This is a genomic window from Microbispora corallina (assembly GCF_016863035.1).
GTDB lineage: Bacteria > Actinomycetota > Actinomycetes > Streptosporangiales > Streptosporangiaceae > Microbispora > Microbispora corallina.
The window spans coordinates 169,323-217,161 of the sequence record NZ_BOOC01000007.1 but is presented as its reverse complement, the minus strand read 5'-3'; the positions used below and the strand labels follow the sequence as shown (position 1 = coordinate 217,161).

Below are 47,839 nucleotides of genomic sequence, written 5' to 3'. Positions count from 1 at the left end.
CCCCGAATGGGACACCGCGTCGAATCGACGCAGGGCGCCCGGCAACCGGGTCGGATAAGAGGGAGTGCCGAAAGCCTAGCAGCCCGTCTCCTGTGGGGAGTTCGTGGCGCGCCGTGCTTTCTGGCGTGGGTAGAGACTAGCACCCGCCGGGTGGTGCCGAGGACAACTTCCGTAACTTCCCTCGGCACACTCCCCCTAAACCTCAGACACCCAACTAGGCCGGCAGCGCGGCCAGGAGGCCCTCCAGGCGGTCGATGTCCTCCTCGGCCTGGGCGGCCCGCTGGCGCACCTTGGCCACGACGTCGTCCGGCGCCTTGGCCATGAACTGCTCGTTGCCCAGCTTGCCCGTCACCTGCGCGTGCTCCTTCCGGGCCACAGCCAGGTCCTTCTCCAGGCGCTTACGCTCGGCCGCGACGTCGATGGCGCCGGCCGTGTCGATCTCGACCGTCACCGCGCCAGCCGTCAGCCGGGCCGTAGGCGAGAACGCCTCCGTGGCGTCGTCCAGCCGCAGCAGGGTCCGGATGGCGGGCTCGTGCGTGGCGAGAGCCGTACCGGACAGGGACAGCCGGGCGGCGACGCGCTGCCCGGGCTTCAGCCCCTGGTCGGAACGGAACCGGCGGACCTCCGTGACGAGCTCCTGCAGGGAGGCCACCTCCTGCTCGGCCTCGGGGTCGACCAGTTCGGGCGAGAATTCGGGCCAGGAGGCGATCACGATCGACTTCCGCCCCGTCAGCGCCTGCCACAGCTCCTCGGTCACGAACGGCACCAGCGGGTGCAGCATCCGCAGGAGGGCGTCGAAGACGTGACCGAGGACGCGCGCCGTGTTCTCGGCGACCGCTCCGCCCTCGGAGATCTGGACCTTGGCCAGCTCGACGTACCAGTCGAAGACCTCATCCCAGGCGAAGTGGTAGAGCGCGTCGGAGATCTTGGCGAACTCGAACTCCTCGAACGCCGCGTCCACCGACGAGATCACCGACTGCAGGCGCGACAGGATCCACCGGTCGGGCGCGGTGAGCTCGTCCGGCAGGCCATCCGACACGGCGCCGTTCATGAGCGCGAAGCGCGTGGCGTTCCAGATCTTGTTGCAAAAGTTGCGCGAGCCGGCGGCCCAGTCCTCGCTGATCGCGACGTCGGAGCCGGGGTTGGCCCCGCGCAGCAGCGTGAAGCGGGTGGCGTCGGCGCCGTACCTCGCGATCCAGTCGAGCGGGTCGACGACGTTGCCGAACGACTTCGACATCTTCTTGCCGAACTGGTCGCGGACCATGCCGTGCAGCGCGACCGTGCGGAACGGCGGCCGCCCGTCCATCGCGTACAGCCCGAACATCATCATCCGCGCGACCCAGAAGAAGAGGATGTCGTAACCCGTGACCAGGACGCTGGTCGGGTAGAACCGGGCCAGGTCGGGGGTCTTGTCGGGCCACCCGAGCGTGGAGAACGGCCACAGGCCCGAGGAGAACCAGGTGTCGAGGACGTCGGGGTCCTGCTGATAGCCGGCGGGCGGCTCCTCATCGGGTCCGACGCACACCATGTCGCCGTCGGGGCCGTACCACACCGGGATCCGGTGCCCCCACCACAGCTGCCGGGAGATGCACCAGTCGTGCATGTCGTCGACCCAGTCGAAGTAGCGCTTGGCCAGCTCCGGCGGGTGGATGCGGGTGCGCCCGTCGCGAACGGCGTCGCCCGCGGCCTTGGCGAGCGGCGCGACGTTCACGAACCACTGCAGCGACAGCCGCGGCTCGACCACGGTCTTGCAGCGTGAGCAGTGGCCGACCGAGTGGACGTACGGCCGCTTCTCGGCGACGATCCGGCCCTGCTGGCGCAGCGCGCCGACCACCGCCGGGCGCGCCTCGAACCGGTCGAGGCCCTGGAACGGACCGTGGGCGGTGATGATGCCCCGCTCGTCCATGATGACGAGGGACTCCAGCGAATGCCGCCGCCCGATCTCGAAGTCGTTGGGGTCGTGGGCCGGGGTGACCTTGACGGCGCCGGTGCCGAAGGACGGGTCCACGTGCTCGTCGGCCACGATCGGGATGCGCCGCCCGGTGAGCGGGACCTCGACCTCCTTGCCGATGAGGTGGGCGTAGCGCTCGTCGTTGGGATGCACGGCCACCGCGGTGTCGCCGAGCATGGTCTCGGCCCGGGTGGTGGCGACGACGATCTCCGCGTCGCCGGAGCCGTACCGGATCGAGACGAGCTCGCCGTCGTCGTCGCTGTGCTCGACCTCGATGTCCGACAGCGCGGTCAGGCATCGGGGGCACCAGTTGATGATCCGCTCGGCGCGGTAGATGAGCCCGTCGTCGAAAAGCTTCTTGAAGATCGTCTGGACGGCCCGGGACAGGCCCTGGTCCATCGTGAACCGCTCACGCGACCAGTCGACGCCGTCGCCGAGCTTCTTCATCTGCCCGAGGATGCGCCCGCCGGACTCCTCCTTCCACTGCCAGACGCGCTCGACGAACGCCTCGCGTCCGAAGTCGTGGCGGGACAGGCCGTCCTTGGCGATCTCACGCTCGACCACGTTCTGGGTGGCGATGCCGGCGTGGTCCATCCCCGGCAGCCACAGGGTCTCGTAGCCCCGCATGCGGGCCCGCCGGGTCAGCGCGTCCTGGATCGAGTGGTCGAGCGCGTGGCCCACGTGGAGGGAGCCGGTCACGTTCGGCGGCGGGAGCACGATGCTGTACGGCTCGCGCCCGCTGCCCGCGTCAGCGGTGAAGTAGCCCGCCGATACCCAGCGCTCGTAGCCGCGGGTCTCGACTTCGGCGGGCTGGTACTGGGTGGGCAGCTCAGGCGTCGTCATGATGCCCAATTCTAGGGACGTCCGGACGCCGCCCGTGCCGCCGGCGATCCGGACGGAAGGGTCCTAGGCGGACTTCTCGCGCGGCGTGCGCTGCTGCTTGGCCTGGAGCTGGTCGCGCGGGACGAGCGTCGGGTTCACGTGCTCCAGCACGGCCTCGCGGGTGATGACGACGCGGGCGACGTCCTGGCGGGAGGGCACCTCGTACATGACGGACAGGAGCACCTCCTCCATGATGGCTCGCAGGCCGCGGGCGCCGGTGCCGCGCAGGATGGCCTGGTCGGCGATGGCCTCGAGGGCGTCGTCGGTGAACTCCAGCTCCACGTTGTCCAGCTCGAACAGCCGGCGGTACTGCTTGACGAGCGCGTTGCGCGGCTCGGTGAGGATCTGGATGAGCGCCTCGCGGTCCAGGTTGTGCACCGAGGTGATCACTGGGAGCCGGCCGACGAACTCGGGGATCATGCCGAACTTGAGCAGGTCCTCCGGCATCACGTCGGAGAAGATGTCCGAGGAGTCGGACTCCTCCTTCGAGTGGATGATCGCGTTGAAGCCGATCCCCTTCTTGCCGACCCGCGATTCGATGATCTTCTCGAGGCCGGCGAACGCGCCGCCGCAGATGAACAGCACGTTGGTGGTGTCGATCTGGATGAACTCCTGGTGCGGGTGCTTGCGGCCGCCCTGCGGGGGCACGCTGGCCGTCGTCCCCTCCAGGATCTTCAGCAGCGCCTGCTGGACGCCCTCACCGGAGACGTCACGGGTGATCGACGGGTTCTCGCTCTTGCGGGCGATCTTGTCGACCTCGTCGATGTAGATGATGCCGGTCTCGGCCTTCTTGACGTCGTAGTCGGCGGCCTGGATCAGCTTGAGGAGGATGTTCTCCACGTCCTCGCCGACGTACCCCGCCTCGGTGAGGGCGGTGGCGTCCGCGATGGCGAACGGGACGTTGAGCATCTTGGCGAGGGTCTGGGCGAGCAGGGTCTTGCCGGAGCCGGTGGGGCCGAGCAGGAGGATGTTCGACTTGGCGAGCTCTATGCCGTCGTCGCGGCCGCGCTCCCCCGACTGGACCCGCTTGTAGTGGTTGTAGACGGCGACCGACAGGGCCTTCTTCGCCTTGTCCTGCCCGATGACGTACGCGTCGAGAAACTCGTAGATCTCGCGCGGCTTGGGCAGGTTGTCCCACTTGAGCTCGGAGGACTCGGACAGCTCCTCCTCGATGATCTCGTTGCAGAGATCGATGCACTCATCGCAGATGTAGACGCCGGGTCCGGCGATGAGCTTCTTGACCTGCTTCTGGCTCTTGCCGCAGAACGAGCACTTCAGCAGGTCTCCGCCGTCGCCGATGCGTGCCACCCCAGATACTCCTTTGCGTGGGACCGCCCCTGCAGCCGCGGTCACTTCCGTCCGCAACCCGATCATGTACCGGTGCGAAAACGTCATCCCGCTCAGGTTTCGACGTTACCGTCTCTCGGGCCCTCAGTGAGCCCCCTAGCGGTGAGTCGCACCGGAACGTGCCCAATTGGGCACCGTTCCGGTGCGGCAACTCCCTCAGGAAGCGATCGCCGCCGCGCGCTTCTTCCGCGACGGGATGATGTCGTCCACCAGCCCGTACGCCTTCGCCTCGGAGGCGCTGAGGATCTTGTCACGCTCGATGTCCCTGCGGACGTCGTCGGGCGACTTGCCCGAGTGCTTCGCCACGATTTCCTCGAGCAGCGACCGCATGCGCAGGATCTCGCGGGCCTGGATCTCGATGTCGCTGCCCTGGCCGCCGCCCTCGGTGTAGGGCTGGTGGATGAGGACACGGGCGTTGGGCAGCGCGAACCGCTTCCCGGGCGTCCCGCCGGCCAGCAGGACCGCGGCGGCGGAGGCCGCCTGGCCCAGGCAGACCGTCTGGATCTCCGGACGGACGAACTGCATCGTGTCGTAGATCGCCGTCATGGCGGTGAACGACCCGCCCGGGGAGTTGATGTACATGCTGATGTCGCGGTCCGGGTCGAGCGACTCCAGCGTCAGCAGCTGCGCCATCACGTCGTTCGCCGAGGCGTCGTCGATCTGGACCCCGAGGAAGATGATGCGGTCCTCGAACAGCTTGTTGTACGGGTTCATCTCCTTGACGCCGTACGACGTGCGCTCGACGAAGGAGGGAAGGACGTAGCGGCCGTTGATGTCCCCCGGCCGGATCAGCTCACTCACTTGGGAAGCTCCAGTCATGAGACGGCGCCCTCGGAGGGCACCTGACGCGCGCTGCGCACGACGTGGTCGATGAAGCCGTAGTCCCTGGCCTCCTCGGCCGTGAACCAGCGGTCGCGGTCGGAGTCGCGCTCGATCTGGTCGAGCGGCTGACCCGTGTGGAACGCGATGCGCTCCGCGAGGGTCTTCTTCACGTACAGCATCTGCTCGGCCTGGATGGCGATGTCGGCCGCGGTGCCGCCGATGCCGCCGGACGGCTGGTGCATCATGATCCGCGCGTGCGGCAGGGCGTACCGCTTGCCCTGGGCGCCCGCGCAGAGCAGGAACTGCCCCATCGAGGCGGCCAGCCCCATCGCGACCGTGCAGACGTCGTTCGGCACGTACTCCATCATGTCGTAAATCGCCATGCCGGCCGTCACCGAGCCGCCCGGGGAGTTGATGTACATCCAGATGTCCCGGTCCGGGTCGTCGGCGGCCAGGAGCAGGAGCTCGGCGCACAGCCGGTTGGCGACCTCGTCGTTGACCTGGGTGCCGAGCACCACGATGCGCTCACGCAGCAGGCGCTGGTAGAGCTGGTCCTCGAGGCGGCCGGGAGCGCCTTCGGGGCCCCGGGCCTCGAGACCGGAGCCGGTGGGCGGGAAGAAGGTCGGCGGGCTGGTCACAGCGTCACCTTCCGATGCGTCGTTATCGATTGGCTTTGCTTGTGACCTTAACGCGCGCCGCAGACAGGTCATGCCTCCTCGCCGTACTGTTCGCTGACGGCGCATGTCGGCGGCCTCGGCGCGAAGGGATCGGCGTGTCCCCGCCCTGCCCGGCGTTTCCGGAGCCGGGACCCGGCCGTCAAGGCGCAGGTCGGGAGGGGTGCGGCCGCCCCGGCGAGAGCCGTAAGAAGAAAATTTGCGTGGATTTGTCCCGAGAGGGAACGAGAAAACCCCCGCGCACCGAAGTGCGGCGGGGGTTTCTCCTCGCCGAGTCGCCGTGGGCCGATCTCCCGGCCCGTACGGCTTTTCAGGTCGATCCCGGATCGAGGATCAGCTCTGGGCGGGCTGCTCGGCGGCGGCCTCGTCCTCCGGCTGCTCCTGCTCGGGGTTGAGCTCGGTGTAGATGGCCTTGAGGTCGACCTCGTTGCCCGCCTCGTCGGTCACCTTGGCGGCGTCGCCGATGAGCGTCTTGGCCTTCTCGCGGACGATCTCCATCATGGCCAGCGTGAGCTGGTTGTTGTCGGCCAGGTGCTGGGCCAGCGTGTTGGGCGCGACGCCGAGCTGCATGGCGCGGCGCACCACGAAGTCGGTGAGCTCCTGCTCGCTGACGCCGATGTCCTCAGACTTGACGATCTTGTCCAGCACGAAGCCCGACTTGAGGGCCTTGCGAGAGTTCTCCTCGTAGTCGGCGAACAGCTCGTCCTCGGTGGTCTGCTGGAGGCGGAGGTAGGCCTCGCGGCTCAGTCCGCTCTCCGCGATCTGGTGCTCCAGATTGTGCTTGCGGGCGTCGATCTCGGCGTTGAGCGCGCTCTCCGGCAGCGGAATGTCGATCTTGTCGAGCAGCGCGTCGAGGGCCTTCTCGCGGCTCTGCATGACCTGGTCGATCAGCTTGTTGCGGCGGGCCTGCTCGCGGATGCTGTCCTTCAGCTCGTCGAGCGTGTCGAACTCGCTGGCCAGCTGGGCGAACTCGTCGTCGAGCTCGGGCAGGACCTTCTCCTTGACCGACTTGACCTTGATGATCACGTCGGCCTCCTCGCCGGCGTTCTCGCCGCCGACGAGCGTGGTGCGGAAGGTCTTCTCGTCGCCCGCGGCCATGCCCTGGAGGGCGTCGTCGAGGCCCTGCAGGACCGAGCCGGCGCCGACCTCGTAGGAGACGTCCGCGGCCTGCTGCTCGTCGATGTTCTCGCCGTCGATCTCGGCGCGCAGGTCCATGACGACGTAGTCGCCGTTCTGGGCCGAGCGCTCCACGCCGGTCAGCGTCGCGAAGCGCTGGCGCAGCCCGTCGAGCTGGGCCTCGATGTCGGCGTCGCTCACCTCGGCGGTGGTGACGACGATCTCGGTGCCCTCGTAGTCGGGCACGTCGAAGGCCGGCCGGACGTCGACCTCGGCGGTGAACTCGACCTGCTCACCGTCCTCGATCTTGGTGACCTCGATCTCGGGCTGACTGACCGGGAAGACCTCGGTCTCGTCCACGGCCTGGCCGTACAGCTTGGGCAGGGCGTCGTTGAGGGTCTCCTCGAGAACCACCGCGCGGCCGAAGCGCTGCTCGATGATCCGGGCCGGCACCTTGCCGGGACGGAAGCCGGGCACGCGAACCTGCTGTGCGACCTTCTTGTACGCGGCCTGCAGGCTGGGCTCGAGCTCCTTGAACGGCACCTCGACGGTGAGCTTGACCCGGGTAGGGCTGAGCTCCTCGACAGCGGTCTTCACGGGGTGGTCTCCTTGATCCAGCATCTGGTGATCGCAGGCGCGTCGTGCACGGCAACCGCGGCACTACGCGCGCCGCGCCCACGTGAGAGGCGCTCGGCCGCCACGCCGGCACGCGACCTCTCCGGGCATGCTCGACTGTGGCGGGTGTCCAGCGCCAAGGGCAGTCTAGAGCAGACCGGAGCCTATGGGCGACTGATCAGAGGTCCGTCATGATCTGCCGCAGCAGGTCGACCGTCTCCGCGGGGGTGGTGCTGACCGCGCACAGCCGTTCCATGACCTCGCCGTAGCGGTCGACCTCCTCGCGTTTGTCGAGGTAGAGGGCGCTGGCGAGCTGCTCGACGTACACGATGTCGGGAAGCTCGGGGTCGGCGAAGCGCAGGATGCTGAACGCGCCGCCCTCCGCGGCGTGTCCTCCGAAGCTGAACGGGATGACCTGAATCGTCACGTTGGGCTGGTTCATCAGGTCGATCAGGTGCTGGATCTGGCCGCGCATGACCTCGACGCCGCCGATCGGCCGCCGCAGCGCCGCCTCGTCGATCACCGCCCAGAACATCGGGCTGGACTCGCCGTCGAGGATCCGCTGGCGCTCCAGGCGCAGGTCGACACGCCGGGCGATCTCCTCGGGCGCCGCGCCGACCGCGCCGGCCGTGATCACCGCCCGGGCGTACTCCTTGGTCTGCAGCAGGCCGGGGACGAACTGCACCTCGTACGTTCGGATGCGCTCGGCCGCCTCCTCCAGGCCGACGTACGCCTGGAACCAGGAGGGCAGCAGGTCGTTGAAGCGGTGCCACCAGCCGGGCTCGTTCGCCCTCTCCACGAGGCTCATCACCTGGCCGCGCGTCTCTTCGTCCTCGACGCCGTACAGGGCGAGGAGGTCGGCGACGTCGCGTTCCTTGAAGCCGACCCGGCCGAGCTCCATGCGGCTGATCTTGGACTCGGAACCGCGGATGCAGTGCCCTGCTTCATCGCGGCTGATCCCCTTGCTCTCGCGGAGCTTGCGGAGCTGGGAGCCCAGGAGGATGCGGAGGGCTGTGGGACCCGATCCAGCCTGGATCTGTGTCACGGCACCTCCCTCGACAATCGGCTACGTGTGCCGCCAAGGGACGACCTGCACGAAACCCCCAGCCCACACAGTGTCACCACTACGGGCTCCGATGACAAGGGTCGATCTCCCTCCCCCTGACGCTCCAGGTTCACCCTCTGGATGCTTGCACGCGTCAAGTGCACGTGCATTTGGGTCTTGCAGCGGAGCGAGAGGGTGTTCCATCATGTCTTGGTGCATATTGGGCCAAAGGTGCACCAACCCTCGAATATGGCCAGCGGGAGGTACGGGCAGCATGTCGGAGAAGCCCATTTCCGCCGGCCCGTTGACCCGTGAAGTGGGATTCGGTTGGTTCCTCCGCGCCGCCGGGACCTCCGATAAGGCCACGTGTCCTTTGCGCCCACAGGCCGATTCCGTCAAGACGGCCCGCGACGTCACCCGTACGACACTGCAGCGGTGGGGTCTTTCGGAGCTGAGCGACGACGCGACGCTCGTGGTTTCGGAGCTCGTGACCAACGCCGTCCGTTACGCGCTGTACCCGTCCCCGGCTCCGCCCGCGCGCGACCACCCCATAACGCTGATGCTGCTCCGGATCGCCCCACACGTGTTGCTCGCGGTCTCGGACCCGAGCGACCGGGCGCCCTCCCCCAGCCAGCCCGACTTCGTGTCGGAACACGGCCGCGGCCTCTACATAGTGGAGACCTACAGCCAGGCCTGGGGCTGGGACACGCTGGACGAGGGCGGTAAGGCCGTGTGGGCCCTCTTCCGTACGGGCGACTGATCCCGTCTTCCCCCACGCGGCGATCTGAAGTGCGCACGTGGGCCCGGTGGCCGATCGCCATCACACTGGCTCTGCTTCCCAGCGTGTTCGCCTGGCTGGGCAGCGAGCTGATCTCCGGCGTCAGCGGCTTCTACTACGACATCAGTGTGATCGACGGAATCGGCGTCTACCCGTTGGCCCAAGGTCTCGGCATCGGCTACCTCGGTTCGGGCGCGCTGTCCGGGATGGTGGTCGTCTGGCAGGCCGAGATGCTGACCCTTGCCCTGGCGCTGCCTGCCGTCGCGGTGGGCGTCGCCGCGCTGCTGCGGAACCGATGGAACGGGAGGGTCGCCCGGGTCGTCGCCTGCGCCCTCCTGATGCTGGCGGCCGTCAACCTCATGGCCACCGTCGTGAGTCTCTGGTCGCCGCTGACGCAGTGCCCTCCGGCCGTCCTCGACACTCTGCCGAGCGGCTACGCGTGCTACATGAACGGCGGCTCCGTCCGCACGCCTCCGTTCCTTTACGGCGTCGCGTACGCGTCGGCGGCGCGCCTGCTGCTCGCCTTGGGCCGCGGGAGAGGCCGCCGCGCCTCGCCGGCGGTTCTCCCGGCCTGACCACCTCATGGCCGTGGGGCGGAACCTCAGGTCAGGCCGAAATGCGACAGGCAGGGCTCCAAGCCGTGGATCTCGACGGGAACCGGGCCGGCGAACGCGTCCCGGCGCAGGCGCAGACGTCGCGCGACGGCACGCTGCCCGCGCACGTTGTGCGTCGACAGCCCGTCGGGCTCGTAACCGAGCTTGCGGGAGACGGCCAGCGAGGACGTGTTGTGCTCGAACGCGGAGGAGACCGCCGAGAGCGCGCCGAGTCCGGTGAAGGCCAGATGAAGGACGGCGGCGCGCATCTCGGTGCCCAGGCCGCGTCCCTGGTACGAGCGCCCGAGCCAGGAGCCCGTGTGCACCTCACGGGTGACGGCGAAGTCGGCCGCCGACAGGTCCTGGATGCCGATGGCCCGGCCGTCGTGGATGACGGCGAAGTTGCAGCACCAGCGCTCGGGACGCCACCGGGCGATCTCGCCGAGGTTGAACAGGACGACGTTCCTGGGGAGGTCCTCGCTCGGAACGTCCGTCCACGGGGGGACGAAAGGCATCACCTCGGGATCGTGGATTCCCTCGGCCGCCCGATCGCCGAGCTGATCGAGGTCCTCAAGCGTGGGCAGGCGCAGCTCCAGCCGGGGCGTGGTCATGCGCAGCTTGAACAGAGGCCAGTGATCGGGCACGGTCCAGAGTGTCCAAGACGGCGTGGTGGGCGGCAAGGCGTCTTCGCCGAGTCAAGGGGGACCGGGTGGAAGTCCGCGTGGACAGAGGCCTCGTCTACGGGCCGAGCGGCAAGGCTCTCGACATCTACCGGTGTGACGGCGCCGCTCGCCGGCCGGTCGTCCTGCTCTGGCACGGAAGGGGACCTGACGAACGCGACGTGCTCGAACCGCTGGCGCGTGCGGTCGCGGAGCGGGATGTCGTCGTGTTCGTTCCCGACTGGCGTTCCGATGCGCCGGACGGAGGGAGAGGCCACCTGTGGGAGTCGGCCGCCTTCGTCCGAGGCGACGCGGGTGACTTCGGCGGCGACGCCGACCGGATCGTTCTCGCCGGGTGGTCCATGGGCGGAAGGGCCGCGGCAGGGATTGCGGTGAACGGAGCGGCCTTCGGTCACTGGCGGCCGTCCGCAGTCGTCACCATCGCCTCCGGTTTCGATCGGCCCGCGCCGTCGACGGGCGGCATCCCCCTCGACGACCTCGCGACGACGACGGTGGAGCCGGTTCCGTTCTGGCTGGTTCACGGGAGCAGGGACCCCATCGTGGATGTGCGGCAGGCGCGCCGGTTCGCGAGCGCCCTGCGAGAGCGTGGGTGGCAGGCGGCCGTGGCCGAGGCGGAGACGGATCACGCCGGCATCGTGATGACGGAGTACGACCCGGAACTGGGGCGGTGCAGGGCCGCGCGATCACGGCACGCGATCGAAGCGGGTCGTCGTACGGCCCAGGTCATCGCCGATGCCGCTTCGACATCACGGACATGGACGACGCGTGAGGAGAGCGGGAGCTGACGCGGCCTCGACGCTCCATGCGCCTGATTCTTCTGTCCACGGCGACCTGGAGACGTCGGGAACGGGATAACGTGGCCGCTCCGGCAAATCGACATTGTCGATGTTCCAGGCACCACTTACAGCTGTGGAAACCTTCGGCGAGGAGGACACGTGACAGTGGCGCGAGTACTCGTGGTCGGTCTCGATCCCGCCAAGATCGAGGGCTGGGATCCGGAGCCGGTCCAGGCGGCGATAGCGCGTGGTCGGGCTCGTTTCGACGATCGGGGCATCCAGTCCGACTGGTGCCTGGTGGCACTCGACGAGAACCCCGAAGCCGCGATCGCAGAGGCGCTGACCGGCAACGACTACGCCTGCGTGGTGATCGGGGGCGGCATCCGCAAGCACGAGCCGTTGCTCGAACTCTTCGAGAGGGTGGTCAACCTGGTCCGCCGGCACGCGCCTGACGCGGCCATCGCCTTCAACAACAATCCCGACGACTGCCTCGACGCGGCTCTGCGGTGGCTGCGCTGACTCTGCAGGAGATCGGGCAGCCGCGCCCACGGCGCGGTGGCGGCGCTGCGACGGCCTGTGCGGGAGTGTTCAGTGGTGGGCATGGGCGTACTCGTCACGCCGCCAGAGCATGACCGCCAGCATGAGCGGGAACATCGCCACATGTGCCGCGATCATCAGGGTCATCCCGTCGATCGCGTCCAGCCACAGGAGCGGGAACAGCGGCACGACCGGAGCGAACATGACGCCGCACATCTCCAGCGTGGAGGCCCAGGGGTGGCCGCGGAAGCGCATCCAGGCGCCCATGCCCGCCGACATGTCGAACGCCATCAGCAGGTAGGCGAGCTCCGGATCGCGGGCGTACGACAGATCGATCCCGAAGGCGGACGACCACAGCAGGCCGAGCGCGATCATCCCGGCGAACATGGCGATGATCATCTCGATGTAGTGCAGGGTGAACCTTCCCCATCGCCGCGCGTGGCGCTGGGTGCCGGGAGGCGAGGCAGGCATCGGCGGAGTCGGGTGAGTCATGGCTCAACTGTCCGGGCGCCCGGAGAAGGTGCCAACGAAGTGTCAGAGACAGGTCCGGAAACTTGGGTGCCCTGTCTTTCTGACATACGGTTGTGCCATGACCGAGCGGCGTGTGGTCGTGGTGGGATACCAGGCGGCGGAGCTGCTGGACATCGCGTGCGTGACGTCGACGCTGATAGCGGCGAACGTCCACGGCGCCACCCCGCCCTACGACGTGTGCCTGGCCACTCCGTCGGGCCTGCCCGTCACCTGCAGCAGCGGGCTGACCCTGCAGGGGCAGCAGGCCCTGCAGCGCATCGCCGGGCCGCTGGACACACTGATCGTGTCAGGGGGAATCGGGCGCGAGGAAGCGGCCGCCAGCCGGGTGATCGTTGGTCACGTCCGTCGATTGGCGCGGGAGAGCCGCCGGGTCGCATCGGTGTGCACGGGCGCGGCGGTGCTGGCCGCCGCCGGCCTGCTCGACGGGCGGCGCGCCACCACCCACTGGCAATACGCGCACGAGCTCGCCGCGCGTCATCCAGAGGTCTCGGTCGACGCCGATCCGATCTTCATCCGCGACGGCAACGTCGCTACTGCCGCCGGCGTCACCAGCGCCCTGGATCTGACCCTCGCCTTCATCGAGGAAGACCATGGCGCCGCCCTCGCCCGGGAGGTGGCCCGCAACCTGGTGACCTACCTGCAACGGCCCGGCAACCAGGCACAGATGAGCATGTTCACCGCAGGCCCGCCACCCGGCGACAGCCTGATCCAGCGGGTGGTCGACCACGTCACCGGCCACTTGGACGCCGACCTGAGCACGGCCACCCTGGCGGCCGGCGCGGGAGTGAGCGAGCGCCACCTGAACCGGCTGTTCCTCAAGCACCTGGGCCAGACCCCGGGCCGATTCGTACGCCGGGCCCGCACCGAGGCAGCCGCCCACCTTCTGGCCTCCACCTCCCTGCCCATGACCGCAATCGCGACCCGTTGCGGCTTCGGCACGGCTGAGACCCTCCGCCAGGCCTTCGTCGATCGATACGGCATTCCGCCCTCGCGCTACCGCCTGACCCAGGCCACCGCGTAGTCACTCCAGACGGGGTCGCGGCCGGTCCGGGGGACGTCCTAATGGGAGATCTCCTGCCAGCCCCCTCGAAAAGGCTTTGCGACACACCACAGGTGGCCTGCTGTTTGCCGTGAGTCACCGCACTGACGCGCACGCGACGGGCACGGGCAAGAAGCGCCCGTCACCCCTCGATAACGGGGCGCTCCGGTAACACTCCCTCGCGGCACCCTCTGAATCAATGCCGATTTTCTGCATCCGGGTCACAGTGAGGCGGTCTCGGTTGTGATGAAGTCGATATAACCGGCGGGAAGCGTCATCCCGCGCGACAGCATCCAGTGGATGCGACCAGCTCCGGTCAGTGCGAGCGTCACCCGATAGCCCAGCTCGACGTCGCCGGCATCGAAGCAGCCGGCCGACCCGTCAAGGTAGTCGGCGAGATGGCGGCCGAGCGTGGTCAGCGTCAGTGATGCAAGATCGGCGCCCACCGGGCCCACCCCGAACGTCGCCCAGTCCAGCACCACAGTGCCGGCACCGTCGTCGGCAGCGATGAGGTTGCCACCGGAGAAGTCGCCATGCACGAGCACTCGAGGTACCCCGTCCAGCCGCTTCAGCAGTTCCCGGCGTCGTCGCCACAATGCCGGGATGTGCGGATGCACGTCCATGCCGGTCCAGTCCAGCTCACTGACCGCGATCCGCTGGGCGAGCTGGTGCCCTGACAGCCACGGTACGTCTGGCACAGTGGAATTGGCCTGCCAGCGGCCAAGCTGGTGCGCAGCCACGTGTGGCGATTGCGGTGTGGTGCCGACGTCGGCGAGATAGATGACGTCGTCGATGACGCCGTAGCAGCGTGGGGAGGTTAGACCTGGTCCCTCTGGTAGCAGTCCGCTGGCGTAGGCGAGAGGTTCCCGCCGCCAGTAGGCCCAGTGCCGGGGATCGGCGGCGCCGGCGGCGTGGCGTCCAGCGGTCACTGGTCGGCAGGCTTTGCGGATCACAGTGAAGGCGACCTGGTCGTGATCGAGCTGTGCCAGGCCCGACAACCTGGTCACGACGCCGGTGGCGGCCCCGGAACTGCCGGTGATCGGTTCGCTACAGCACCACACGAGCGAGCCTCCGGGGTGCTTCAGCACCGCATCCAGCACTGCTTGGGGAACGTGATCCTCCACTCACGGCAGGGTAGGCCGCCAACTCGCTTGCGTGCCTTGTATTTTCTGCGTGGCCGGCGGGGAGGGTTTGTCCGGCGGTGTCTCCGCGCGGTCAGCGCCTGGCGGCTGTTCCAGCTCAGCCCTTCGGCCTGTGATCAGAGATGTAGTGTCGCCTGGCGGCCCATCGACGCCGGCCGTCCGGCGTTCTTTGCGCGCCGTCCGCCGGGAGCGCCAGCGGGAGGCGGCGGCGTGCGCCGTGACGGCGGCGCGTGCGGCCCGGTCAGGGCCGCCTTGAGATTGCGCAGGACGGGGCACAAGAACGAGCCATCGGGCACGGAAGATTCAAAACAGTAAGTGAAGATCACAAAGGCCAGGCACCGCGTCGCGGATGACCTGGCCTTTTTCGATGAGAGCGGACGACGGGAATCGAACCCGCGTAGCCAGTTTGGAAGACTGGGGCTCTACCATTGAGCTACGTCCGCGCGCGGCCGGTGGTCATCTGGTCTAGACTTCATCCGGTCGTCAGGGCGTAAGCGTACCGGAGTCTCCGAGCGCTCGCGCACCCGGCGAGACGGGGCGTGGCGCAGCTTGGTAGCGCGCTTGCTTTGGGAGCAAGAAGTCGCAGGTTCAAATCCTGTCGCCCCGACCAGTGTGATGTCTCAAGACATCGGAAACCCTCGAACCTACGGGTTCGGGGGTTTCTTGCTTTGGGGCTGGTAGTCGCGGCTGGGGTCGATGGACGCGGGTGTGGGTGTCGCCGTCGCGGCTGCCGGCCGGTTGGGCCTTGGGCCGGGTGTTGTAGACCGCGGCGGGGGTGGCGCGGTGGGGCAACGACCGGTGGGGGCGGTGGTGGTTGTAGGCGTCGGCGAAGCGGTCGATGAGGGTCTGTAAGTCGCCGATGGTGGTGGGCTGGTCGGGCTGGGCGCGGAGCCATTTCTTCATCGTCTGCTGGAAGCGTTCGACCTTTCCGCAGGTGGTGGGGTGGTTGGGGGTGGAGTTCTTCTGCGTGACGTGCAGGCGGCGCAGTTCGTGTTCGAAGGCGTTGCGGCCGCCGCGGCCGCCGGACAAGCGGGTGGTGAAGACCATGCCGTTGTCGGTCAGTGTGGAGGCGGGCACGCCGTGGGCGGCCACCGCGTGGCGGAAGGTGTCGCGCACGATCGGTCCGGTGACGCGGTTGTGGGCCGTCACCGACAGGGCGTAGCGAGAGTGGTCGTCCGGCCAGGTGAGGATCTCGGCGTCGGTGCCGTCGGCGAGCCGGTAGTGGGTGAAGTCGGCCGGACACGTCCCGCCATTCAGGGGGCGAATCGGTTGAGGTCGAGGCGCCGGAAACCGCCACAGACAGGGGTGCGGCCATAGAGTGGACGGCCTCTGGATCTTCCGCCGGAAAGGGGCGCGAGATGGATCCAATCGTGGTGGCGGCGGGAACCGCGGTGGTGTCCGCGATGGCCACCAGTGCGTGGGAGACGGCCCGGGACGGGGTGGTCGCGTTGTGGCGCCGGGCTCACCCGGATAAGGCTGAGCAGGCCGGCGCAGAGCTGGAGGTGGTGCGGGCCGAGGTGGTGCAGGCCCGCCGTGACGGCGATGCCGACACCGAGCAGGCTCTGGCTGGAGAGTGGCAGAGCAAGCTGCAGCGCCTGGTGAGGACCGAGCCGGCGCTGGCGGACGAGGTACGGCGGCTCCTGGAGGAGTACCTGATGCCCGCCCTGGCCGCCGATGAGCAGACCCGTGTCCGGTCGATCATCCAGACGGCCAACGCCACCGGCCGACACAACACGATTTATCAGGCTGGGGGAAACATCACCAGCTACCTGCCGCCGACGTCGTGACTGCTCCCGCCCGCGGACCCGCCGCGCATGCAAGTTGACCAGGCGGCGCCCCCGGAGCCGGGTCAGAAGGTGCCGGCGAGGGTGGCGGACACGGAGCGGTCCGGCCAGGTGAGGGTCCGCTCATGCCATGCTCGGCCGAACCTGCAGAAGCGCCTGGAAAAGGCACCACAGGTAGTTCGCGAGAAGTGCGCCGGAACGACGAGGGCAGCCTGGCCCGTCATCGTCTGCTGGCGGACCCTTCTGCGTGACAGCATGGCAGGGGACTGCAAAGTCCGGGCGGGAGCGGGCCCGCGGCCTCGATGAAGGACAGTGATGGTGGATTCGGGAGCGGGTAAGACGGAGGAGCCCGGCGAACTTCGGCAGCACGCTCGCGCCGAGCATGGCGGAACGGTGAACCAGGCCGGCCGGGACATCATCATCCACAACCACATCAGGCAGTCCGATGGCGCCCCGATGATCCCGTACCAGCTTCCGCGAGACATTCACGACTTCACCGGACGCGAAGATACTTTAAGAAAGCTGCACAACCTGTTCGCCACCGGTAATGCCGACAGTAGGGCCATCGTCATCACGGCAATCGCCGGGAAGGGCGGTGTCGGCAAAACCGCGCTGGCGGTCCGTTGCGGACATCTCATCCGTGAGCTTTTCCCCGACGGTCAGTTGTACGTCAACCTTCACGGCATGGGAACGGTGCGACTCGACCCCGCAGACGTCCTGGCCGACTTCCTCTCCACGCTTGGCATCGCGAACGGCAAGATTCCGCGAAGCACCGATATGCGGGAGCGGCTCTACCGCACCCTGGTCGCCGAGCGGCGCCTTCTGGTCATCCTTGACGACGCCGCCGACGAGGCGCAGGTACGTCCGCTCCTGCCGGGCAGCCCGAGTTGCGGAGTGATCGTAACGAGCCGATCCCGCTTGGCCGCGCTGGAAGGAGCCCATATCCACGTGCTGGACACGCTCGACCCCGAGGAGTCGCTGGCGTTACTGGCCAAGATCGTGGGTGCCGACCGAATCACGGCCGAGCCGGAGGCGGCCGCCGCGATAACGCGACTGTGCGGCTATCTTCCGCTTGCGGTGCGTATCGTGGGCGCCCGGCTGGCGGCACATGACAGCGGGCGCCTGGCCAGACTGGCGACCCGGCTCGGTGACGGACGCCGACGGATCGACGAGCTACGAATAGGCGATCTCGAGGTACGCATGAGCCTCAGCCTCAGTTATCAGAGTTTGACTTCGGAGCAGCGCCGCGCATTTCGATTGCTGGCGCTCCCCGCCGTGCCGGACTTCACCGGACTGGCGGGGGCGCTGCTTCTGGACAGCGACATCTCGGCGGCGGAGGCCGTCATCGGCCGGCTTGTCGATGCCTCCCTGCTGGAGGTCGTCGGCGAGGACGAGGCAGACCATACGCGCTTTCGATTTCACGATCTCGTGCACGTGTTCGCGAGAGAATGCCTGTTACGAGACGAGGAGTTGGGCGAACAGAACGCCGCTCTCGATCGGCTCCTCGCCGGCTATCTCGCCGTCGCCCGGCGCGGCGCCGCGGCGCTTCGAGCGGAGCCACGGCAGCACGCCGATCACCCCGCTGACATCGACGCACTCCTCAGGGAGGACGGGGTCGGCGCCATTATCGACACACAACCGTTGGGCTGGTTCGCGGCGGAACGCCCGACTCTGTCGGCTCTCATCGAGCAGGCTCACGAAACTGGACGGCACGAGATGGCCGTTGCGCTCGCGATCGCATCGGTCGACTTCTTCGACGCGCGCTCTCATTGGGAGGATTGGGAGCGCACACACAAACTCGCTCTGACGAGCGCACAGCTCTCGGGCGACGTCGCGGCCGAGGCAGGGCTGCTGCGATCAACAGGCAGTCTCTACCGGCACACCCGGCGATTCGAAGCCGTCTCCTACCTCAACCGAAGCCTGCCGTTGCTGCGCGCACTGGGTGATCGCCGAGGTGAGGCGGCAGCCCTCCTCGACCTTGGTCTGATCTCCCGGGAACAGGGTCGGTTGAGCGAGGCGATCCGCTACTACGAGCGGTGTGCCGCGATCTACAGCGAACTGGGTGATCGGCACGGCGAGGCGATCGTGCTCCGCAGCCTGGGCTTCGTATACCGCGATCTGGGGCGGTTTCGCGAAGCGGCGGCGACCCACGAACAATGCCTCGCGACGTTCCGTTCGCTGGGTGACAGACGGTGGGAGGCGTTCGCACTTCGTGGACTTGGCCTCGTCTACCGAGGGCTCGGTCTCACGGCCGAAGGGCTGCGGTGCTTCGAGGAGGCCCTGCAGATATTTCGCGGTATCGGCGATCGATTGAACGAGGCATACCTTGTTTACGATCTTGCCAGCCTCCGTACCCACGAAGGACGTGAGGCGGAAGCGCTGGACCTGTTCGACAGGTGCCTGCCGATCCTACGAGAGCATCGCGATCAGCGTGGCGAAGCGTACGCCACCATGGAGCTCGGCCTGGCATACGCCCGTCTCGGGCAACCTGACGACGCCCGCGCCTGCTACGAGCAATGCGTGGCGGTGCTGAGCGAACTCGGCGACGTCAGGGGTGAGGCATGGGGGCTGCTCTACCTGGCGGACCTTTGCCGGAGCGAGACCCGCACAGCGGAGGCACTTGCCCTGTATGAACGCTGCCGGCCCATTTTCGCCGAGGCCGGCGACGCGGTCGGCGAGGCCAGAACGCTTCAAGGGCTCGGCATGACGCTTGCCGAGAGTCGGGACTACGAGCAGGCGCATCCGGTCCTGGCGACTGCGCTGGCCCGCTTTCAGGAGATGCACATGCCGGAGGCGGAGCGTCTGCGAGCCTATTTGGCTACCCTGGCGTAATCCGGGCCTCGTTCGCGGGTGGCTGGTGACTGCGCCCCGACCCGCCTGAACGACCAGCTGCTCCAAGGGAGTCCGCCCCGGCGAAGCCGGCCACGGGGTGTCGTACGGCGGCCCCGTCCTGCATCGGCGTCACGACGGCGCTTGTTCGCGTGAGCGTACGTACGGCTTGTCCTGCTCGTGCAGCCAGGGGCGCAGGGCGGCGTCCGTCGCCTCCTGCAAGCGGCGGCTCATGGCCACGGGATCATCGCCCCCCGTCTCCATCAGCACCTGCAGAGCGCCGGTGACCGCCCCGACGAACGCCCCCACGAGAGCCGCCGCCCCGACCTCGTCCAGCTCGCCGGGATAGGCCGCACACAGGTGACGAGCGATCTCCCGCTGCGCGTCGAGCTGGAGCTGCAGGCCGCGCCCCCGCATCGCGGGCACGGTCCGGATGAGCCGCATCCGGAGCGCGGCCACCCTGCTCACCATGTCGTCGCTGTCACGGTTCACGGTGCGCAGCGCGCGCAGCAGCACGTCGGCAGGCCGGTCCTCGGGCCCACGCGCGGCGATGGCGTCGACGACGGCCCTGATCCGCGAGTCGCTCTCCGGGAAGAGCACCTCCTCCTTGCTGGCGAAGTAGCTGAAGAAGGTGCGCGTGCCGATCTCGGCCGCCTCGGCGATGTCGGCGACGGTCGTGCCCTCGTAGCCGTGCTCCTCGAACAGCTCCACCGCGGCCTCGACGATCGCCTGGCGGGTGCGCTGCCGCTTCCGTTCGCGCAGGGAGAGCTCAGCCATGCCGCCGATGTTACCGCATGGAATGCCGAACGGCACTCATTGCAATACTGCACTGAATGCATCTATCGTCCGAAGCATGAAGACCGTGCTGATCTCAGGAGCCGGCATCGCCGGAAGCACCCTCGCCTACTGGCTCACCCGCCACGGGTTCGAGCCCACCGTCGTGGAGCGCGCCCACGGCCAGCGGTCCAGCGGCAGCCCCGTCGACGTGCGCGGTCCCGCCCGTGAGGTCGTCGAGCGCATGGGCGTCCTGCCCCGGCTGCGTGCCGCGGCGACCCGCGTGACCCGGCTGACCTTCGTCGACGGCCGCGGCAGGCGGGTCGGCGGCATGCGCATGCCGTCCGACGACATCGAGCTGCCCCGCGCCGACCTGGCCCGGGTCCTGTCCTCGACGGTGGCCGTCGAGTGCCTGTACGACGACACCGTCACCGCCTTGCGGCAGGACCCCGGCGGCGTGGATGTCACCTTCGAGAACGCCGCACCCCGCCGTTTCGACCTGGTCGTCGGCGCCGACGGGCTGCACTCGGCGGTCCGCCGCCTGGCCTTCGGCCCGGAGGAGCGATACGCCGACCATCTGGGCATGTACGTGGCCACCCTGCCCCTGCCCGGTCTCGCCCTCGACCCGCACGAGGTGGTCGTGTACAACTCCCCCGGCCGGGCCGTCGCCCTGCACCCCGGCACCGGTCAGGGCGGCGCCGCGTTCTTCTTCCGCAGTCCCGCCGTGCCCGGTTTCGACCACCGTGACACGGCCCAGCACAAGCGGCTGCTCGCCGGCGCCTTCGCCGGCGGCGCCTGGCGTATCCCGGAGCTGCTTGAACAGGTTCCGCAGGCGGACGACCTCTTCTTCGACTCCGTCAGCCGGGTACGTCTCGAGAGCTGGTCGACCGGGCGGATCGCCCTGCTCGGCGACGCGGCGTCCTGTGTCTCGCTCTTCGGTGACGGGTCCACCCTGGCCATCGCCGGAGCCGCGACCCTGGCCGACGCGCTGGCCGCGCACCGGGACGATCACATCGCGGCCTTCCGCGCCTACGAGGCCCGGCACCGCCTGCTGACCGGGCCCAAGCAGCGCTTCGTCGCCCCGGCGTCTCGGCTGCTCATCCCGGCGACCAGGTACGGCATCGCCGCCCGGAACGCCGGCACGCGCCTGCTGTCGGTCGTCTCGCGCGCCCGCGCCGCCTGACCAAGGGGCCGTCTTTTGCCCCTTTACCTGCGAATTCTTACCCTGTCGAGCATGCAGAACCCTCTCGGCGACTTCCTCCGCGCCCGGCGACAGATCATCTCCCCGGCCGAGGTGGGCTTGCCGCATGGCGTCCAGCAACGCCGGACACCGGGACTGCGCCGTGACGAGGTGGCGGTCCTGACCGGCGTCAGCGTGGACTACTACACGCGGCTGGAGCAGGGCAGGGAACGCCGCCCGTCCGATCAGGTGCTCGACGCCCTGGCCCGCGCGCTCCGCCTCGACACCGACGCGGCCGATCATCTCCACGAGCTCGCCCGACCCCGGGCGCGCGCATCCGGGGTCGACGGCGGCGACGACCGGGTCAGTCCGCAGGTGCTGCGGCTGATGAACCGGTGGGACGACGTCCTCTCCGTGGTGTTGAACCGCCGGACGGACGTGCTGGCCCACAACTCGCTGTGGGCGGGTCTCACCATGGGGCTGGAGCACACCGACAACGTCATGCGGATGTACTTCCTCGACCCGGCGTCGAGGGACCTCTGGGTGGACTGGGAGGAGGAGGCGCGTGCCATGGTCGCCCACATGCGCGCCGCCGTGGGGGCGGACCACGGAGATCCGTCCCTGGTCGGCCTGGTCAAGGAGCTCTCGGAGGAGAGCGAGGCCTTCCGGCAGATGTGGGCCCGTCACGACGTGCGTGTCAGGCGTCGCGACATCGTTCGCCTGCGCCATTCCCTTGTCGGTGATATGACACTCTGGCATGAGTCGTTCTCCATCGACGGCGCCCCCGGTCAGCGCCTGTTCACGGCTCAGGCGGAGCCGGGCAGTCCCTCCGAGAGGGCGCTGGCCGAGCTGAGGGCGATGACGCCCCTCGTGGACCGGTCAGGCGGATCGTCGTCCCGCTGACACACGTACCGTACGGTCAGGTCACTCGTACGGATGGGTGAGGAACTCGATGGAGTGGCCGTCGGGGTCGTCGACGTAGACGCCGCGGCCGTGGTGGCGGTGGTTGATCTGCCGGGGCTCCCGGTGGGCGGGGTCCGCCCAGTGGTCCATGCCGCCCTCCCTGATCCTGCCGTAGATCTCGTCGAACTCCTCCTCCGAGACCAGGAACGCCAGATGCTGCATGACGATGCGGCCGGGCTCGACGAGGGAGTCGGCGAAGTCCACCGTCACGCCATTGGCGAGCGGGACCGTGGCGAACGGGCCGAAGGACCCGGGGTCGGGCGCGCCGAGGAGTGCGGTGAGGAACCGGGCCGAGGCGAACCGGTCGGAGCTGTGCACGATGGTGTGGTCGAGCCGCGCGGTCACGGGACCTCCAGGATGTGGTCGGATCCGGTGAGCCCTTCTCCTCCGAGGTTACAAACCTCGCGGCGGCAAACCGCTTGCGCCCGCCGGTAGCGTGGCAAGGGTGATCGGCAAGGATGTGTCGCGTGTCCTCGGGCTGCTCGGCCAGGAGGACACGCTCCGCGTGTTCGCCTCTCTCGTCCTGCGGCCGGACGCGCCGCCCGCCGAGGCCGCCGGCCTGGAGCCCGAGGAGGCCGAGCAGGCGCTGACCCGGCTGGCCCGCGGCGGTCTCGCCGTACGGGAGGAGGGCGGCTGGCGGGCGCGGCCGGAGAGGTTCCGGGAGCTGCTCAAGGAGATCCCGTCCGAACGGCCGACGCTGCTCGACACCTTCCTGGTCGACGGGCGGCTGGTCTCCATCCCCGCGAAGCGGAGCAAGCGCCTGGTGGTGCTCGACTACATCGCCGGGCTCTTCGAGCCGGGCGTCCGCTACGCGGAGAAGGACGTGGACGTCGTCCTGCGGGCCTTTCACGACGATCACGCGGCCCTGCGCCGCCATCTGGTGGACGAGAGGTTCCTCAGCCGGGAGAACGGCTTCTACTGGCGGTCCGGCGGGACCGTCTGAGCCCGGCCGCCCCCAAACGCATACCTCAGAACGGGGCCTTTCCCGACGGCCCCGCCGCGCGGAGACTGGAAGTGGCGGGCGGCCAGGAGTGGAGGGCGCGGTGAGCGAGCCGACGAGGATCCTTCTCGACGAGTCCCGGATCCCCCGGAACTGGTACAACATCCTGCCCGACCTGCCGGCTCCTCCCCCGCCGCCGCTCCACCCGGCCACCCTGGAGCCGGTGGCCCCCGACGACCTCGCCGCGCTGTTCCCCATGGAGCTGATCGCGCAGGAGATGAGCGAGGACCGGTTCGTCCCGGTGCCCGAGAGCGTCCTCGACGTCTACCGCCTGTGGCGGCCGACGCCGCTGATCCGCGCCCGCCGCCTGGAGAAGAGCCTGGGCACCCCGGCGAGGATCTACTACAAGTACGAGGGAGGCAGCCCGTCGGGCTCCCACAAGCCGAACACCGCCGTCCCTCAGGCGTACTACAACGCCCGGGAGGGCGTGCGGCGGCTGACCACCGAGACGGGTGCCGGCCAGTGGGGCTCCGCGCTCGCGTTCGCCTGTGCCCAGTACGGCCTGGCCTGCGAGATCTGGATGGTCCGGGCGTCGTACGACCAGAAGCCGTACCGCAGGTCGCTGATGAAGGTGTACGGCGCGACCGTGCACGCCAGCCCGTCGGCGGTGACCACGTCGGGGTGCCGGATCCTCACCGACGACCCCGGCTGCTCCGGCTCCCTCGGCATCGCGATCAGCGAGGCGGTCGAGGCGGCGGGCGCGGCCGACGACACCCGCTACGCCCTGGGCTCGGTGCTCAACCACGTCCTGCTGCACCAGACCGTCATCGGCGAGGAGGCCCTGGAGCAGCTCGCCCTCCTGGGCGAGACGCCCGACGTCGTCGTCGGCTGCACGGGCGGCGGGTCGAACTTCGCCGGGCTGGCGTTCCCCTTCCTCAGGGAGAGGCTGGCCGGCCGGATGGACCCCGTGCTGCGCGCGGTCGAGCCGGCCGCCTGCCCCTCGTTCACGCGCGGGACGTACGCGTACGACTTCGGCGACACGGCGGGGTTCACGCCGCTGATGAAGATGCACACGCTCGGCCACCGCTTCGTGCCCGACCCCATCCACGCCGGCGGCCTGCGCTACCACGGGATGTCGCCGCTGCTGTCGCACATCCACGAGCTGGGGATGATCGAGGCGGAGGCCGTGAGCCAGAGCGCGTGCTTCGAGGCGGGGGTGCGCTTCGCGAGGACGGAGGGCATCCTCCCGGCGCCCGAGCCGTCCCACGCCCTGGCGGTGACGATCGCGGAGGCCCAGCGGTGCGCGGAGTCCGGCGAGGAGAAGGTCATCGTGACCGCGTTGTGCGGCCACGGCCACTTCGACCTGCCGGCGTACGAGCGGCACCTCGCGGGACGCCTGGAGGACTTCGCGCTGCCCCAGGAGCGCATCGACTCCGCTCTCGCCGACCTGCCCGGCGTGTAGCCCCTGGTCTGTTTCGTCCCCTGTGTGACGGGTAGGACGTGCCCCTCACCATCACGCGGATTCCACACGTCTACGAAACGCGCGCTCTACGCACTCCTGTCAAACGGCTGAAATGCGAGGTATCACCTTCATACGATTCGGGGACACCATCCGCTCTCGCCGGAGAAACCGTTGAACCGGAACTGCGTCATCAAGGATCCCGCCCCGGGGCACCGGGCGGAGTGGCGCCGCAGCAGCGCCGCGTCCGCGCATGAACGGCTGGCGTTCCTGAACGAGGCCACCCGCAGGATCGGCACCACGCTCGACCTGGCGGAGACCAGCCGGGAGCTTATGGATGTGGCCGTGCCGCGCTTCGCGGACGCCGCGGCGGTGATGGTGCAGGACCGGCTGGTGATCGACGGCGAGATCTCCTCCCGGCCGGTGGACGGCACGACGCTCGTCCGCCGGGTCGCCCTCGGCATCGCGCACGAGAGCCCGCAGCCCTGGATCGACGCGTTCCCGATCGACGAGGTGACGGTCTACCCCGCGGAGATGCCGCACGCGCAGTGCATGGCGAGCGGGAAGCCGCTGATGTACCCGGTGCTGGACAAGGAGAACGCCCGCGTCATCGGGGCGAGTGTCGACCGGGAGGACGCGGTGGCCGAGTTGCTCACCGAGTCGTCCTTCCTCGCGGTCCCGCTGCGGGCGCGGGGGCGGGTGCTCGGCTGCGCGGTGTTCGTGCGGCGCCCGCGCACCCAGCCGTTCGAGGAGCCCGACGTCACGGTGGCCGAGGACCTGGCGGCGCGGGCGGCGATCTGCATCGACAACGCCCGCCTGTACACGAGGGAGCGGCGCACCGCGCTCACCCTGCAGAGCAGCCTCCTGCCGGCCGACCTGCCGCAGCCGCTCGGCATGGACATCGCCTCGCGTTACCTGCCGGCGAGCGACCTGATGGGCGTGGGCGGCGACTGGTACGACGTGATCCCGCTGCCCGGCTGCCGCACGGCCCTCGTGGTGGGGGACGTCATGGGCCACGGGACACGGGCCGCGGCGACGATGGGCCAACTCAGGACGGCGGCACGTACGCTGGCGAGCCTCGACCTGCCGCCCGAGGAGGTGCTGTTCCGGCTCAACCTGATGAGCCAGGACCTCGACCCGACCCAGATCGCGACGTGCATCTACGCGGTCTACGACCCGGTGACCCGCGCCTGCGCGCTCTCGCGGGCCGGGCACGTGCCGCCCGTGCTCCTCCACCCGGACCGCTCCACCCAGATCATCGACCTGCCGTCCGGGCTGCCGCTCGGCATCGGCAGCGAGCCGCTGGAGTCGCGGGAGATGATCCTCCCGGCCGGCAGCGTGCTGGCCCTGTACACCGACGGCCTGGTGGAGAGCCGCGAGCGGGACCTCGACTCCGGGATCATGGCGCTGCGCCGCCTGCTGGCCGGCCGCGTCGAGGACCTGGAGGACATGTGCGACGTGATCATCAGCGGCCAGCGGTCGGGCCACGAGCGTGACGACATCGCGCTGCTGGTGGCCCGGGTGCGGGAGCTCGACCCGGACGAGATCGCGTCGTGCCCGCTGCCGGCCGACCCCCGCTTCGTGGCGCACGCCCGGAGGTTCGTCCGTTCCACGCTCGGCAGTTGGGGCCTGGGCGCGCTCGCCGACAGCACCCAGCTCATCGTGAGCGAGCTGGTCACCAACGCGCTCAAGCACGGCTGGCCGCCGATCGAGCTGCGGCTGCTGCGCGGGCGGACGCTGGTGTGCGAGGTCGCCGACGGCTCGCCGGCCACCCCGGCCCCCCGGTGGGCCACGGCCGACGAGGACACCGGCCGCGGGCTCCAGCTCATCAAGCGGTTCGCCTACCGCTGGGGCACCCGCCCCACGGCGTACGGAAAGATCGTCTGGGTGGAGCAGCATCTGCCCTGACCCCCTGACGTCCCCCTGGATGACCATGTATGACCAGATCATCGGAAGAGATACGGTCGAAGGGGGAACTCCTTTGCGAGGAGGGGAAATGATCGACATCCGTGATGCGTACCGTCGGGCGCTCGACGGCTTCGGTAACCGGCTCCACCTCGTACGGGACGACCAGTGGGAGCTGCCGACACCCTGCGTGGACTGGGACGTCCGCGGGCTCGTGAACCACCTCGTCACGGAGAACCTGTGGGCCCCGGAGCTGCTGGCCGGCCGGAGGATGGCGGAGATGGGCGAGACCTTCGAGGGCGACGTGCTCGGGGCCGACCCGGTCAAGGCGTTCGAGGTCTCGGCCCAGGGCGCCGTCCAGGCGGTGTACGCCGAGGGGGCGCTGACCGCCGCGACCCACCTGTCGTTCGGCGACGTGACGGGGGAGGAGTACATCACCGAGTTGTTCGCCGACGCGCTGATCCACACCTGGGACCTGGCACGTGCGATCGGCGGCCCGGAGCGGCTGGAGCCCGATCTGGTGGCGAAGTGCGCCGAATGGTTCGCGCAGGCGCGGGAGGGCTACCGCCTGGCCGGGGTGATGGGCGACGAGCAGGGGCTCCCGGAGGACGCCGAGCAGGCACTTCCGGAGGACGCCGACGAGCAGACGCGCCTGCTCGTCGCCTGGGGCAGAACGCCCTGACGGGCCGCTAACGCCCCGTGGGCCGCTTGCCGTGGTTGGCCTTCTTCTTCTTGCGGGCCTTCGACTTGCGCGCGCGCTTCCCCATGGCCGACCGTCCTTCCGGTGGAGTACGGCTTTCGCCCACTGTCCTCCTGAGGGTCCATGCCGTACAAGGGAGAAGGACGAACCATTGCGCACCGCCTGTACAGATCGTGGTGCGCATCCCTTCACCATGTCTCAACATGACCACTCGCAGCTTATGACATAATTTGTTGAAACTTGTTGATAAGGAGTGGGTGGATGCTGGCCCAGCAACGGCAGCAGGCGATCCTCGAGAGGGTCCGCCGGACCGGTGGAGTGCGCGTCGCGGAGCTCGTGCGCGATCTCGGCGTCTCAGACATGACCATACGCCGGGACCTGGAGGTGCTGGCGGAGCGGGGCCTGGTGGAGAAGGTCCACGGCGGCGCGACGGTGACCGGGACGGGCTCCACCGAGGAGCCCGGGTTCGCGGCCAAGTCGGTGCGCCAGCAGGCCGAGAAGGAGGCCATCGCCCGGCGCGCGGCCCAGCTCGTGCGGCCCGGGAGCTCGGTCGCCCTGTCGGCGGGCACCACGACGTGGACGCTCGCCCACCACCTGGTCGACGTGGCCGAGCTGACCGTCATCACCAACTCTGTGCAGGTGGCGGACGTGTTCCACCGCGGCGGACGGCCGGACCAGACGGTCGTGCTCGTCGGCGGTGTGCGGACGCCGTCCGACGCGCTGGTGGGTCCCGTGGCCGTGGCCGCCGTGCGGTCGCTGAACGTCGACACGCTGATGCTGGGCGTCCACGGCATGAGCACCAGGGCGGGCTTCACCACCCCCAACCTGCTGGAGGCCGAGACCAACCGGGAGTTCGTCGCCGCCGCCCAGCAGCTCGTCGTGCTGGCCGACCACACCAAGTGGGGCACGATCGGCATCAGCACGATCGCCGCCCTCGAGGAGGCCCACGTGGTGATCAGCGACGCCGGCCTGCCCGAGGAGGCGCGGGCCGAGCTCGCCGAGCACGTCGGCGACCTGGTCGTCGTCGCCCCGTCCGCCGACGCCGCGCTGGAGGCCGCGCAGTGAAGCGCACCATCACCCACCTCGCCGACGGGCGCGAGCTGATCTACTTCGACCTCCGCGACGACGCCGACCACAGCGCCGTCGACACCCGCGACCTGCCCCCGCGGCCGTACGCGTCGGAGCTGCGGTACGACCCGCTGATGGACGAGTGGGTCGCGGTCGCCCGGCACCGGCAGACCCGCACCCACCTGCCCTCCGCCGACGAGTGCCCGCTCTGCCCGGCCCATCCGGGCTCGGAGATCCCCTCGCCGTACGACGTGGCGGTGTTCGAGAACCGCTTCCCGTCCTTCAGCTTCAACGTCGGCGAGTACGAGCAGGTGGGCGGCCTCAGCGAGGTGCGTCCCGGGATCGGCCGCTGCGAGGTGGTCTGCTTCACCTCCGACCACGACGCGTCGTTCTCCTCCCTCTCGGACGAGCAGGTCGAGCTGGTGATGGAGGCGTGGGCCGACCGGACCGCGGAGCTGTCCGCGCTGCCGGGCGTCGAGCAGGTCTTCTGCTTCGAGAACCGGGGCGAGGAGATCGGCATCACGCTGCCCCACCCCCACGGCCAGATCTACGCGTACCCGTACGTCACCCCCCGGACGCGGCAGATGCTGGACGCCGCCGCCCGCCACCGGGGCGGCAACCTGTTCGCCGACGTGCTGGCCGCCGAGCGGCGCGGCCCGCGGGTCGTCGGGTCGAACGAGCACTGGACGGCGTTCGTGCCGGCCGCCGCCCGCTACCCGTTCGAGGTGCACGTCTACCCGCACCGCCGGGTGCCCGACATCCCGGCGCTGTCCTCGGAGGAGCGGGCCTCGTTCGGGCCGCTCTACACCGACGTGCTGCGGCGGCTCGACGGGCTGTTCGGCGTGTCCATGCCGTACATCGCGGCCTGGCACCAGGCGCCCGTGACGTACCGGCGCGACCTGGCCCACCTCCACCTGCAGCTGTTCAGCATCCGCCGGGCGCCGAACAAGCTGAAGTACCTGGCCGGGTCGGAGTCCGCGATGGGGGCCTTCGTGAACGACGTGCTGCCCGAGGAGGCCGCCCGGATGCTGCGCGAGTCGCGGTAACGGCTTGATCTCCGATTGATTGCGACTTGGGCTGGCACTGACCGTTTCCTTCCCACTAGTATCCATCGCACCGGCAGCCACAGCCGGATCGCCTAATCCCGGGCGCCTCGCCCGGGAGCCGGGGACCCACACACGACCCTGGGGTTAAGGCCTCGCGCCCGGGCTGCTCCCGCCCGCACCCGTCAGCTAACCCGGTCGGCGAGATGGAGAGGAGTGGGCTCTGCCCCGCGCATTCCCCCTGGCCGCGGGCGTGCTCGCCACCGTCGTGCTCGTGTTCGGCACGGCCACCGCGGGAAACGCCGACCCCAAGCCGACGGAGAGCGGCCTCAGGAAACAGCTCGCCGCGCTGGAGAAGAAGGTCGACGGCCTGATCGCCGACTACAACGCCAAGCGCGTGGCGCTCGCCAAGGCGAAGGTGTCGGAGAAGGCCGCCCGCGACCGGCTGGGGGCCGCCCAGTCCGACTACGACGCGGCGCAGCAGGCGCTGCGTGACATGGCCGGTTTGCGTTACCAGACCGACAGCGCGATCGCCGGCAGCCCCGTGCCGCTGGTCGACCTGAACGGCTCGACCGTGGCGTACCAGCTCCAGGAGGAGCAGGCCGCCCGGATGACCCAGTTCGACCAGGTTCGGACCGAGCGGCAGCGGGCGGCCGACGCCGCGAAGGCGCTGACCGCGCAGCTCAAGACGCAGTCGGCGGACGTCGCGGAGCAGCGGTCGGACGCGGAGCGGCTGATCGACGAGATCAAGGACAAGCTCGACAAGCTCATCCCGATCGCCCCCGGCCGCCGCCCCGGCGGCGCGTGGGCGCCGGAGTTGCCGAGCGGCGCCGACAACATCACGCCCCGGATGCGGTTCATGCGGTCGGAGGTCGAACAGCACTTCCAGCTGCGCTTCCCCGTCGGCTGCTACCGGGCCGAGACGAGCGGGGAGCACCCCCTCGGCCGCGCCTGCGACTTCATGATGAGCTCGGGCGGCACGATGCCGGCCCCGGATATGAAGGCCCTCGGCGACAGCATCGCCGCCTGGGCCATCAAGAACGGCCCGAAGCTCGGCGTGATGTACATCATCTGGCAGCAGCGGATCTACAACCTGGGCCGGCCGGGGTGGCGCCCCATGGCCGACCGGGGCGGGATCACGGCCAACCACTACGACCACGTCCACATCTCGATGTACTGAGCCATCCGCCCCACCCCACGGTCACGCGGGCGCGCGCCTCCCCCCGGCGGGCGCCCGCGTGACCACCCCCTCCCTCGCGCCCGAGGCCTGCGGGCCGAACCATTGGCTATGCCAGAGGCGGTCAGGTGGCAGCCGCGTGCGTGGCGCACGATCGGCGCCCTGAATGAACACCAATGGATCCCGGCATCCCAGGCTTGTTGCCGCTACGCGGTGGGACGCGAGCGCGTCGCCCGTCTCAGGAACACGTCACGATCGTCCGGCACTCTTCGACCGTGGGTCATCGGGGGCCGTGAGGTTCTCGCCGTACCGGCGAGGGCGCTCACCACGGTGGCGTCCGGCGGGGGCATGGTCACCTGAGGGCGAGCAGCACCCCGAGCACGGGAAGGGCGAGCACCGAGCGTGACGCCGGGAGCCTGGAACTTGAGCGGCGCCTCGATCAGGGAGATCGCGGCCACCATGCCCCACCTGACCAACGGCGCCGCGATCAGCAGGACCCCGGCGGCCGTCATCGGGTCTCCTCCCGTCGTGCCGGGACCCCCGCGGCGAGCGTCTTGGGGGCGACCTGGCGGAAGGCGTCCGCGACGATCTCCCCGATCTCGTCCCAGTCCAGCGGAACGTCCAGGTAGACGCCGAGCCACCCCCGATGACCGACGTACGGCGGCCGGAAGAACCGGTCCGGCTCGGTCTCCACGAGTTCCCGCTGCACACCGGGGGGCGCGGCGCACCAGAACGCGAGCCGGTCGTCGTGGTGATGGTCGGCGAACATCACGAACGACTTCTTCCCCCGGACGAACCAGGTCGGCTCTCCGTGGCTGAGCCGCTCGGTCGTCTCGGGCAGTGCGAGGCACCGGGCGCGCAGCCGTTCCAGCTGGTCCACGCTCCGACGATATGACATCGATCAGTTGTTCGGGCAGGATTCGGGGATGGCTGACACACGGACCCACCCCGGCCCCACGGGCGGCGAGCGCGAGATGCTGCGCGCCTGGCTCGACTGGCACCGCGAGACCCTGGCGTACAAGTGCGAGGGCCTGACCGAGGAGCAGTTGCGGACCCGGTCGGTGCCGCCGTCCACGCTCTCGTTGCTCGGCCTCGTCCGCCACCTCGCCGACGTGGAGCGGACCTGGTTCCGGCGGAGGCTGAACGGCGAGGACGTGCCGCCCCTCTACTTCGACGACACCGATGTCGACGGCGAGTTCGACAACGTGGACACCGCCTCGGCGGAGGAGGCGTTCGCCACCTGGCGTTCGGAGGTCGGGCACGCGCGGGCCGCCGAGGCGGCACACCCGGACCTCGACGTGCTCGCCGCGCGCGGCCGGAACGGCGAGCGCCGCTCGCTGCGCTGGATCCTCATTCACATGATCGAGGAGTACGCCCGGCACAACGGCCACGCCGACCTGCTGCGCGAGCGCCTCGACGGCGTCACGGGCGAGTAGCGCGGCCGCGGACCGTCAGCCCGCGATGCGGACCGGGTTGACCAGGTCCGCGTAGATCAGCAGGCCGCCCATGACGACCAGCAGGGCCGCCATGACGTACGTGAGCGGGAGGGCCTTCGCCACGTCGACGTACCCCGGCATCGGCCGGCGGCGCACGCGGGCGAAGACGCGCTTGACGCCCTCCCACAGGCCGCCCGCGATGTGGCCGCCGTCGAGCGGCAGCAGCGGGATGAGGTTGAACATGCCGACGGCGAGGTTCAGCCCGGCGAGCAGGTTGATGAAGACGACGATCTTGTTCTCGAGGGAGATCTGCGAGGCCGCGATCTCACCGCCGATGCGGCCGGCGCCCACGATGCCGATCGGGCCGTTCGGATCGCGCTTCTCACCGGAGAACGCGGCGTCCCACACCCCGACCATCTTCTTGGGGATGTTGACCATGGAGACCGCGGTCCGCTCGGTGAGGTCCCACATCTGGCCGATGACGTACCCGGGGCCCTGGCGCTCCACGACGGCCGTGGGCGCGACGCCGAGGAAACCGACGTTCTTGTCGATCTTCTCCGGGTCGTCGAGCGACGGCCGGTCCTGGGCGATCAGGTCGACGTTCAGCGTGAGGGCCTGCCCTGCGCGCTCGACGCCGAGCGTGGTCGTCCCCGCGCCGTGGGCGCGGATCAGCTTGGTGGCCGCCTCCCAGCTGGAGACGGAGGTGCCGCCCACGGAGGTGATGCGGTCGCCGGGCCGCAGGCCGGCCTTGGCGGCGGGGGTGAGCGGGTCGTTGGCCCGGCAGTCGCGGCTGTCCGCCTCCGCCGCCGGGATGACGCACTTGGACACCGAGGACACCGTGGGCTTCAGCACCTGGACGCCGAAGCCCATCATCACGATCGCGAACAGCACGAAGGCCAGCACGAAGTTCATCGCCGGGCCGCCGAACATGATGATGACCTTCTGCCACCACGGCTTCCGGTAGAAGACGCGCATCTCGTCGCCCGGCCGGATCTCCTCGGACGCGACCGCGCGCGCGTTCTCGATGAGGCCCTGCCAGGGGCCGGTGGAGACGCTGCGGAGCGTGTTGGGGTCGTCGGACGGGCGGGGCGGCAGCATCCCCACCATCCGGATGTAGCCGCCGAGCGGGATCCACTTCACGCCGTACTCGGTCTCACCGCGCCTGCGCGACCACAGCGTGGGCCCGAAGCCGACCATGTACTGCGTCACGCGCACGTTGAAGAGCTTGGCCGGGACGAGGTGCCCGATCTCGTGCAGCGCGATGGAGACCAGCAGGCCGACGAACAGGACAACGAACCCGGCTGCGAAGAGCCAGCTCATCAGGGCGTACCCCCGGGACGGAGAAGGTGCCTCGAAAGACCTCGCACCTTTCGAGAGTAGCCCACCATACCCGCGGGGGGCCGGTCCCGAAGCCGGTTCGGGTTGCGCGGCCGTGACCGAAACAGGACACTTCGTTGACACTGCGCATCCAGTCGATCACCCTTTGATGGACCGCCCCGAGGGGAGAATCTTGATCCGGATCCTGGTGGCCGCACACCTTCCGCTGGTTCGGCGCGGCCTGGTGGCGTCGCTCGACGGCGAGAGCGACCTGGAGGTGGTGGCCGACGTCGGCTCGGGTGAGGACATCGTGCCCGCCGCCCTCGACGTCCGGCCCGACGCCGCCGTGATCGACACGGACCTGCCCGGCGTGGACGGCCTGAGCGCCGCCGCCCGGCTCGGCGAGAAGGTCCCCCGCTGCCGGGTGATGGTGCTGTCCGGCCAGCCGAACCCGGGGCACGTGAAGCGGGCCTTCGCCGCCGGCGTGCTCGGTTACATGAGCATCCAGGTCGGTCCCGAACAGCTCGCCGACGGCATCCGGCGCATCACGAGCGGCCGCAGGGTGGTCGACTCCGACCTCGCGGTCGCGGCGCTGGAGGCCGCCGACAACCCCCTGACGCGGCGCGAGCTCGACGTGCTCAGGCTCGCCGCGGCCGGCGCCCGCTCGAAGGAGATCGCGGCGGAGCTGTCGCTGTCGGTCGGCACCGTCCGCAACCACCTGACCCGGGTGCTGTACAAGACCGGCGCCCGCAACCGCGTCGACGCCGTCCGCATCGCCACCGACTCCGGCTGGATCTGAGAGCCCGGTCAGGCCACCGTCGTGGAGGGCCTGCGCAGCGGGTGGGCGGGCATCGCCCCGCCGAGGAACGGCAGCCCGGCCGGCTCGCCGTGCAGCGCCGCCCCCGCGGCCAGCAGCACGCCGGCCGTCCCGGTCGCCAGGTCCATCGAGAGGCGCAGCAGCCGCTCCCCGGGGAACGCGAGGTGGCCCTCGTGGCCGACGGCGTGCCAGGACAGGGCCGCGAGCTGCCGGGCCGCCTCCGGGTCCTCCCTGCCCCAGCCGCCGGCCCGGTCTCTGCACAGGTACGCGATGATCCCGGCCCGTCCGGCGAACAGCCCGGGCTGGAGGTAGAAGGGCGCCCGGGCGGCCAGGTCGAGCCGCGCCCGCGCGGCGGCGAGGTCCGGGTCGGGCCGGTAGTGCAGCAGGTCGCCGAGCACCCACGCGATCCCCACGGCGCCGCCGCCGAGGTACGGCGAGGTCCGCCAGCCCTCGTTCACCTGGAGCGACCCGTCGGCCTGGCGGACGCAGCGGCGCAGGTCGTCGCGGATCGCCCGCTCCGCCTCGTCGAGCCACCGGGCGTCGCCCGTCTTCTCGAACAGCCGGAGGAACAGCAGCGCCGCCCCCGACGGGCCGTGCATGAGCCCCGCGGGAGCGCCGGGCCTGGGCGGCCGCGCGGCCACCAGGTCGGCCGTCTCCAGCGCGTCGTCCAGTGCGCCGAGGCAGATCTGGTTGAGCCCGATGCCCGAGAGCCCGCCGTACAGGCCGGGGCCGAGGTCGCGCCAGGGCCGCGCGGCGACGGTCTCCACGACCTCCAGGGCGTCCTCCCGGTGCCCGAGGCGGGCGAGGGTGTGGGCCACGCCGTGCAGGCCGTCGAAGAAGCCGGGCGGGACGTCGCCGCCGGCCCGCAGGGCCCGCTCCACCAGCCACCGCTCGTGCTCGGGGCGGACCTCCGCGCCCGTGGCGTGCAGCGCGTACAGCACACCGGCGGCGCCGTGGGCGAGGCCGAGCCCGGCGCCGGGGCGGGCGAACTGGGCCGGGTCGCCGGGGAAGAGCCGGTCGTCACGGCCGGGGGTGGCGGAGGCGAGGACGGCGTCCGCCATCGAGGCCCGCATCTGCCGCCAGCCGGTGGTCTCGGGGGCCTTGCGGCGCGGGCCGCGCCCGGCCACCCGGGCGGCGGGCCGCACGAACGCCTCCGGGACCGGGAAGAGCCTGCGGATCACGTCGGCCAGCTCCGCCGCCTTGCCCGCGTCGAGCGCGAACAGCTCGGTGAGCGGGAGGAACAGGGCGAGGCGCAGGCAGGCCAGCGCGTGCCGGTCGGCGTCGAGGCCGCTCAGCCCCGGACGCAGGCCGAGCGGGGGCTCGACGTCGGCCGCCTCGCCCACAGGCGCGGCCCGCTCGAAGTCGACGAGCGTGACCCCGCCGTCGGGCCGGACGATGACGTCGCCGGGCGTGAGGCCGCCGTGGACCAGGCCGTTCTCGTGGATCACCGTGACCGCGTCCTCGACCGCGGCGCAGATCCCGGTGACCCAGTCGACGTACGCGGCGAGGTCGCCGGGCCGGGCGCCGCCCAGCGGGTAGCGGGCCGCGAACGCGCGGTCGAGCGGCTCGCCCGCCACCCGCTCCAGCACGAGGACGCGCCGGCGGCCGGCCGTGACGTCGTCCCTGAGCGCCGGGGCCACGCCCAGCCCCGCGAGCCGTTCGAGGGCGGCGCGCTCGCGCTCCAGCCGGGCCGTCGCGTCCGCGCCGAGGGCGTCGAGCCCGGCGTGGGCGCGGGCCTCCTTGAGCACCACCTGCTCCCCCGTCCGCGGGTCCCTGGCCAGGTGGACGCCGCCGCCGTTGGTCAGGTGCAGCACGGCCTCCGGCACGTACGGCAGGACCGCGGCCGCCCGCTCCGCCTCCTCGGCGTACGGGCGCAGGAAGCCGGGCAGGGGCACCCAGGGCGGCGGGGTGAAGGAGGCGGCCCGAACGTCGGGCACTAGGACGCCGTCGGGGTCGCGGAGGGCCGGCACCGGGCGGCCGTCGGGCGACGGGCACTGGCGTTCGGCGATGGCGCCGAAGCGCACGTGGACGGGCGCCGGGCCGCACCGCAGGTCGCTGAGCACGTCGGGGCCGCGCAGCCCGTCGAGGGCCTCCGTCAGGCCGCCGATCACGGCCTCCAGCTCGCGCTCGTCGCCGGGGTAGACGGCGATGAACTTCCCGCTCGCGGCCGGGTCGGCGTACTTGCCGTCGCGGAGGTGGAGGACGGCCGGGGAGCGGAGGAACTTGAACGTGAGGCGCCGGCCGAAGCAGTAGGCGGCCGTCCGGTCCAGGATCTCGGCGGCGTCGTCCAGGCGGGCGGAGACGTGGATCTTCCAGCCCTGGTCGGGCGGGGAAACGGCGGGCGGGCGGCAGACGACCCAGTCGCCCTGCCGGGTGCGCGTCCATCCGGCGGGCACCGGCCGGCCGGCCGCCTCGAAGTCGGGCCCGGCGGCCTCACCCGCCCGCGGGGCGTCGTAGAAGACCGGGTCGGCGCGGCAGTAAAGCTCGTATCGCATCTCCACGATCTCTCGCCCCTTTTCCGGACGTCGCCGCGACAGCCGTACCGACGGTCGCGGCCGGGGGACGGGCCATCGGCGGGCGACCTTCGTCAACGAATGGTACATGAACAGTTACAGAATGTGACGGCTCAGCGGATCAGCCGGCGCGACCGCTTTCCGGGCGCGGTGAGGGCGTCAGGGGCGCCAGATCAGGACGAGCGCGCAGTCGTCGTTGTGCCCCGAGGTCATCGACTGCACGAGCTGACGGGCCCGGTCCCGGAAGTCGGACGGCAGCAGCCGCTCGGCCTCCCCCAGCAGCCGGTCGAGGCCGGAGTCGATGTCGCGGCCGGGCTGCTCGATGAGCCCGTCGGTGAACAGCATGAGCGCGTCTCCCTTGCGGAGCACGCCGCTGTCGGTCTCGCAGTGCAGGTCGGGGACGACCCCGAGCACGACGCCCTTGGCCGTGGAGACCCGCCAGGTGCCCGACCCGGAGTCGAACCGGACGACGGGCGGATGCCCCGCCGAGGTGATCGTGTACTCCCCGGTCGACAGGTCGAGGCTCAGGTGGACGGCCGTGACGAACCCCTCGTCGCCGAGCTGGCGGTGGAGGTAGGTGTTGCAGGCGCCCAGGAAGTCGTCGACCGACCCGAGCAGGCCGCCGAACGTGCCCGAGAGCATGAGCGCCCTGGTCCCGGCGTCGACGCCCTTGCCTGAGACGTCGACGACCGCCACTTGGACGAGGTCGCCCTCCCGCAGGGACACCACGAAGTCGCCGCCGAACGACGAGCCGCCGGCCTGCTTGAGCACGACCTTGCCGCCCCAGTCCTTGGGCAGCGGCGGCAGCTCGCTCTGCCGCTTCAGGCGGTCGCGCAGCTCCAGCAGCATCGCGTCCCCGCGCAGGCCCTGGACCCCCAGCTTGCCGCGGGTACGCGACATGGCCCACGCGAGCGCCGCTGTGAAGGCCATCGTGATGAGCAGACCCGGGCCCACACTGACGACGCCCCTGATCGGGCCCATGTACATGAGCGAGGCCGTCACCGCGCAGAGCAGCACGGCCAGGCTGCGCAGCCGCAGCCGGAGGCCGCCGAGCAGCATGACCGGAATCAGGAGGGACGGGGAGAACCAGTACACCGAGATCTCGGCGTCGAGCACCCCGATCCCCAGGGTGACAACGACCAGGGCCATCATGAGATTGCGGTCCGTCGACCAGCCCCGCCGGACGAGTCGCACCAATGGCACCAGCAGCGGCACGCGCACCAGGAGCGCGCGCAACCGGGGAGGGATCAGCGGCGCCGAGCGGGAAGTCATGATGACCTCGACTGTATCCGCCCATCCCTGCTGAAGGCACCCGCTTGACCAAGACCTTGATCGTCGGGCACGGATATTGGGTCGCCCCGCCGGGCGGTTCGCTCCTACCCTTTCTCGGGTGAGCGTCACGGTTCGCCCCATCACCGAGGCCGAATGGCCCGCCTTCGTGGCCGTCGACTACGAGGCCTTCAACGCCTCCTACCCGCCCGAGGTCTCCGAACGCTGGAGGGAGATCGCGGAGATCGACCGCTCCCTGTCGGCGTTCGACGGCGACCTGATGGTGGGGTGCGCCATGGCGCTCAGCCTGACCATGACGGTCCCGGGCGGCCCGATCCCCGTCGCCGGCGTCACCGCGGTCGGGGTGCTGCCCTCGCACCGGCGGCGCGGGGTGCTGTCGGCGCTGATGACGCACCAGCTGCGCGAGCTGCACGACAGCGGGCGCGAGGCGGTGGCCGCGCTGTACGCCACCGAGGCCGGGATCTACGGCCGGTTCGGGTATGGCAGGGCCGTCGACAACCTGTTCTTCCGGGTGCCCACGCGGATGTCGGCCTTCGTCCCGCACGCGCCCGCCGACCCGGCGCTGCGCCTGCGGGTGGCCGCGCCGGCCGAAGCGCTGCCCGAGCTCCGCCGGGTGTTCGACGCCGTCCGCCTGCGGCGTCCCGGCATGTACGCGCGGTCGGAGAGGCTCTGGCGTATCGAGGTGCTCGCGGACGAGGAGCGCGACCGGGGCGGGAACGGGCCGCTGCGCTGCATGATCGTGGAGGACGCCGAGGGGCCGCGGGGCTACGCGCTCTTCCGCGTCAAGTCCCGCACGACCGACCACGACGTGCCCGACGGCGAGGTGCTCCTGAAGGAGCTGTTCGCCACGGACCCCGCGGCGTACGCCCTGGCCTGGCGCAGCGTGCTCGACCGGGACCTCTGCTCGTCCGTGTACGCCTGGAACCGCCCGGTGGACGACCCGCTCGCCCACCTGCTGGCCGAGCCGCGCCACCTGAACGCGGGATGGCTGGACGAGCTGTGGATCCGCCTCGTCGACGTGGACCGGGCGCTGACCTCCCGGACGTACGCCGCCCCGGCCGACCTCGTCATCGAGGTGGCGGACGAGCGGTGCCCGTGGAACGCGGGCCGCTGGCGGCTCACCACCGCCAAGGGCCTGTGCGAGCGGACCGGCGACCCGGCCGACCTCACGCTGCCCGTGGACGCGCTGGGCGCGGCCTACCTCGGCGGCCGCCCGCTGCGGGCGCTGGCCGACGCGGGTCTCGTGCGGGAGCACCGCGAGGGCGCGCTGCAGGAGCTGTCGGCCGCGATGGCGTGGGACCCGAAGCCGTGGACCGGCATGGTCTTCTGACCGCCCCTCCCGCCGTACGATCTCCCGGACCCGCGGCGCCGGACGGGAGATCGCGTAGTCTCGAAGGCATGGCGCTGCAGAGCTTGCAGATCACGGCGATCACCGCGATGCGGGCGCGCGACGTGTCGCGGCCCACGCGCGAACAGCAGGAGGCGGCCGACGAGCGGCCGCTGCGCGACGAGACGCCCCGGCGGGAGGGCCGCCGGGGGCGCGGCGACGTCCGCGAGAACCGGGATGCCGCGACGTGAGGTGGCGGCGGTCCCGCGAGGAGTCCGCACGGCGACGCCGGGTCGCGGGCGTCCCGGGAGAGGTCCGCAGAGCGACGTCAGCTCGCGGCGGTCCCGCGAGGACGCCGCCTGGTCGGCCCGCCCGTCAGGGCAGCGGCGGCAGCTCGCCGGTCGTCTCGTAGTCGCTCAGCTGCCGGATGCGGCGGGCGTGCCGCTCGGCGCCGGAGAACGGCGTCGCCAGGAAGATCTCGACGAAGCGGGTCGCCTCCTCCGCCGTGTGCATCCGGGCGCCCACGCCGATGACGTTGGCGTCGTTGTGCTCGCGGGAGAGGCGGGCCGTGTCCTCGCTCCAGGCGAGGGCGGCGCGGATCCCGCGCACCTTGTTGGCGGCGATCTGCTCGCCGTTGCCCGAACCGCCGATCACGACGCCCAGGGAGGCCGGGTCCCCGGCCACGCCCGCGGCGGCCCGCAGCACGAACGCGGGGTAGTCGTCCTCCGCGTCGTAGACGGAGGGCCCGCAGTCCACCACGTCGTGGCCCTGGTCCTTCAGCCAGGAGACCAGGTGGTTCTTCAGCTCGTAGCCGGCATGGTCGGCACCGATGTAGACGCGCACCCCACAAGTTTCCCAGTTCCCGGCAGCGGACACGACCGCGGGGCTGCACTAGAGTAAGTGTCGACGGTGCCATCAGGCCCTTACATCCCGCCCTCCCAGGGCACCTCTCCCGGAGGACCACAAGCGTCATGCGCGAGATCCGGTACGTCGGCGACCCCATCCTGCGCACTCCCGCCGAGCCTGTGACGGACTTCGACAGGGAGCTGCGGCGCCTCATCGACGAGATGTTCGCGGTCATGTACTCCGCCGACGGCGTCGGCCTCGCCGGTCCGCAGATCGGCGTCGGCCGCCGGCTGTTCGTCTACGACATCAGCAACCGCAAGGGGCACGTGATCAACCCCGAGCTCACCGTCGACGACCCGGAGCAGGTCGTCGAGGAGGAGGGCTGCCTGTCGGTGCCGGGGAGGCAGACCGGCAAGCCGATCTACGCCCCCACCCCGCGGGCCGCCGGAGTGACGCTGCGCGGCGTCGACAAGCTCGGCCGCCCGGTGAGCGTGAAGGCCCGGGGCATGCTCGCCCGCTGCTTCCAGCACGAGTTCGACCACCTCGAGGGCAGCCTGTACGTCGACCGGCTGGGCAAGGACGAGCGCAGGAAGATCCTCCTCCAGGCGCCCTGACCCTCACATCTGGATGGCCTTGACCTCCAGGTACTCCTCCAGGCCGAAGTCCCCCATCTCGCGCCCGACGCCGGAGTGCTTGTAGCCCCCGAAGGGCGCGAGCGGGTTGAACCGGCCGCCGTTCACGGCCACCTGGCCGGTGCGCAGCCTGCGGGCCACGGCCAGCGCCTTCTCCTCCGTGCTCGCCCACACCGCCCCCGACAGCCCGTACGGCGTGCCGTTCGCGATCTCCACGGCCTCGTCCTCGGAGCCGAACGGGATGACCGACAGCACGGGGCCGAAGATCTCCTCCTGCTCGATCGCCATGCCCGGGGAGACGCCGGCGAAGACGGCGGGCTCGACGTAGTAGCCGCGGTCCATGGGGTTGTCGGTGCCGCCGATCACCAGTCGGGCGCCCTCCTCCTGGCCCCGGTTGATGTACCGGACCACGCGGTCGCGCTGGGCGGCCGACACCAGCGGGCCGAGGCGGGTGCCCTCGGCGAACGGGTCGCCCGGCGTGTACGAGGCGGCGAACCCGGCGGCCAGCCGCACCGCGTCGTCGTACTGGTCCCAGTGGACGAGCATCCGGGTCAGGGCCGAGCAGGTCTGGCCCGAGTTGAGGTAGGCCCCGGCCACGCCCGCCTTGACCGCCGTCTCCAGGTCGGCGTCGGGCAGGATGACGTTCGCGGACTTGCCGCCGAGTTCGAGCGCCACCCGCTTGACCGTCTCGGCCGCCAGCGCCGCGACCCGGCGCCCGGCCCGGGTCGAGCCGGTGAAGGAGACCATGTCGACGTCCGGGTGGGCGGCGATGGCCTCGCCCACGACCGGGCCGTACCCGCTGACCAGGTTGAACACGCCGGGCGGCAGCCCGACCTCCTGGAAGATCTCCGCCAGCGCGTACGCCGCGAGCGGCGCGACCTCGCTCGGCTTGAGCACGACCGTGCAGCCGGCCGCGAGCGCCGGGGCGACCTTGCAGATCACCTGGTGCAGCGGGTAGTTCCACGGCGTGATGGCCCCCACCACGCCCACGGGCTCCCGGACGATCATCGAGTTGCCGACCTTGCCCGCGTCGAACTCGTAGCGGCCGAGCAGCTCGGCGTACGACGCGAGCACGCCCGCGGGCATGAGCGTCTGCACCTTCAGCGCCAGCGCCAGCGGGGCGCCCATGTCCGTGGCGATCGTCGCGGCGACGTCGCCGGCGCGCTCCTTCAGCAGGCCCGCCGCGGCGGCGAGACGGCCCGCCCGTTCGGAGGGCGACGTGGCGGACCACGACGGGAAGGCGGCGCGGGCGGCGGCGACGGCGGCCTCGACGTCCGCGGGCGTGCCCGCCGGGACCCGGTCCACCACCTCCTCCGTCGCGGGGTTGACGACGTCGATGCCCTCACCCGAGGAGGAGGGGACCCAGGCTCCGTTCACGAACAGCTGACGCATGTCCTTCATCCTCGCAAGTCAGCTGTCATATGGCGAGCGGCCTCACCCGCTCGATCTCGGTTCCCGTCAGGAGGACACGGAGACGTTCCGATCAGGTGAAGATCGGGTCGCGGGTCCGGGAGCGCTTCAGCTCGAAGAACCCGTCGGTCCCGGTGACCAGCAGCACGCCGTCCCACAGGCGGGCGGCGGCCTCGCCGCGCGGGATGGGCGACACCACGGGCCCGAAGAACGCGTTCCCCTCGACGGAGACGACCGGCGTGCCGACCTCCTGACCCACCAGGTCGATGCCCTCGGCGTGGGAGCGGCGGACGGCCTCGTCGTACTCGTGCGACTCCAGCGCGGCGGCCAGCTCCCGGTCGAGGCCGGCGGCGGCCAGGGCGTCCTCGATCGTGGCCCGGTCGCGCTCGCGGCCCTCGTCGTGGAAGCGCGTGCCGATCTGCGTGTAGAGCTCGCCGAGCACCTGCTCGCCGTACTTGTCCGCGGCGGCGGCGAGCACGCGCACCGGGCCGATCGTCTTCCGGGTGCGCTCGCGGTACTCCTCGGGGATGTCCTTGTCCTCGTTCAGCACGGCGAGGCTCATGATGTGCCACCGGACGTCGATGGGGCGGACCTTCTCCACCTCGAGGACCCAGCGGGACGTGATCCACGCCCAGGGGCAGGCGGGGTCGAACCAGAAATCGACCTGCGTTCGCTCGGACACTGTGCCACCCTCTCACCGGAATGTGATTCCATCGATCGTCAACCCTGGGACATTTCCTGCTATTCCAGGTAGGGCAGATCTCGAATCCCGAACTGTCGCCGTGACATGGCAGGATTCAGGCAATCCCTTTCGCGACGGGGCGGCGGGGATCGGGGGAGAGAATTCGCGATGAGGAGCAGGTGTGGCAGGCAATCTCACACGTGACGAGGCTCGGGAGCGCGCCCGGCTGCTCGAGGTCCAGTCCTACCGGGTCGAGCTCGACCTGACCGAGGGCGATGAGCGCTTCGAGAGCATCACCACGGTCCACTTCACCTCCAGCCGGCCGGGGGCGGACACCTTCATCGACCTGCACGGCGCGCACGTGCGGAAGGTCGTCCTGAACGGCGGTGAGCTCGACGTCGACGCCTACGACGCCGAGAAGGGGCGCTTCCCGCTGCCGGGGCTCGCGGAGCGCAACGAGCTGCGGATCGACGCCGACGCCAGCTACATGCGCACGGGCGAGGGCCTGCACCGCTTCGTCGACCCGGTCGACCAGCAGGTCTACCTGCACAGCCAGTTCGAGACGGCCGACGCGCACCGGATGTACGCCTGCTTCGACCAGCCCGACCTGAAGGCGACCTTCGAGCTCACCGTCCTCGCGCCGGCGAGCTGGGAGGTCGTGTCGAACGCCGCCCCCGACTCGGTCGAACACCTGGACGAGCACCACGGGCGCCACGGGACGCTCCAGGAGGCCCGGCGCTGGCACTTCCCGCCCACGCCGGTCATGTCGACGTACATCACCGCGCTGATCGCCGGGCCGTACGCCGTGGTCCGCGACGAGCACGACGGCATTCCGCTGGGTATCTACGTGCGCCGCTCGCTCGCCGAGCACCTCGACCCGGACAACATCTTCGAGGTCACCAAGCAGGGCTTCGACTTCTTCCACCGCGTGTTCGGCCTGCGCTACCCGTTCGCGAAGTACGACCAGCTGTTCGTGCCCGAGTTCAACGCCGGCGCCATGGAGAACGCGGGCGCCGTCACGTTCCTGGAGGACTACGTCTTCCGCTCGCGCGTGACCGACGCCATGGTCGAGCGCAGGGCCGAGACGATCCTGCACGAGATGGCCCACATGTGGTTCGGCGACCTCGTCACCATGCGGTGGTGGGACGACCTGTGGCTGAACGAGTCGTTCGCCACCTACATGTCGGTGTTGTGCCAGGCCGAGGCCACCCGCTGGGGACAGGGCGCCTGGACGACGTTCGCCAATGTGGAGAAGGCCTGGGCCTACCGGCAGGACCAGCTGCCCTCGACCCACCCGATCGCGGCCGACATCCCCGACATGCAGGCCGTCGAGGTCAACTTCGACGGCATCACCTACGCCAAGGGCGCGTCGGTGCTCAAGCAGCTGGTCGCCTACGTGGGCCTCGACAACTTCCTGGCCGGCGTCCGCGACTACTTCAACGAGCACGCCTGGGGCAACACCACCCTGCAGGACCTGCTGTCCGCGCTGGAGCGCACGTCCGGGCGCGACCTGTCCGCCTGGTCGAAGGAGTGGCTGGAGACCTCCGGGGTCAACACGCTGCGCCCGTCGTTCACGACCGACGGCGAGGGCCGCTTCCTGTCGTTCGAGGTGCTGCAGGAGGCCACGGCCGAGCACCCGACGCTGCGCTCGCACCGCATCGCGATCGGCCTCTACTCGCTGCGCGACGGCGTGCTGGCCCGCACCCGCCGGGTCGAGCTCGACATCGTCGGCGCTCGCACGGCCGTCCCCGAGCTGGTCGGCGAGGTCCAGCCCGACCTGGTGCTCCTCAACGACGACGACCTGACGTACGCCAAGATCCGGCTCGACGGCCGCTCGCTGGAGACGCTGGTAAACGGCGGCATCTCGGCCTTCCAGGAGTCGCTCCCCCGCGCCCTGTCGTGGTCGGCCGCCTGGGACATGACCCGCGACGCCGAGATGGCCACCCGCGACTACGTCCGCCTGGTGACCTCCGGCATCGACTCGGTCCGCGACATCACGGTCCTGCAGACCGTGCTGCGCCAGGCCCGCCTCGCCGTCCAGCAGTACGCCGACCCGGCGTGGCGCGAGACCGGCCTCGCCGAGCTGTCCGCCGCGCTGCGTGGCCTGGTCGCGGGCGCCCAGCCGGGCTCCGACCACCAGCTCGCCTACGTCAACGCGTTCACCGCCGTCGCCACCTCGCCGGAGGACCTCGCGTTCGTCAAGGCGATCCTCGACGGCGAGTCGGTTCCCGAGGGCCTGGCCGTCGACACCGACCTGCGCTGGACGCTCACCCACGCGCTGGTGTCGGGCGGCGTGCTCGGCGCCGCGGACATCGACGCGGAGCTCGCCCGCGACCGCACGGCCACGGGCGAGCGCTCGGCCGCGATGAGCCGGGCCGCGATCCCGACGCCGGAGAACAAGGCCGAGACCTGGGCCGCGATCGTCGGCGGCAAGCTGAGCGGCGCGCTGCTGCGCTCGACCATCCTCGGCTTCATGGACCCGCACCACGTCGACCTGCTCGAGCCGTACGGCGACAGGTACTTCGACGAGGCCGGCCGCATCTGGGGCGAGTGGACCTCCGACTCCGCGCAGAACTTCGCGATCGGCTGCTACCCGGCCCTGCTGATCCGCCCCGAGACGGTGGCCCGCACGCAGGACCGCATCAGCGCCGACCAGCCGCCGCACGCGCTGCGCCGGCTGCTCCTCGAGGGCGCGGACGGCGTGAGCCGCGCGCTGCGGGCCCAGGCGAAGGACGCCACTGCCTGACCCGCTTCTCCTGGACGAGGGCCCGGCCTGCGCGCCGGGCCCTCGCGGCGTCTCTCCGGTGTCTCTCCGGTGTCTCTCCGGCGCCTGTTCTGACGGTGTTGTGGCAGGTGAAAGCACTGCGCAAGCGCGGTGCAAGCCCCTCGCGGTGGGATGGGGACGCCGGGCATTCACACCGTGGGCCGCCCGGGTCCGCCGTCCCCCCAGGAGGCCACCGTGATCTCAGCACTCGTCGCCGGCGCCGTCGTGGCCGCCCTGACCGTGATGCTCGTCTCCGTCTACAACCGCCTGGTCCGCGGCCGCAACGCCGTGGACAACGCGTGGGCGCAGATCGACGTCCAGCTCAAGCGGCGGTACGACCTCATCCCCAACCTGGTCGAGACCGTGAAGGGCTACGCGGCCCACGAGCGGCAGACCCTCGACGCCGTGATCGCGGCCCGCGCGCAGGCCATCGGCGCCCGCGGCCCGGCCGACCGCGCCGCCGCGGAGAACATGCTGTCGGGCGCGCTCAAGAGCCTCTTCGCCGTCGCCGAGGCCTACCCCGACCTCAAGGCCAGCCGGAACTTCTCCGAGCTCCAGGAGGAGCTCGCCGCGACCGAGAACCGGATCGCCTACTCCCGGCAGTACTACAACGACGCGGTGCTGACCTACAACAACGCGATCCAGACGGTCCCGGCGAACATCGTCGCCGGCATGACCGGGTTCATCCCCCGCGAGTACTTCCAGGCGCCGGGCGAGGAGCGCGGCCCCGTCCAGGTCCGGTTCTAGCGATGGCCTGGTGGTTCGCGGCCGCCGGCGCCGCCGGCCTGTGGCTGCTGCTCCTTCTCGCGCTCGCCGTCGCGACGCGCAACCCCGAGGTCGAGGCCGGGCCGCCCACGGGCGAGCTGGCCGAGCAGTCCCCCGCCGTGGTCGACCTGATCACGGGCGGCTGGCGGCTGTGCGACGAGGCCCCGTCGGCGACCCTGCTGGATCTGGCCGCCCGTGGCGCCGTGCAGATCGAGGAGATCGGCCCGGAGCTGTCCCTCGTCCGGCTGCGCCGCGACGAGCCCACCGGTCTGCGGCCGTACGAGCGGCTGGTGCTCGAGCACGTCCGCTCACTGGCCGTCGACGGCGTGGTGGCGACCGGCGCGCTGGCCGAGGGCTCGCGCAACCTCGGCCGCTGGTGGAAGAGCTTCCGCAAGAAGGTCATCGTCGACGCCCGTGAGCAGGGCCTGTCGCGGCCCCGGTGGAGCAGGGCGCACGCCGCGCTCCTGACGGCGGCGGCCGTCGTGCCGGCCGCGGCGACCGGGGCCGCGGTGACCTTCACCGACAGCAGGCACGAGGGCGGCCTCGGCGCGGCCATCGTGTCGTTCGCGCTGCTCGTGAGCCTGATGAGCAGGCTGAACGGCGAGCGCGGAACCGAACGCGGCGCCCGGGCGGCGGCCCACTGGCTCGGCGTGCGCGAGCACCTGTCGGCCGGGCGGTTCGCCGAGCAGCCGGCGGCGTCGGTCACGATCTGGGGCCGCCACCTGGCGTACGCCGCGGCCCTCGGCCTCGCCCCGCGGGCCGTGACCAGCCTGCCGGTCAGCACGCCCGCCGACGACAGGCGGGCCTGGTCCGACTACGGCGGCATGTGGCACGTGGTGGAGGTGCGGTACCCGTCGCGGCTGCTGTGGGGCCGCAAGCCGCTGCCCACGATCGGCCGGGGCCTGGCCGCCGGGTTCTTCGCGGGCTTCTGGACCTGGATCCTGCTGATCGTCGCCTCCGCGTTCGACCTGTGGCCCGACGGGCTCGCGACGCCTGGGGCGCTGCTCGTGGGGGCCGCGATCGCCGGCCTGCCGATCGTCTACGCCCTCTCCGACCTCGGCACCCCGGCGACCGTCGAGGGCCAGGTCGTACGGCTGCGCCGGTTCCAGTCGGGGACGAAGGGCGACGACAACCCGAAGTGGACGTACTGGTGCGCCGTCGACGAGGGCCGCTCCCGTGAGGTGCGCGCCCTCGGCCTGGACGAGGAGATGTGGCACGGCCTGAACGAGGGCGACCGGGTGCGGGCGCTCGCCGGCAGGCGGCTGGGCTGGATCAGGCAGATCGAGGTCGTGGAGCGGTCGCGGACGGCGGGGGCCGAGCGCTACGACGACACGGGCGAGCACCTCGTCGACGCCCCGGAGAACCTCGCCCAGGTCAAGGTCCTCCCCGGCCTCAGGACGGGCCGGGGCGGGAGGGACCTGCCGCGGCCCGCGGACCTCGTGACGCCGGCCGACCTCAAGCGGGCCCTGGGCATCGACGTGACCGGTCCCGTGTCCTACGACGGCCCGCCCCCCGCGCCGCCGTGGCTGGAGGTGGCGTCGTGCCGGTACGAGTGCGGGGCGGGCGTGCGGGTCGACGTCCACGCCGCCACCGGGCTGCGGTCCCGCTACCTGATGGTCCTCGGCCACCTGGCGACCCGGACGCAGGGACGGCCCGTGCCCGGGGTCGGCACCGGCGCGATGCTGTACCC

Annotated in this window: 44 protein-coding genes, 2 tRNA genes and 1 riboswitch (1 of these 47 running past the window's edge); of the genes, 25 read left to right on the top strand and 21 right to left on the bottom strand. The window is 70.6% G+C overall.

Annotated features, from left to right (window positions below; all coding sequences use genetic code 11):
- Window positions 1-214: 214 nt before the first annotated feature.
- The 6 genes from Mco01_RS11970 to Mco01_RS11945 form a co-directional block, all read right to left on the bottom strand.
- Window positions 215-2,794: a valine--tRNA ligase gene (locus tag Mco01_RS11970; RefSeq protein WP_204056951.1), complete on the bottom strand. Its 2,580-nt coding sequence runs from the start codon at window positions 2,792-2,794 to the stop codon at window positions 215-217.
- Between the two features lie 63 nt (window positions 2,795-2,857).
- A complete protein-coding gene (clpX, locus tag Mco01_RS11965; RefSeq protein ID WP_036331957.1) occupies window positions 2,858-4,141 on the bottom strand; it encodes an ATP-dependent Clp protease ATP-binding subunit ClpX in 1,284 nt (427 codons plus the stop codon).
- A gap of 195 nt (window positions 4,142-4,336) precedes the next feature.
- Window positions 4,337-4,999, bottom strand: coding sequence for an ATP-dependent Clp protease proteolytic subunit (locus tag Mco01_RS11960; RefSeq protein ID WP_157099875.1), 663 nt, complete (start codon window positions 4,997-4,999; stop codon window positions 4,337-4,339).
- Window positions 4,996-5,640, bottom strand: a complete 645-nt coding sequence (locus Mco01_RS11955) for a ClpP family protease (protein ID WP_036331955.1) — start codon at window positions 5,638-5,640, stop codon at window positions 4,996-4,998. The genes Mco01_RS11960 and Mco01_RS11955 overlap by 4 nt, the downstream gene beginning before the upstream one ends.
- Window positions 5,641-6,009: 369 nt before the next feature.
- Window positions 6,010-7,389, bottom strand: a complete 1,380-nt coding sequence (gene tig, locus Mco01_RS11950) for a trigger factor (RefSeq protein WP_204056950.1) — start codon at window positions 7,387-7,389, stop codon at window positions 6,010-6,012.
- Window positions 7,390-7,585: 196 nt separating this feature from the next.
- On the bottom strand, window positions 7,586-8,452 hold the full coding sequence (locus Mco01_RS11945) for a Sco1979 family transcriptional regulator (RefSeq protein ID WP_204056949.1): 867 nt from the start codon (window positions 8,450-8,452) through the stop codon (window positions 7,586-7,588).
- Window positions 8,453-8,825: 373 nt separating this feature from the next.
- Between Mco01_RS11945 and Mco01_RS11940 the strand changes: the two genes are divergently transcribed.
- Both Mco01_RS11940 and Mco01_RS11935 read left to right on the top strand, forming a co-directional pair.
- The gene (locus tag Mco01_RS11940; protein ID WP_239103537.1) at window positions 8,826-9,212 is read left to right on the top strand and encodes an ATP-binding protein; all 387 of its coding nucleotides are present in this window, start codon (window positions 8,826-8,828) and stop codon (window positions 9,210-9,212) included.
- 83 nt (window positions 9,213-9,295) lie between these two features.
- On the top strand, window positions 9,296-9,805 hold the full coding sequence (locus tag Mco01_RS11935; protein WP_204056947.1) for a hypothetical protein: 510 nt from the start codon (window positions 9,296-9,298) through the stop codon (window positions 9,803-9,805).
- A 26-nt stretch (window positions 9,806-9,831) separates the two neighbouring features.
- Here Mco01_RS11935 and Mco01_RS11930 read toward each other — a convergent pair whose 3' ends face one another.
- Window positions 9,832-10,467, bottom strand: a complete 636-nt coding sequence (locus Mco01_RS11930; protein WP_307825572.1) for a GNAT family N-acetyltransferase — start codon at window positions 10,465-10,467, stop codon at window positions 9,832-9,834.
- 8 nt (window positions 10,468-10,475) lie between these two features.
- Here Mco01_RS11930 and Mco01_RS11925 point away from each other — a divergent pair, with 8 nt between their 5' ends.
- Complete coding sequence (locus tag Mco01_RS11925; RefSeq protein WP_204056946.1) at window positions 10,476-11,288, top strand: alpha/beta hydrolase; 813 nt, start codon at window positions 10,476-10,478, stop codon at window positions 11,286-11,288.
- Between the two features lie 150 nt (window positions 11,289-11,438).
- Window positions 11,439-11,798 (top strand): hypothetical protein, encoded by a 360-nt coding sequence (locus Mco01_RS11920; protein WP_204056945.1) that lies wholly within the window; start codon window positions 11,439-11,441, stop codon window positions 11,796-11,798.
- 69 nt (window positions 11,799-11,867) lie between these two features.
- Here the strand turns inward: Mco01_RS11920 and Mco01_RS11915 are convergent, their stop codons facing one another.
- Window positions 11,868-12,308, bottom strand: a complete 441-nt coding sequence (locus Mco01_RS11915; RefSeq protein ID WP_239103536.1) for a hypothetical protein — start codon at window positions 12,306-12,308, stop codon at window positions 11,868-11,870.
- A gap of 97 nt (window positions 12,309-12,405) precedes the next feature.
- Here Mco01_RS11915 and Mco01_RS11910 point away from each other — a divergent pair, with 97 nt between their 5' ends.
- Window positions 12,406-13,368 carry a GlxA family transcriptional regulator gene (locus Mco01_RS11910; protein WP_204056944.1) on the top strand — a complete coding sequence of 321 codons (963 nt, stop codon included), beginning with the start codon at window positions 12,406-12,408 and terminating at the stop codon, window positions 13,366-13,368.
- 239 nt (window positions 13,369-13,607) lie between these two features.
- Here the strand turns inward: Mco01_RS11910 and Mco01_RS11905 are convergent, their stop codons facing one another.
- Both Mco01_RS11905 and Mco01_RS11900 read right to left on the bottom strand, forming a co-directional pair.
- Complete coding sequence (locus Mco01_RS11905) at window positions 13,608-14,510, bottom strand: phosphotransferase (protein WP_204056943.1); 903 nt, start codon at window positions 14,508-14,510, stop codon at window positions 13,608-13,610.
- Between the two features lie 390 nt (window positions 14,511-14,900).
- Window positions 14,901-14,971, bottom strand: a tRNA-Gly gene (locus Mco01_RS11900).
- 90 nt (window positions 14,972-15,061) lie between these two features.
- On the opposite strand from Mco01_RS11900, the gene Mco01_RS11895 reads away from it, so the two are divergent.
- A tRNA-Pro gene (locus Mco01_RS11895) sits at window positions 15,062-15,138 on the top strand.
- On the opposite strand, the gene Mco01_RS11890 is transcribed toward Mco01_RS11895, so the two are convergent.
- Window positions 15,117-15,896: an integrase core domain-containing protein gene (locus Mco01_RS11890; RefSeq protein ID WP_204056942.1), complete on the bottom strand. Its 780-nt coding sequence runs from the start codon at window positions 15,894-15,896 to the stop codon at window positions 15,117-15,119. The genes Mco01_RS11895 and Mco01_RS11890 overlap by 22 nt on opposite strands.
- Here Mco01_RS11890 and Mco01_RS11885 point away from each other — a divergent pair.
- Complete coding sequence (locus tag Mco01_RS11885) at window positions 15,887-16,315, top strand: hypothetical protein (protein WP_204056941.1); 429 nt, start codon at window positions 15,887-15,889, stop codon at window positions 16,313-16,315. The genes Mco01_RS11890 and Mco01_RS11885 overlap by 10 nt on opposite strands.
- A gap of 312 nt (window positions 16,316-16,627) precedes the next feature.
- Complete coding sequence (locus Mco01_RS11880) at window positions 16,628-19,144, top strand: ATP-binding protein (RefSeq protein ID WP_204056940.1); 2,517 nt, start codon at window positions 16,628-16,630, stop codon at window positions 19,142-19,144.
- Between the two features lie 129 nt (window positions 19,145-19,273).
- On the opposite strand, the gene Mco01_RS11875 is transcribed toward Mco01_RS11880, so the two are convergent.
- A complete protein-coding gene (locus Mco01_RS11875; protein WP_204056939.1) occupies window positions 19,274-19,918 on the bottom strand; it encodes a TetR/AcrR family transcriptional regulator in 645 nt (214 codons plus the stop codon).
- 76 nt (window positions 19,919-19,994) lie between these two features.
- Between Mco01_RS11875 and Mco01_RS11870 the strand changes: the two genes are divergently transcribed.
- Window positions 19,995-21,098 (top strand): FAD-dependent monooxygenase, encoded by a 1,104-nt coding sequence (locus Mco01_RS11870; RefSeq protein WP_204056938.1) that lies wholly within the window; start codon window positions 19,995-19,997, stop codon window positions 21,096-21,098.
- Window positions 21,099-21,149: 51 nt separating this feature from the next.
- Entirely contained in the window at window positions 21,150-21,998 is an 849-nt protein-coding gene (locus Mco01_RS11865; RefSeq protein WP_204056937.1) for a helix-turn-helix transcriptional regulator, read from the top strand.
- Window positions 21,999-22,019: 21 nt separating this feature from the next.
- Here the strand turns inward: Mco01_RS11865 and Mco01_RS11860 are convergent, their stop codons facing one another.
- Window positions 22,020-22,403, bottom strand: coding sequence for a VOC family protein (locus tag Mco01_RS11860; protein ID WP_204056936.1), 384 nt, complete (start codon window positions 22,401-22,403; stop codon window positions 22,020-22,022).
- A gap of 100 nt (window positions 22,404-22,503) precedes the next feature.
- Between Mco01_RS11860 and Mco01_RS11855 the strand changes: the two genes are divergently transcribed.
- From Mco01_RS11855 to Mco01_RS11840, 4 genes are all read left to right on the top strand, one after another.
- Window positions 22,504-23,001, top strand: coding sequence for a DUF2087 domain-containing protein (locus Mco01_RS11855; RefSeq protein ID WP_204056935.1), 498 nt, complete (start codon window positions 22,504-22,506; stop codon window positions 22,999-23,001).
- Window positions 23,002-23,101: 100 nt separating this feature from the next.
- Window positions 23,102-24,460, top strand: coding sequence for a TrpB-like pyridoxal phosphate-dependent enzyme (locus Mco01_RS11850; protein ID WP_204056934.1), 1,359 nt, complete (start codon window positions 23,102-23,104; stop codon window positions 24,458-24,460).
- Window positions 24,461-24,631: 171 nt separating this feature from the next.
- Window positions 24,632-26,365 carry an ATP-binding SpoIIE family protein phosphatase gene (locus tag Mco01_RS11845; RefSeq protein ID WP_204056933.1) on the top strand — a complete coding sequence of 578 codons (1,734 nt, stop codon included), beginning with the start codon at window positions 24,632-24,634 and terminating at the stop codon, window positions 26,363-26,365.
- 88 nt (window positions 26,366-26,453) lie between these two features.
- The gene (locus Mco01_RS11840; protein WP_204056932.1) at window positions 26,454-27,044 is read left to right on the top strand and encodes a TIGR03086 family metal-binding protein; all 591 of its coding nucleotides are present in this window, start codon (window positions 26,454-26,456) and stop codon (window positions 27,042-27,044) included.
- 7 nt (window positions 27,045-27,051) lie between these two features.
- Here Mco01_RS11840 and Mco01_RS40175 read toward each other — a convergent pair whose 3' ends face one another.
- Window positions 27,052-27,129 (bottom strand): 50S ribosomal protein bL37, encoded by a 78-nt coding sequence (locus tag Mco01_RS40175; RefSeq protein WP_370027834.1) that lies wholly within the window; start codon window positions 27,127-27,129, stop codon window positions 27,052-27,054.
- A gap of 194 nt (window positions 27,130-27,323) precedes the next feature.
- Between Mco01_RS40175 and Mco01_RS11835 the strand changes: the two genes are divergently transcribed.
- The 3 genes from Mco01_RS11835 (at window position 27,324) to Mco01_RS11825 (ending at window position 30,353) form a co-directional block, all read left to right on the top strand.
- The gene (locus Mco01_RS11835) at window positions 27,324-28,127 is read left to right on the top strand and encodes a DeoR/GlpR family DNA-binding transcription regulator (protein WP_204056931.1); all 804 of its coding nucleotides are present in this window, start codon (window positions 27,324-27,326) and stop codon (window positions 28,125-28,127) included.
- Entirely contained in the window at window positions 28,124-29,176 is a 1,053-nt protein-coding gene (gene galT, locus Mco01_RS11830; protein ID WP_204056930.1) for a galactose-1-phosphate uridylyltransferase, read from the top strand. The genes Mco01_RS11835 and galT overlap by 4 nt, the downstream gene beginning before the upstream one ends.
- 79 nt (window positions 29,177-29,255) lie before the next feature.
- Window positions 29,256-29,392, top strand: a riboswitch (cyclic di-AMP (ydaO/yuaA leader).
- A 34-nt stretch (window positions 29,393-29,426) separates the two neighbouring features.
- Window positions 29,427-30,353, top strand: coding sequence for a coiled-coil domain-containing protein (locus tag Mco01_RS11825; RefSeq protein ID WP_204056929.1), 927 nt, complete (start codon window positions 29,427-29,429; stop codon window positions 30,351-30,353).
- A 505-nt stretch (window positions 30,354-30,858) separates the two neighbouring features.
- On the opposite strand, the gene Mco01_RS11820 is transcribed toward Mco01_RS11825, so the two are convergent.
- Window positions 30,859-31,230 (bottom strand): MmcQ/YjbR family DNA-binding protein, encoded by a 372-nt coding sequence (locus Mco01_RS11820; protein WP_239103535.1) that lies wholly within the window; start codon window positions 31,228-31,230, stop codon window positions 30,859-30,861.
- A 46-nt stretch (window positions 31,231-31,276) separates the two neighbouring features.
- On the opposite strand from Mco01_RS11820, the gene Mco01_RS11815 reads away from it, so the two are divergent.
- Entirely contained in the window at window positions 31,277-31,786 is a 510-nt protein-coding gene (locus Mco01_RS11815; RefSeq protein WP_239103534.1) for a DinB family protein, read from the top strand.
- A gap of 15 nt (window positions 31,787-31,801) precedes the next feature.
- Here Mco01_RS11815 and Mco01_RS11810 read toward each other — a convergent pair whose 3' ends face one another.
- Entirely contained in the window at window positions 31,802-33,106 is a 1,305-nt protein-coding gene (locus Mco01_RS11810) for a M50 family metallopeptidase (RefSeq protein WP_204056927.1), read from the bottom strand.
- Window positions 33,107-33,296: 190 nt separating this feature from the next.
- Between Mco01_RS11810 and Mco01_RS11805 the strand changes: the two genes are divergently transcribed.
- Window positions 33,297-33,902, top strand: coding sequence for a response regulator transcription factor (locus tag Mco01_RS11805; RefSeq protein WP_204056926.1), 606 nt, complete (start codon window positions 33,297-33,299; stop codon window positions 33,900-33,902).
- 8 nt (window positions 33,903-33,910) lie between these two features.
- On the opposite strand, the gene lanKC is transcribed toward Mco01_RS11805, so the two are convergent.
- Together lanKC and Mco01_RS11795 are read right to left on the bottom strand one after the other, a co-directional pair.
- Window positions 33,911-36,415: a class III lanthionine synthetase LanKC gene (gene lanKC / locus Mco01_RS11800; RefSeq protein ID WP_239103533.1), complete on the bottom strand. Its 2,505-nt coding sequence runs from the start codon at window positions 36,413-36,415 to the stop codon at window positions 33,911-33,913.
- A 177-nt stretch (window positions 36,416-36,592) separates the two neighbouring features.
- Window positions 36,593-37,705 carry a PP2C family protein-serine/threonine phosphatase gene (locus Mco01_RS11795; RefSeq protein WP_204056924.1) on the bottom strand — a complete coding sequence of 371 codons (1,113 nt, stop codon included), beginning with the start codon at window positions 37,703-37,705 and terminating at the stop codon, window positions 36,593-36,595.
- A 118-nt stretch (window positions 37,706-37,823) separates the two neighbouring features.
- Between Mco01_RS11795 and Mco01_RS11790 the strand changes: the two genes are divergently transcribed.
- Both Mco01_RS11790 and Mco01_RS11785 read left to right on the top strand, forming a co-directional pair.
- Window positions 37,824-39,053: a GNAT family N-acetyltransferase gene (locus Mco01_RS11790; RefSeq protein WP_204056923.1), complete on the top strand. Its 1,230-nt coding sequence runs from the start codon at window positions 37,824-37,826 to the stop codon at window positions 39,051-39,053.
- Window positions 39,054-39,121: 68 nt separating this feature from the next.
- A complete protein-coding gene (locus tag Mco01_RS11785; RefSeq protein ID WP_204056922.1) occupies window positions 39,122-39,301 on the top strand; it encodes a hypothetical protein in 180 nt (59 codons plus the stop codon).
- A 124-nt stretch (window positions 39,302-39,425) separates the two neighbouring features.
- Here the strand turns inward: Mco01_RS11785 and Mco01_RS11780 are convergent, their stop codons facing one another.
- A complete protein-coding gene (locus Mco01_RS11780; RefSeq protein ID WP_204056921.1) occupies window positions 39,426-39,893 on the bottom strand; it encodes a ribose-5-phosphate isomerase in 468 nt (155 codons plus the stop codon).
- Window positions 39,894-40,021: 128 nt separating this feature from the next.
- Here Mco01_RS11780 and def point away from each other — a divergent pair, with 128 nt between their 5' ends.
- On the top strand, window positions 40,022-40,510 hold the full coding sequence (gene def, locus Mco01_RS11775; protein ID WP_204056920.1) for a peptide deformylase: 489 nt from the start codon (window positions 40,022-40,024) through the stop codon (window positions 40,508-40,510).
- A 3-nt stretch (window positions 40,511-40,513) separates the two neighbouring features.
- On the opposite strand, the gene Mco01_RS11770 is transcribed toward def, so the two are convergent.
- Together Mco01_RS11770 and Mco01_RS11765 are read right to left on the bottom strand one after the other, a co-directional pair.
- Window positions 40,514-41,920 carry an aldehyde dehydrogenase family protein gene (locus tag Mco01_RS11770; RefSeq protein ID WP_204056919.1) on the bottom strand — a complete coding sequence of 469 codons (1,407 nt, stop codon included), beginning with the start codon at window positions 41,918-41,920 and terminating at the stop codon, window positions 40,514-40,516.
- Window positions 41,921-42,011: 91 nt separating this feature from the next.
- Complete coding sequence (locus Mco01_RS11765) at window positions 42,012-42,620, bottom strand: mycothiol-dependent nitroreductase Rv2466c family protein (protein ID WP_204056918.1); 609 nt, start codon at window positions 42,618-42,620, stop codon at window positions 42,012-42,014.
- Between the two features lie 181 nt (window positions 42,621-42,801).
- On the opposite strand from Mco01_RS11765, the gene pepN reads away from it, so the two are divergent.
- The 3 genes from pepN to Mco01_RS11750 form a co-directional block, all read left to right on the top strand.
- Complete coding sequence (gene pepN / locus Mco01_RS11760; protein ID WP_204056917.1) at window positions 42,802-45,366, top strand: aminopeptidase N; 2,565 nt, start codon at window positions 42,802-42,804, stop codon at window positions 45,364-45,366.
- 213 nt (window positions 45,367-45,579) lie between these two features.
- Window positions 45,580-46,131, top strand: a complete 552-nt coding sequence (locus tag Mco01_RS11755) for a LemA family protein (RefSeq protein WP_204056916.1) — start codon at window positions 45,580-45,582, stop codon at window positions 46,129-46,131.
- 2 nt (window positions 46,132-46,133) lie between these two features.
- Window positions 46,134-47,839, top strand: the 5' portion of a protein-coding gene (locus Mco01_RS11750) for a DUF2207 family protein (RefSeq protein WP_204056915.1). The gene runs 130 nt beyond the window's last position; the window shows 1,706 of its 1,836 coding nt (coding positions 1-1,706); it begins with the start codon at window positions 46,134-46,136; its stop codon lies off the right edge, out of view.

Bases quoted from the DNA above. Each gene is read 5' to 3' on its own strand.
- def (WP_204056920.1), top strand. From the start codon at position 40,022: ATGCGCGAGATCCGGTACGTCGGCGACCCCATCCTGCGCACTCCCGCC.
- Mco01_RS11865 (WP_204056937.1), top strand. From the start codon at position 21,150: ATGCAGAACCCTCTCGGCGACTTCCTCCGCGCCCGGCGACAGATCATC.
- Mco01_RS40175 (WP_370027834.1), bottom strand. From the start codon at position 27,129: ATGGGGAAGCGCGCGCGCAAGTCGAAGGCCCGCAAGAAGAAGAAGGCC.
- Mco01_RS11835 (WP_204056931.1), top strand. From the start codon at position 27,324: ATGCTGGCCCAGCAACGGCAGCAGGCGATCCTCGAGAGGGTCCGCCGG.
- Mco01_RS11910 (WP_204056944.1), top strand. From the start codon at position 12,406: ATGACCGAGCGGCGTGTGGTCGTGGTGGGATACCAGGCGGCGGAGCTG.
- Mco01_RS11795 (WP_204056924.1), bottom strand. From the start codon at position 37,705: ATGACTTCCCGCTCGGCGCCGCTGATCCCTCCCCGGTTGCGCGCGCTC.
- Mco01_RS11960 (WP_157099875.1), bottom strand. From the start codon at position 4,999: ATGACTGGAGCTTCCCAAGTGAGTGAGCTGATCCGGCCGGGGGACATC.
- Mco01_RS11840 (WP_204056932.1), top strand. From the start codon at position 26,454: ATGATCGACATCCGTGATGCGTACCGTCGGGCGCTCGACGGCTTCGGT.
- Mco01_RS11885 (WP_204056941.1), top strand. From the start codon at position 15,887: ATGGATCCAATCGTGGTGGCGGCGGGAACCGCGGTGGTGTCCGCGATG.
- Mco01_RS11915 (WP_239103536.1), bottom strand. From the start codon at position 12,308: ATGACTCACCCGACTCCGCCGATGCCTGCCTCGCCTCCCGGCACCCAG.
- Mco01_RS11770 (WP_204056919.1), bottom strand. From the start codon at position 41,920: ATGCGTCAGCTGTTCGTGAACGGAGCCTGGGTCCCCTCCTCCTCGGGT.
- lanKC (WP_239103533.1), bottom strand. From the start codon at position 36,415: ATGCGATACGAGCTTTACTGCCGCGCCGACCCGGTCTTCTACGACGCC.
- Mco01_RS11785 (WP_204056922.1), top strand. From the start codon at position 39,122: ATGGCGCTGCAGAGCTTGCAGATCACGGCGATCACCGCGATGCGGGCG.
- Mco01_RS11870 (WP_204056938.1), top strand. From the start codon at position 19,995: ATGAAGACCGTGCTGATCTCAGGAGCCGGCATCGCCGGAAGCACCCTC.
- Mco01_RS11810 (WP_204056927.1), bottom strand. From the start codon at position 33,106: ATGAGCTGGCTCTTCGCAGCCGGGTTCGTTGTCCTGTTCGTCGGCCTG.
- Mco01_RS11970 (WP_204056951.1), bottom strand. From the start codon at position 2,794: ATGACGACGCCTGAGCTGCCCACCCAGTACCAGCCCGCCGAAGTCGAG.
- Mco01_RS11815 (WP_239103534.1), top strand. From the start codon at position 31,277: ATGGCTGACACACGGACCCACCCCGGCCCCACGGGCGGCGAGCGCGAG.
- Mco01_RS11880 (WP_204056940.1), top strand. From the start codon at position 16,628: ATGGTGGATTCGGGAGCGGGTAAGACGGAGGAGCCCGGCGAACTTCGG.
- Mco01_RS11875 (WP_204056939.1), bottom strand. From the start codon at position 19,918: ATGGCTGAGCTCTCCCTGCGCGAACGGAAGCGGCAGCGCACCCGCCAG.